Raw genomic sequence first — 57,188 nt, 5'->3', positions numbered from 1 at the left:
AGGCCAGCACTCCTTCCACCTCCCCCGTCGCGTGCGCATCTCATATGTGAGATAGCCTCTTGGGTATGACTGACGACTACCTCGCACGTATCGGCAAGCTCATCCGTGACGCCCGGCAACACCGGGGCTGGACACAGTCGCAGCTCGCGGAGGCACTCGGCACAAGTCAGAGTGCGGTCAACCGCATTGAGCGGGGGAACCAGAACATCAGCCTTGAGATGATCGCCAGGATCGGCGAGGCGCTGGACAGTGAGATCGTGTCCCTCGGCTACGCGGGCCCGATGCATCTCCGGGTGGTCGGCGGCCGGCGGCTGTCCGGGGCCATCGACGTCAAGACGAGCAAGAACGCGTGTGTGGCGCTGCTGTGCGCCACACTCCTCAACGCGGGCCGTACGACACTGCGGAGGGTCGCCAGGATCGAGGAGGTCTACCGCATCCTCGAAGTCCTGGGCAGCATCGGCGTACGCGCCCGCTGGATCAACGACGGCGCCGACCTGGAGATCGTGCCGCCCGCCGAGTTGGACCTCGGCGCCATGGACACCGAGGCCGCGCGCCGCACGCGCAGCGTCATCATGTTCCTCGGTCCGCTGCTGCACCGGATGGACCGCTTCAGGATTCCCTACGCGGGCGGCTGCGACCTCGGCACCCGCACCGTGCAGCCGCATATGACCGCCTTGCGCCACTTCGGTCTCGAGGTGACCGCCACCGACGGGATGTACCACTCCCGCGTGGACCGCTCGGTCGCCCCCACCCGCGCCATCGTGCTGACCGAACGCGGCGACACCGTCACCGAGAACGCGCTGCTGGCAGCCGCCCGGCACGACGGTGTCACGGTGATCCGCAACGCCTCGTCCAACTACATGGTCCAGGACCTCTGCTTCTTCCTGGAGGAGCTGGGCGTCAAGGTCGAGGGCGTGGGCACCACGACGCTGACCGTCCACGGCGTCAGCCAGATCGACCGCGATGTCGACTACTCCCCCTCCGAGGACCCGGTCGAGGCGATGAGCCTGCTGGCCGCCGCCGTCATCACCGAGTCGGAGCTGACGATCCGCCGGGTGCCGGTGGAGTTCCTGGAGATCGAGCTGGCGGTCCTGGAGGAGATGGGGCTGGACCACGAGCGCGGCCGGGAGTACGCGGCGGACAACGGCCGCACCCGGCTGGTCGACCTCACCGTGCGGCCGTCCAAGCTCCAGGCCCCCATCGACAAGATCCACCCGATGCCGTTCCCCGGCGTCAACATCGACAACGTGCCCTTCTTCGCCGCGATCGCGGCCGTCGCCCAGGGCTCGACACTGATCCACGACTGGGTCTACGACAACCGCGCGATCTACCTCACCGAGCTCAACCGGCTCGGCGCCCACGTCAAACTCCTCGACCCGCACCGCGTCCTGGTCGAGGGCCCGACCCGCTGGCGCTCCGCCGAGATGATGTGCCCTCCCGCCCTGCGCCCCGCGGTGGTCGTCCTGCTGGCGATGATGGCCGCGCCGGGTACGTCGGTGCTGCGCAACGTGTATGTCATCAACCGCGGCTATGAGGACCTGGCCGAGCGGCTGAACTCGATCGGCGCCCAGATCGAGACCTTCCGCGACATCTGACCGCCACCGCCGCCGCACCCCCTGGCCGACCTGCGCGGGCGCGGGCCGGGAGGGGGCGTGGCGGCGCCTCTGGGACTTTTCTGGGACTTTTGGCCGGAGCCGGGCTCACCCCGGTCGTCCGGTGCCCGATCATCGCGTCGACTGGCCCGGATGGCGGTCGAAGACACGTGTCTTGCAAGGATTCCGGCCGCTCCCTCCGTCAGGCCACCGCCCCCGCCAGGACCCGTCGGGTGAGCGAAGTTCTGCCGCGTTGTTTGCCGTGCGAGTGGCGTCCTCGGGCAGGAAGCGGCTCGGGCGGCCGCTCCAAGTAACGACGAGTTCATCGCGGGTGTGAGTGGCCGCCACGAACACCCGTGACTTGGTGCGCTGTTCCTCCTGACGATGCCGGTCGGGGCAGGTGAGCCGGTACCGCTCGAGGCGCTGGTGCGGGATTCGGCCGTCGCTCACACCAGTGAGGAGCACCCACTGGAACTCCAGGACTCGGCGTTCCTTGATCAGTGCGGCGACGGCCCGCATCCGGGACGTGGCCGTGCTGAACGGCGTTGGCGCACAGTTCGGCCACGACGAGAGTGAGCGTGTTACGCGCTTCGGAGTCGTACGGCACTCCCCAGGCGTCCAGCAGGTGCTCGGCCGTCCGCCGCGCGAGCCGGGCCCGCGGCGGGTTGAGCAGAAGGTCGGCGGGGCTGCGGACACGACCTGTCGGGTGCCTCGCGCAATGCTGCGGAGTTCACGTGTCACGCCCACCACGGTGGCGGGCGCGACACGTCACCGGCCAGGCAGGACGCGCTGACGAACCGGGCTGTACGAGGTACCGGGGGCGTGTACTCACAGTGCGGAGCCGCGCTTCCCCGCTCCCGCGCTCAGGTGTCCAGGTGGTCCACGAAGATGCCGATGAGTATGCGATCGCCGAGACGGGGCTGGGGCAGGCTGAAGTGGACGCGATTGCGGTGCCGTTCCTTCTTGCCATGCCACTCGCAGCGGTAGGTCTCGCCCTCGTGGTCGACGTCCCGCTGCTTCATGATCGAGGGTTTGGATCGGGTATTGGGACTTTCCGGGGACAGGTCCAGGCCGAAACGGCCCAGCTCCGCCTGCACCTGGTACGGCTGCCCCGAGTGCAGGGCCAAGGCGTCGGCGAAGTGGTCGTGCACCACGCTCAGGAGCCGTACGACCCAGTCACGCATCTCCGCGTAGGTGCCGTCGAACTTGCGGAAGGAGAGGGAGTCGGCAAAGACTAGCTGCGGGAAGCTCTGGCGGGCGCGGTCGAAGAAGTCCTGCTCCGTGACGTTCTCCCGTTCGAAGAGGGAGCGCCAGAACTCGGACAGCGCGGGCGCCTCGACGAGGTGGAAGACCTCCTCAGTCGCCGCCTCACCCGTCGCCCCGTCGATCGCGGAGACCGGGAGCCAGCCGCGGCGGTCTCCGGCCGGGAAGACCAGGCATGCGACGTGGTGCCGCTGCCGCGTCCGCCACCAGGCGTAGCAGAGGGACCAAGCGAGGTCCCGGCCGTCGCCCGCCACTTCGACGTGGTCGGGCAGGCCGGGCACGTCCGTGTCCCAGGTGGGGCAGCGGTCCATGAGACGGATCATTCTCAGCCGCGCGTCCCGTCCGGCGCGCGGCGTCTCCCCCTCGTACAGGACGTCGTAGAGCTCACGGTCGTCCGCGCAGTCCACCTCCATCCACAACGGCGAGACGGCGACCGCCTGCTGTTCGGATAACTCCTCCAGCGTGTCGCTGAAGTCGTCCAGCAGGTCCGTCAACCGCTCCTCCGCCAGCCCCCGGAAGTCGAAGGACGACTCGTCCACGACGATCCGGTACGGCTCACCGCCCCCTGCGGGCACGTGCCAGCCTCCCCAGGTCTTGTTCGATCTGGTCGAAGAAGCCCCGCGGCCACTCGGTCAGTTCGCCCTTCGTGGTGAACTCGATAGGTGCGGACCCGGCTTCCTCCTCGCCGAAGTAGTGCACGACCGCGTCCTCGGGCCGCAGGCTCCGCTCCTCCGCCACCGCCAGCCGAGCTCCGTTGAGCACGTGGTCGCTGTGCGTCTCCACGATCACCTGGGCTCCGGCTCCGGCGACCCGGGCCAGGAAGCGGCCCAGCTTGGACTGACCACCGGGATGGAGGTGCGCCTCCGGGTTCTCGACGATCAGCAGGTCTCCGGGACCGGTGAGGAGACCTGCGACGATCACCGGCAAGGCGTAGGAGAATCCGAAGCCCATGTTGGCCGGGCGGATCGGCTCGCTCAGCAGTCCCGGTTCCTGGAAACGGATGGTGCTCGCCGTGATGCCTGGCGGCCACTGCGCAGTGATCTTGATGGGACGGACGATGTCGGAAGCCCAGGTCTCCACCTGTGTACGCAAGGTCGTGACGTTATGGGTGTCCCAGGTCATCGGGTGGAGCAGCGGCTCACGCACCGCTCGGGTCTCGTGCAGGGCGAGTAACTGCGCGGTGTACTGCCCCTGCACACCGACTCCGATGAGATCGGGATGCTCGGCGGAGACGCCGAGTTGGTCGCGGGGACCGAGGCGCTCGGCGCACAGATAGGTGAACGCGGATCCTTGGCCGCGCAGTTCCGCCGGTGGTGGCCCGCTGTCATCGGCCACCCGCAGGTAGAGCGCCTGCTCGTCGGGGACCGTGAAGCGGTGCACACTCGGCACCTGAGTGCCGTCGCCGCCGATCTGGATCTCGATGGTGGAGTCGGGGGCGTCGGGGTGCAGCACCTCGTGTGCCTCGCCCAGGGCGAGCCCGTAGGGTCCGTTGAGCTGTACCACGCGGCCGGCCGACGCGTCAGCGAGCTGGCGGGTCAGCAGCAGGCTCTGGATGGTGGTGCTCTTCCCCGTGCCGTTGAGTCCGGTGAGGACGGTAAGAGGGCGCAAGGCGAAGGACGCGTCTGCGAAGCGTTTGAAATGCCGGACGCGCAGGGAGGTGATCACTTACCGGCCTCCGCAGCCTGGGCGGTGACGTCGAACCGGAGCATTACCCGGCGGACGTCACCCGTGGAGGAGGTGATGGCTTCCAGGTACTGGTAGTCGTTCTTCATCAGGAAACGCGCGGCATCCACGATCGCCTCGCGGCGCCGTTCGAGGTCTTCGGTCTCGTACTTGGCGAGGGTGATCGACCAGGCCTCGAAGAGTGCCCGGTTGATCGGATTCCGGCCGGACGAGTCCAGCGGCCATTTACGGAACGCCTGCTCGTCGAAGACCAGATGGGCGTTCACCATGGCCTTGCGGAACGCCTCATGGAGGTCTCCCACCCTGGCGTCGTTCACGTCCTTCACGTTGTCCAGCATGATGGTGGTGCGCTGGAGGAAGGGGTCCATCGCGGCGTACTTCGCGTAGCCGTCCGTACCCATCAGCCAGAATGCGGCGAAACGCAGGGCCATCTCCCGGTCGTTCATCCGGATGTGGCCGCCCATGTTGTTGGTCGCCGCATTGAACTCCACGGTGGAGGTCATCACCCGCAGGATGGTCCGGCTGCGCTCCTTGCTCATGCAGTGTCGGATCTCCTGCGCGTTCAGCGGCGTACCGCCCGTGTTGATGCGCTTGAAGATGTCGTACATGACATCCGACGGCGTCGTCGGGTCGATGACGTTCGTGACGATCTGGGTGTTGTAGATGCGCCGCTTCCACGGGGCGGGAAGGTCCTCGAAACGCTTGCCCTCCACCGCGCTCTGGAGGTACTCCAGGCCCTTCAGCTCGAATCCGCGCTCGTCTCCCCCGCGGACGAAGTCGCGGATGGTCGACAGACGCTGGAGGCCGTCGACCACGCGCATGAGCCCGTCGGTGTCCTCGGCGAAGTAGAAGGCAGGAAGCGGGATCTGTAGGAGCACCGACTCGATGAGCCGGGACTTCTGCACCGGTTTCCATACGATGCCGCGCTGGAAGTCGGGGGCCAGCTCCAGGGACCCGTCCTCGATCATGTCCAGGGCGTTACGCAGCGAGAACTGCTTGGTGTTGACCCGGATCTGTTCCGGATTCCACGGCCGGGCGATCTCCGGTGGCGCGTCCTCCACCTCGGTCTCCGCCTCGACTCCGGTACCCGTGTCGAGGAAGTGCTCCTCCGTGATCTTCGGCGGCTCTGGGATGTCCGAGGTCGTCATGGGGCGATCGTAGCCGGGCGACTCCCTCGGACGCGTGGGGAATCAGGCACGGCCCCAGCCCATGTCCAACCCGGTGGAATCCTTGAGGACCTTGTTCAGCGCATCGACCTCCCCGCGGTCCTCAAAAAGGGCACGGGGAAGGTGATCGGAGGCAAGAGGGCCGGTGCCGTGCAGGACGTCGTCGTACGCCGATGCCACGGCGGCGCCCAGCAGAAGGTCCGTGGCCTCGTCGAGGTTCACGTGCTCCGCCGGCCACCGGTACTCACCCCGGCTCACCTGGAAGACGGGGAACAGCCACCACATGTCCCGGTCGGGGTCGACGAACCTGACCGCCCGGTCGCCCAGGAAGTTGACGCCGTAGTGGGAAAGTGCGACGAGGTCTTGGGTACGGGTGCGGGTCGGGTCTTGGAAGAGGATCTGGCTGCGCAGGTTCAGCTCTGCGCCGCTGCTGTTCCGCAGGCGCGGCGAGTGGACAGTCACCGCTCCGCCGCTCCTTCGGTGCCGTCCGTCTCCTCGCCGCTGCCGCCCTCCGGACGCGTGGTCACCTCGTCCACGGGGCCACGGTCACGCGCCCGCTCGACCAAGACCTTCAGGGCGTCGTACACCGCGTTCGTGGCCAGTCCAGAGGCGACCGAGACGGAGATCTCCGCCCAGTTCGCGTGACGTAAAGAGTCGCGCCTGTCCTGGCGCAGCGGCGTGAGGGTGAGGGAGCACGTTCCGGCGAGGTGTGGATCCGCCTCGATCTCCCGTGCCAGCACCTTCAAGTTCGCGCTCTCGCCCCGGTATTCAAAGATCGGCGTGGCGCGAGCCTACCGTCGAGTTCGGTTGCCGTTCCGGGCTCCCGGAATCGTCCTCGCCCCTGGGCATGGTGACGGAGTCGGGCAACCGGCTGGAGAGTGCACAGCGGTGGCGTAGCGTGACGGCCTCATTACTCTCTGGCGCGAAGTGGTTCTGTACGCACGGGAAGGAGGTCTATACGAGATGCGCGGCGTGACGACTGCCGGTCCGGGGCGTTGGGTCGCGCGGTCGGCGGGAGAGGCGAGCCGCCACCGCCGCCGCACCCCCTGGCCGACCTGCGCGGGCGCGGGCCGGGAGGGGGCGCGGCGGCATACCCGTCACGTCAAGATCCTCGACACAACCAGGAGCCTGTTTAAATAAATTATGAATAATTCTTGACAGGGTTTCGGCCACGGGCCACAGTCATCGCCGTGACGCCGCCGACGCCTGTCACCGGGTGGCCGCGTCATGTCTCCTTCCTGCTTCCCAACCCTCGGGAGAGGCACGTGACTTCACCCCCGCCCGTACGGAGACCCCGCCACCGCACACCGGCCCGCGGCGCCGTCGCGACCGCGATCGTCGTGGTCCTGGCCACGGCCGCGGCCCCCACGGCCACGGCCGCCCCCGCCGTGGACCAGGGGGCGCCCGACTACTACGACAGCGGGCTCGCCCCGACGCCCTACATGGGCTGGAACACCTACTACGGACTGGGAGCGCCCACCGAGAAGGAGGTGCGCTCGGTCGCCGACAGGCTTGTCAGCAGCGGTCTGCGGGACAGCGGATACGACATCGTGTGGCTGGACGGCGGCTGGCAGGCCGACAACCCACGGAACGACCGGGGACAGTTGGCGGCCCACCCGGACCGGTTCCCCTCCGGTATCCCGGCCCTCGTCTCCTATCTGCACCAACGCGGTCTGCGGGCCGGTATCTACACCGACGCCGGCACCTACGACGGCGGCAAGAGCTGTGGCCTGGGCAGCCGTGGCCACTACACCGAGGACGCCCGGCAGTTCGCCGACTGGAAGATCGACGCGATCAAGGTCGACTTCCTGTGCGGCATCGGCGAGAAGCTCGATCCGGGCCCGGCCTTCAAGGAGTTCGGGGACGCGGTCGCGAAGTCCGGACGCCGGATGCTGCTGAACCTGTGCAACCCGCTCACCGACGACTGGGGCCTGCCGCACACACCCGAGCAGGACGCGCACAACTCCTACGGCTACGCCCCGACGATCGCGGACTCCTGGCGCACCGGCACCGATATCGCCTGGGGCACCCCGAGCCCCGGCCAGTGGCCGAACGTGCTGCGCAACATGGACGCCAACGCCTGGCACCCCGCTCGGACCGGCCCGCCGAGCGCACCGTGAACTTCTCCGATGTGGCCCTCGGCGGCCCGGTCAAGGTCCGTGACCTGCGGGCACGGGCCGACCGCGGGAGGCACACCGGGTCGTACACCGTCGAGGTGCCGGCGCACGGCACCGCGTTCCTCACGCTCACCGGCGAGGACGCCCTCCCCGGTGCCGCCCTGGGCGAGAAGACCTCGGCGAGCCCGGCCGTCGTACGCGACGGCGAGACGCTGACCACCTTCTTCCGCGGACCGGGGGGCACCCTCGGCCAGCACACGGAGGACGGCGGCGGCAGGCCGCGGACGGGGAACCTGGGCGGCCCGGCGAACGGGAGGATCCTCGGCCAGCCCGCCGCCTACGGCTCGGCGGACGGGCGGATCGACGTCTTCGTGCGCGGCGCCGACTCGCGGGCGTACCGGCGGGTGTTCGCGCACGGGCGCTGGGGCGCCTGGCAGGACCTCGGCGGGAAGCTGACCGACGCCCCCTCGGTGGCGTTCACCGACGGGGCGCACTGGACGCTGACCACGCGCGGCGCCGATGGACGGATCGTCCAGCGGGGGCCGTCGTCCGGCTGGTCGTCGCTGGGCGCGCCGGGCGACCGGCCGACGTACGGCAGGCCGTCGGCCGTCGTCGACGCTCAGGGGCGGACCCATGTGGCCGTGCGCACCTCGGCGGACGAGGTGTGGACGCGGTCGCGCGACGCCTCCGGGCAGTGGTCGCGGTGGAGCTCGCTCGGCGGGACGGTGAGCGGCAGCCCGACACTGGTCGCCGCCGGGAACGCGGTGGTGCTGTACGCGCGGGCCGGTGACTACACGCTCTGGCAGCGGCGGTACGAGAACGGCGGCTGGCAGGGGTGGACCAAGCGGCCGGAGTTCCCCAGCGCCGCGTTCGACGGTGCGCTCGGGGCGGTCGCGGGCCCGGACGGTGTGGTCGACGCCGTGTACCGCGGGGTCGACGGCGCCGTACACCGGACTCAGTTCAAATAAATTAGGAATTAATCTTGACGTGGTGCGGGCACCACGCGAACCTGGATCCGCCGCGAGCGCGACCCGGCCGTCATGGCACGGCCGGGTCCCGCCGAGTGGATCCCCAAGGAGCACTCCATGACGAACTCACACCCCAGTCGACGGCTGTTCCTCGCCGGTCTCGGCGCCGCCGGGACAACGGCGCTGCTCAGCGGCTGCGTCACCGCCGGCTCCTCCGGCAAGAGCTCCTCCAAGGGCGGAGCGGTGACCCTCCAGTCCAACCTGTCCGCCCCGCAGGCGAAGGCGGCGATGGAGGATCTGGTCGCCGCCTACGCCAAGCGCGGCTCCGGGCGCGCCAGCCTCAACACCGTCGCCGCCGAAACCTTCCGCACCCAGCTGCCCACCTACCTGACCTCCGGCAATCCGCCGGATGTGTACACCTGGTACCCGGGCTCGGTGGCGAACACCTACGCGCGCAAGAACCTGCTGCTCGACCTCGGCGAGGTGTGGACCTCGCCCGATCTCAAGAGCTACTCCAAGGCGCTGAACACCCAGTGCACCTCGGCCGCGGGCAAGAAGGTCTTCGTGCCCAGCACCTACTACTGGTGGGGCGTGTTCTACCGGAAGTCCAACTTCGCCAAGTGGGGTGTCAAGGAGCCCAGGAGCTGGGACGACTTCCTCGATCTGTGCGACAAGCTGAAGTCCAGGGGCGTGGCCCCGATCGGTCTCGGCGCCGGCAGCAACACCCCCTGGGTGGCCTCCGCCTGGTTCGACTACCTCAACATCCGCATCAACGGCGCCGACTACCACCGCCAACTTCTCGCCGGAAAGCACCGCTTCGACGACCCCGAGGTGCGCAAGGTCTTCGACCGCTGGCAGGAGCTGCTCCCGTACTTCGACCCCAACGGCACCGCCATCGCCTTCCAGGACGCCACGACCGCCCTGCTCGCCGGCCGGACCGGCATGATGCTCATCGGCACCTTCTTCGCCGACGCCGCGCCCAAGGGCGCCCTCGACGACATCGACTTCTTCCGCTTCCCGGTCATCGACCCCAAGGTCCCGCTCGCCGAGGAAGCGCCCACGGACGGCTACTTCGCCAGCGCCCGCACCGGACGCCGGGACGGGGTCTTCGAGCTGCTGCGCTACCTCGCCACGGCCGAGGCGCAGGAGATCTACATCAAGGGCTCGTCGGGCACCGTCCTGCCCTGCCACCCCGACGCGAAGGACGCCGGGACCGCGCTGGTGAAGAAGGGCCGCAAGCACATCGAGGAGGCCGCCGAGATAACCCAGTTCTTCAACCGCGACTCGAGCGACGCCCTCCAGCCCACCGCGGACACCGCGCTGACCAAGTTCATGGCCAAGCCGAAGAGCATCGGTTCGATCCTCAGCGACTGGCAGCGCGACGCCGAGAAGATCTGGAAGGCGTGAACGTGGCCGTCCGCACCGTGCCCGAGCGCAAGTCCCCGGCCCCGCCCCCGCCCCGCGGCAGGCGGGCCCGGGGCCCCCGGCGCACACCCCCGCTGGTGCTCGCCTTCCTCCTGCTCCCGCTGCTGGCCGAGGGGCTGTGGGTGTTCTGGCCCGCGCTCCAGGGCTTCTACCTCGCCCTGACCGACTGGGACGGGGTGTCGGCACCGGAGTTCATCGGCCTGGGCAACTTCGGCGAGATGGTCCACGACGAGGTGTTCCGCACCGCGGCCGTCGACACCGTGCTGTGGCTGGTGCTGTTCGGCGGCCTGTCCGCGCTCCTCGGTCTCGGTGCCGCCCTGCTGCTCCAGCAGGAGCGCCGGGGCGTCGGCTTCTACCGCGCCGCGCTGTTCCTGCCCGTCGTGTTCTCCCTGGTCGCCACCGCCCTGGTCTGGCAGGCCATCTACCAGCCCGACGGCGTCCTCAACCAGCTCCTGGAGTCGGTCGGCCTGGAGAGCCTGCGCCACGCCTGGCTCGCCGACCAGGACACCGCCCTCTACGCGGTCATCGTGCCCGCGCTGTGGCGCCAGGTCGGCTATGTGATGGTGCTGTACCTGGCCGGGCTCAAGGGCATCGACCCGGCGCTGTACGAGGCGGCCAGGGTGGACGGCGCCGGGGGCTGGCAGCGGTTCCGGTATGTGACGCTGCCCCAGCTGCGCAGCGTCAACGCGGTCGTCCTGTCGGTGATCATCATCGACTCGCTGCGCTCCTTCGACGTCGTGTGGTCCCTGACCCGGGGCGGCCCCTACCACTCGTCCGAACTGCTGAGCACCTACATGTACTCCACCGCCTTCCAGTCCCTGCGCCTGGGATACGGCTCCGCCCTGGCCGTCGTCATCTTCATCCTGGCCTTCGGCGTCATCGCCTCCTACCTCGTCCGCGCCTTCCGGGAGGCCGACTGATGACGGAACCCCGCAGCTCCGTGGCCCTGCGCAGGCGCCGCGCGGCGACCGCCGGCTTCCACCTCGGGGCCGGGGCGCTCGCCGCGCTGTGGCTGCTGCCCATCGCCCTGGTCGTGGTGACGAGCCTGCGCTCCTTCGACGACATCTCCGTCCACGGCCTGGGCAGCCGGCCCCACTCCTTCACCCTGGGCAACTTCCAGCAGGCGTGGAACGACGGCGGCCAGCAGCGCGCCCTGATCAACAGCCTGATCGTGACCGTGCCGTGCGTCCTGGTGACCCTGGCCCTGGCCGCCATGGCCGCGTTCGCCCTCAGCCGCTACGAGGTGCCCTTCCGCCGCTTCCTGCTGCTGTTGATGCTCGGCGGCAATCTGCTTCCGCCGCAGATCCTGCTCATCCCGGTGTCCAAGCTGAGCGAACTGCTCGGCGTCTACGACACCCTGCCCGCGCTCATCGGCGTGCAGATCGGCTTCGGCGTCGGCTTCTACGTCTTCGTCCTGCACGGCTTCATGCGGGCCATCCCGGTGGAGATCCAGCAGGCCGCCGTCGTGGACGGCGCCGGTCCCTGGCAGATCTTCTGGCGGATCATCCTCCCGCTCAGCCGCCCGGCGCTCGCCGCGCTCAGCGCCCTGTCCTTCACCTGGATCTTCAACGATCTGCTGTGGGCCATCACCGTGCTGCGCAGCGACACCAAGATGCCCATCACCGCCGCCCTCATCGGGCTCCAGGGCCAGTACGTGTCGATGTGGAACGTGATCGCCGCCGGGTCCGTCATCGCCGCGGCGCCCACCGTGGCCGTCTTCCTCCGGTTCCAGCGCCACTTCGTGGCCGGTCTCAACCTCGGAGCGGTGAAGTGACGCCGAACCAGCGCTGGACGCTGCGCACCGACCGCACCAGCTACACCGTACGGCTGTCCCCGGACGGCCCCTGGGCCGAACTCGACGCCTGGGGCCCGCACGGCGTGGAGACCGGCCCGTCCGCGCTGGACTGGTCGCACCGCACCCACTTCATCACCCCCGCCGACGCCGCGCCCGCCGAGTACCTGCCGTACGGGCTGCGGCCGTTCACCGGCGCCGATCTGGTGGCCGCGCGGCCCGGTACGGAGCGCGGCGCGTGGTGGGCCTTCGAGGCGGCGGAGGAGTCGGCGGACGGCCTGCGGCTGGCCTTCACCGACGATCTGCTCGGGCTGCGCACGGTCCTGTGCTACGCCGCGGTGCCGGGCACCGACGTCATCCACCGCTGGACCGAACTCATCTGCACGGGCGAGGAGGAGCTGCGGCTGGAGCGTTTCGACTCCGCCGCGGTGAACGTCCCCGTCACCGCCGGAGCGCGGCTGACGTACCTCACCGGCCAGTGGTCGCAGGAGTTCCAGCGCACCCAACTCACCCTGTCCAGGGGCACGTTCACCATGGGCAGCCACCAGGGCGTGCCGGGACACGCCTACGCGCCCTGGCTCGCGGTCCAGGACGCCGCGGACCCCGGGGACGCCCCCGCCTACGGCGTGGCACTCGAATGGCCCGGCAACTGGCACATCACCGCCGAGGCCGAGCCCGGCGGCGCCGTGCGCGTACGGGCCGGCCGCGTACCGCACGAAGGCGTGGTGCGCCTGGCGCCCGGTGACACCCTCACCACACCACGCCTGGCCTGCGCCTTCAGCGCCGAAGGGCTCGACGGGCTGTCCCGCGTCTGGCACCGCTACGAACGCCGTCTGACCGGCGATCGGCTGCACCGGCCCCGCAAGGTGCTCTACAACTCCTGGGAGGCCACCACCTTCGACGTCGACGCGGCGGCGCAGCTCGAACTGGCGAAGACGGCGGCGGACATCGGGGCCGAGCTGTTCGTCGTCGACGACGGATGGTTCACCGGCCGCGCCGACGACACCGGCGGCCTGGGCGACTGGTACCCCGACCCGGTGGCCTTCCCGGAGGGCTTCGACCGGTTCGTGGAGGACGTACGGGCGCTCGGCCTCGACTTCGGTCTGTGGATCGAACCGGAGGCCGTCAGCCCCGGCAGCGCGCTGCACACCGAACACCCCGACTGGGTGTACCGGATCGACGGCCGTCCGGCGCGGCTGGTGCGCCATCAGCTCTCGCTCGACCTGGGCCGGACCGATGTCCAGGACTTCGTCATCGGCACCCTGGACCGGCTGCTGACCGGCCATCACATCAGCTACCTCAAATGGGATATGAACCGGCCGCCGACCGAGCGCGGCCGCCCGGGCGCCGGTCCCGCCGACCGTCTCGACCTGGACGCCCAGCATGTGGCCGGCTATCTGCGCGTGCTGGACCATCTGCGCACCGCCCACCCCCGGGTCACCGTCGAGGGGTGCGCGGGCGGTGGCGCACGCATCGACCACGCGACCCTCGCCCGCACCGACGTCGTCTGGCCCAGCGACAACACCGCGCCCCTGGACCGGCTGTCCGTCCAGCACGGCTTTCTGCACGCCCATGCCCCGCATGTCATGAGCTCCTGGGTCACCGACGCCCCCGGGGTCTTCGACCCCCGTCCGCGCAGCCTCGCCTTCCGCTTCGTGAGCGCCATGTGCGGAGTCCTCGGCATCGGCGCCGACCTGCGCCGCTGGGACGCCGGGCAGCGCGCCGAGGCCGCCGGCTGGATCGCCCGCTACAAGGAGGTGCGCGAGGTCATCCACCTCGGCGAGGCCCGGCTCCTGGGCAGCCCGCTGGACGCCACCTGCGGCGTCCAGTACGACGGCGCGGACGGGCGCACCGTCGTCGCCGCGCTCGGCACCGGCCGCCTGGACGGAGCCCCGCTCGTCCCGGGACGTCCGGCCCGGCTCCGGCTGCGCGGCCTCGACCCGGCCGCCCACTACCGGGACACCGCGTCGGCCACCACCTACAGCGGTGCCCATCTGCTCCACTACGGGCTGCCGTTCGCCTGGAGCGCCGACCATGATGCGGAACTGGTGGTGCTGATACGGCAGTAGAGACCGCCGACCGGCACCCGCCCCGCCCGACGTACAGCGAAGGAGCCCGAACCCCGATGGAGCAGCCCCGCCGGTACGGTGACCGCTTCACCGCCCACACCGCCGTGGTCACCGGCGCCGCCTCCGGCATCGGCGCCGCCACCGCCGAACGTCTCGCCCAGGAGGGCGCCGCCGTCGTGCTCGCCGACATCGACCAGGAGCGTGGCACGGCGGTCGCCGAGCGGATCGGCGGGGAGGGCGGCCGCGCCCGATTCGTGACCGCCGACGTCTCCGCGGAGGAGGGCTGGGAGCGGATCGCGGCCGCCGCCCGCGACTTCGGCCCGGTCGACGTGCTCGTCAGCAACGCGTACACCGTGGACGTCGCACCCGCCCATGAAACGTCCCTGGACTCCTGGCAGCGGCAGCTCGCCGTCAACCTCACCGGGGCCTTCCTCGGCTTCAAGGCGGTCCTGGACGATCTGCGCACCCGCCGCGGAGCCGTCGTCCTGACCTCGTCCGTCCACGCCCACAAGGGCATCCCCGGCCACCCCGCCTACGCGGCCTCCAAGGGGGCGCTGCTGTCCCTGTGCGGGCAGCTCGCCGTCGAGTACGGACCCGAGGTGCGGGTGAACGCCGTGCTGCCCGGCCCGATCCTGACGGCGGCCTGGGACCGGGTTCCCCCAGAGGACCGCGCGCGCAGCGTCGCCGAGACCGCGGCCGGGCGCTTCGGCACCCCCGAGGAGGTGGCCGCGGCCATCGCCTTCCTGGGCTCCCATGAGGCCACGTACATCACGGGTGCGAGTCTTCTCGTGGACGGCGGCTGGAGCGTCGTCAAGTCCTCCGCATGACCACCGCGATCAGCCCGCACCAGAAAGGCATGACGACATGACGCCCTACGCCCGCCGCGGCGTGCACGGCCAGACCGTGGAGGCCCTCGCGCGCCGCGTGCTGAGCGGCGACATCCCGGAAGGAGCCACCCTGGACCTGGTGGCCCTCCAGAGCGAACTGGATGTCAGCCTGACCGCTCTGCGCGAGTCGCTGAAGGTGCTGGCCGCCAAGGGGATGGTCGACGCCCGTCAGAAGCGCGGCACCTTCGTGCGGAACCGCTCGGACTGGAATCTGCTCGACGCCGACGTGCTGCGCTGGCAGTTCGAGAGCGACCGCACCACCGACGCCGGCAGCGCGCTGCTGGGCAACCTCGCCGAGGTGCGCGGCATCATCGAGCCCGCGGCCGTACGCCTGGCCGCCGAGCGGCGCACCGAGGACGACCTCGCGGCGCTGGACGCCGCCGTGGACGCGATGGGGGTGGGCGGCTCCGACGCCGCCCACGCCGTCGAGGCCGACCTCGCCTTCCACCGCGCCCTGCTCGCCGCCACCCACAACGAGCTCCTCGAGCGCATGGAGATGGTGATCGAGTCGGGCCTCGCCTACCGTGACCGCATCGTCCACAGCTCCCCGCACAGCCAGGATCCCGTACCCGCCCACCGCGCCGTCCTGGACGCCGTACGCGCCCAGGACCCGCGGGCCGCCGAAGCCGCCATGCGGGCCCTGCTCGACCAGGCCGGTCGCGACCTGGACCGGATCGGCGGCTCGGACAACAACACGGAAAGGCCCTCCGGTCAGTGAAGATCACCCGTATCGAGACCTTCCTCGTACCGCCGCGCTGGCTGTTCTGCCGCGTCGAGACCGACGAGGGCGTGGTCGGCTGGGGCGAACCCGTCGTCGAGGGGCGCGCCGAGGTGGTCCGCGCGGCCGTCGACGTCCTCGCGGACTATCTGATCGGCCGCGATCCGCTGCGCATCCAGGACCACTGGCAGGTGCTCACCAAGGGCGGCTTCTACCGTGGCGGACCCGTGCTGTCCAGCGCCGTCGCCGGCCTCGACCAGGCCCTGTGGGACATCGCGGGGAAGACCTACGGCGCCCCCGTGCACGCCCTGCTGGGCGGACCGGTGCGCGACCGCGTCCGGGTGTACGCCTGGGTCGGCGGCGATGAGCCCGCCGAGCTGTCCGAGCAGATAGCCGCGCAGGTCGAGGCGGGCTTCACGGCGGTGAAGATGAACGGCGCCGGGGCGACCTCCCCGCTGCCCACCACGGCCGAGACCGCCGCGGTCGTCGACCGCGTGGCCGCCGCCCGTGAGGCCCTCGGCCCGGACCGTGACGTGGCCGTCGACTTCCACGGCCGCTTCACCGCCGCGGGCGCCCGCCGCGTTCTGGCCCAACTGGCCGATCTCCACCCGCTGTTCGTGGAGGAACCCGTCGTCCCCGAGCTCAGCCATCTGCTCCCCGGCCTGGTCGCCGCGAGCCCGGTGCCCCTCGCCACCGGTGAACGGCTCTACGGGCGCACGGAGTTCCTGCCGGTCCTCGCCGCCGGTGTCGCCGTCGCGCAGCCCGATCTGTCCCACGCGGGCGGCATCTCCGAGGTGCACCGCATCGCCTCACTGGCCGAGACCTACGGCGCCCAGCTCGCCCCGCACTGCCCGCTCGGCCCCATCGCGCTCGCGGCCAGCCTCCAGGTGGCGTTCGCGACCCCGAACTTCCTGATCCAGGAGCAGAGCCGCGGTATCCACTACAACAAGGACGCCGACCTGCTGTCCTATCTCGTCGACCCCGAGCCGTTCCGCTTCGTGGCCGGCCATGCGCCCCGCGGCGACGCCCCGGGGCTGGGTATCACCATCGACGAGGCGGCCGTGCGCGCGGCCGACCGTACCGGTCACGCGTGGCGCAACCCGGTCTGGCGGCACCCCGACGGCTCCTTCGCGGAGTGGTGACGCGGTGCTGGAGATCGTGACCGATCCCGCGCACGGCGGCCGCTGGACCTCGCTGAGCGCCGGGGGACATGAGTGGCTGTGGCACCGCCCGGATCCGGAGCGGGAGCGCGTGGGCCCCGGGGACGCCTTCGTGGACGCGGGTGGTCTTGAGGAGTGCGTCCCCACCGTCCGCGGCACCCCCGACCACGGCGACGCCTGGTCGCGTCCCTGGCGGCGCGAGGGGGACGCGGACACCGTGCGCTGCGACCGGTTCTCGCTGACGCGCACGATCCGCGGTACGGCCGACGGCGCCGAGGCCGACTACGTCCTCACCGCCGACCCGGGCTTCGCCTTCGTCTGGGCCGCCCACGCCCTGCTCGACCTGACCCCGCGGGCGACCCTGCGGCTGCCCGAGGGGGCGCGCACCCGGCTCTTCCCGGAGGCCGCACCGCTGCTGGACCGGCCCTGGCCGGCCGGGGCGCCGTGGGTGGAGGGCGACTGGCCCGCACCGCTCGGCCTGACCCTCGACCGGTTCGGACCGGACGACGGCACCGCGGTCGGCGCGGTCGTGGACACCCCGCGCGCCTGCGTCCACGACGGCACACGACGCCTGGCCCTCGCGCTGGAGGCCGACGGGCAGCCGCTGTCCGTCGCCCTCTGGCGCAACCTCGGCGGCTTCCCCGCCGAAAGCCCGTATCGCAGCACAGGAGTCGAGCCGATGCTCGGCCGGGTCTTCGACCTCGCCGACGCGGGCCCCGCCGACGCCGCGCGGGTACCCGCCTCGGGCGAGGTCCGCTGGCGGCTCACGCTCACCGCGGCCTGCCGCTGCCCCTGAACCCGCCCAACCTCACGAGGAGTTCCGCCCGTGGATCTGCGAGCCGCCCTGGCCGCCCATCGGCTGGTCGCCATCGTGCGCGGCAGCGACCCCGAGGCCGCGCTGCGCACCGTACTGGCCCTGGCCGACGAAGGCATCGAACTGATCGAGGTGTCGCTGACCGGCAAGGACGCCCTGACCGTCATCGAACGGGCCCGTGCGGCCCTCGGCCCCGGCCGTCCGCTCGGCGCGGGCACCGTGCTCACCGCCGACGACGCCCGCGCCGCCCACCGGGCGGGCGCCGACTTCGCCGTCACCCCCGGCCTGGGCGCGGGGATGGCCACCGCACGCGAGCTGGGCCTGCCGGTGCTCGCCGGGGTCGTGACCCCGACCGAGATCATCGGTGCCCGCGCGCTCGGCGCCGAGGCGCTGAAGATCTTCCCGGCCGCCCAGGCCGGTGGGCCCGGCTATCTCGAGGCCCTGCGGGGGCCCTTCCCGCACGAGGCGTTCGTACCGGTCGGCGGCGTCGGCGAAGCCGCGGCCCGCGCCTATCTGGCCGCCGGGGCGACCGCGGTCGGGATCGGCTCGCCCCTCATCGGCGACGCCGCGGACGGCGGCGGCACGGCCGCCCTGCGCGAACGCGCCCGCGCCTTCCGCACCGCGGTCCAGGAGGCCACCCCGTGATCGAGGACCCGCGCCCCGCCCGCCCCGACCGCCTCGGCCTGGGCGAGGGCATCCGCTGGACCGGCGACGCCCTCGTGCTCGTCGACATCCTCGAGGGCCGCCTGCTGACGGCTCCCCAGGACCCCACCGCGCCGCTGCGGACGCTGGCCGAACTGCCCGTCCCGCTGGGCGCGGTGGCACCCGTGGCGGGCCGGCCCGGCACCTGGATCGCCGCCGCGGGCACCGGGATCTGCCTGCTCGGCCCCGACTCCACGACCACCTGGCCGGCACGGCCCGAGGCGGCCACCCGCCCCGCCCGCCGCATGAACGACGGCGCCGCCGACCCGTCCGGCAGGTTCTGGGCGGGCAGCATGGCCTACGACGCCGACGAGGGCGCGGGCTCCCTCTACCGGGTGGACCACGACGGCACGGTGACCCGGGTCCTCGACGGCATCTCGGTGCCGAACGGGCCCGCGTTCACGGCCGACGGACGCACCATGTACCTGGCCGACAGCGCCCGGGGAGTCGTCCGGCGCCACCCCGTCGACCCGGCGACGGGCGGACTCGGCGCGCCGACGACATTCGTCACGGTGGACGACGGCAGCCCCGACGGCATGGTCGTCGACGACGAGGGAGCCGTGTGGATCGCCGTCTGGGGGACGGGGACGGTGCGCCGGTACCGGCCGGACGGCGAACTCGACCGGACGCTGCGGCTGCCCGCGAGCCAGCCCGCCGGAGTCTGCCTCCAGGGCGACGTCCTGCACATCACGACGGCCACGGTGGGCCTCACCGCACCGGGCCCGTACGACGGCGCCGTGTTCTCGGTCCGGGTGGGGGTGCCGGGACCACCCGCGGCGGAGTACCGCCCGGCGGCCGGACCGGCCGGGGGCTCGGTGTGAGCGCGCCGCGTGCCGCGGGCGACGGCGGAGCGCGGGCGGCCTCGCCGCCTGCGACCACGCCTGGTGCGGTCGCTGCGGTCGGTACGCCCGCTGCTGTCGGTGCGGTCGGTACGCCCGGTGCGCGCCGTGGCGGCGAGGAACCGCGGACCGCCGCGTCCTGGCCTCCCGTCGGCGGCACCGTGGTCTGTGTCGGCGAAACGATGGCCGCGCTCGCCCCCGAACCGCCCGAGGGCCTGGATACCGGCGACGCCTTGCGGCTGTCCGTCGCGGGCGCGGAGTCCAATGTCGCGATGTACCTCGCGGACCTGGGGCTTTCCGCCGTGTGGCGCTCGGCCCTCGGCGACGATCCGTTCGGCAGGCGGGTGCGTGCCGCCGTCGCCGCGGCGAACGTGGACGTCTCGGGCGTACGGTCCGACCCCGACCGGCCGACGGGGCTGCTCGTGAAGGACCCGGGCCCCGCGGGCACCCGCGTGCACTACTACCGGCGCGGTTCGGCCGCCTCGGCGCTGGGACCCGACGTCCTGGATGATCCCGGACTCCGGTCGGCGGCACTGCTCCACCTCACGGGCGTGACCCCCGCGCTCTCCCCGTCCTGCCGCGCCCTGGTGGAACGGGCGCTCACCACCCCTCCGTCCGACCGCCACTACGCCATCAGCTTCGACGTCAACCACCGCCCCGCGCTGTGGCCGGACGGCACGGCCGCCACGGTCCTCCACGAGCTGGCCGACCGCGCCGACATCACCTTCGTCGGCCTCGACGAGGCGCAGCACCTGTGGGGCGCGGACCTCGACGCGGGCGGGGTGCGCAAGCTGCTGCCGCGTCCGCGCCTGCTCGTCGTCAAGGACGGCGGACGTGCGGCGACCGCCTTCGGCGAGGGACCGGAGGTCACGGTGCCGGCCCCGCGTACGGAGGTGGTGGAACCGGTCGGCGCGGGGGACGCCTTCGCCGCCGGATTCCTGGCGGGGCTGCTGCGCGGCGGGGAACTGACCTCGGCACTGCGGCTGGGCCACATCACGGCCGCGTCCGCGCTCAAGGTGACCGGAGATCACGGTCCGCTGCCGGACGCCGCCACGGTCGAGCGGCTGCTCGGGCTCTCGGAAGGGGCGTGGGCGGCGCTCGTCTGAAGCCCATGAGGCAACCGGTGTTACCCATTTGCCTTATTTGACGCGAACACACCTTTCAGTCCCTAGGTCCCGCCAAGAGTGGTCCACGGTCCCTTCCGGCACTATCGTCCGCTTCATATCGTCAAGGGCTGCGGTATTCCGCTTCACGCCGACCGACGGGACCACCTCCGTGCCCGATCCCTCCCACGCCGCCACCTGGCGCTTCGCCCTGCCGCATACGACCGCCGCCGTCCCCCTGGCACGTGCGCTGATCCGGAACACCCTGGCCGACATCGGGGCGCCCGTGGACGGCGACACGGCGGAGCTGCTGACGGCCGAGCTGGTGGCCAACGCGGTGCGGCACACGGCCGGCGACGAGCCGATAGAGCTGGTCGTGGAGCTGGTGCCGACCGGGGGCTGGCAGGTCGAGGTGCACGACCAGGACCCGAATCCGCCCGGCGGACTGGACTCGCTGGGGCGGCCCGAAGGGCCCAAGAGACCCGACGGCCTCGCCGAGGGCGGGCGCGGTCTGCTGCTGATCCGGACCCTCAGCGCGGACGCGGGCTACCGGCCGACCCCCTACGGCAAGGCCGTCTGGTTCGTCCTTCCGCCCGTGGAGCGCCCCGAGGAGCCTTGAGGGCGCCCTTGGAATGCCTCGCGGGCCGCCTTACGAAGCGCCCCCCAGACCGCCTTACGGAGCGCCGAGGGTCGCGACCAGCACCGCCTTGATCGTGTGCATCCGGTTCTCCGCCTCGTCGAAGACGACGGAGTGCTCGGACTCGAAGACCTCGTCGGTGACCTCGAGCTCGGTCAGCCCGTGCCGCTCATGGACCTCACGGCCGACGTCGGTGCCCAGATCGTGGAAGGCCGGCAGGCAGTGCAGGAACTTCACGGCGTCGTTGCCCGTGGCGCGCAGCACGTCCATCGTCACCGCGTACGGCCCGAGCAGCGCTATCCGCTCGTCCCACACCTCCTTGGGCTCGCCCATGGACACCCATACGTCGGTGGCCACGAAGTCCGCACCGCGCACGCCCTCCTCGACGCTCTCGGTGAGCGAGATACGGGCGCCGGAGGCCGCGGCGAGCTGCCGGGCCAGCTCCACGATGGTGTTGTCGGGCCACAGCAGCTTGGGCGCGACGATACGGACGTCCATGCCGAGCAGGGCGCCGGTGACGAGGTAGGAGTTGCCCATGTTGTACCGGGCGTCGCCGAGGTAGGCGTAGGCCACGCGGCCCAGCGGCTTCTCGCCGTGCTCGGCCATGGTCAGCACATCGGCGAGCATCTGGGTGGGGTGCCATTCGTCGGTGAGGCCGTTGTAGACGGGCACCCCGGCGTGCGCGGCGAGCTCCTCGACGACGCCCTGGCCGTGGCCCCGGTACTCGATCGCGTCATACATCCGGCCGAGCACCCGCGCGGTGTCCTTGACCGACTCCTTGTGACCGATCTGTGAGCCCACCGGATCGAGATAGGTCGTCGAGGCGCCCTGGTCGGCGGCCGCGACCTCGAAGGCACAGCGGGTGCGGGTGGAGGTCTTCTCGAAGACCAGGGCGATGTTCTTGCCCCGCAGCCGCCGCTCCTCGGTGCCCGCGCGCTTGGCCGCCTTCAGCTCGGCGGCCAGGTCGATCAGGCGACGGAACTCGTCGGCGGTGAAGTCCAGCTCCTTGAGGAAGTGGCGGCCGGTGAGGTCAATCGCCATCAGGGGGCTCCTAGGGCACGGCACGGACACGGCGGACACGGCGGATCAAAGCTACGGCGAAGGCGCCGCGACCGGAAACCATGGAAGCATATACGATGCTATGCATATATGCGGAGGACGGAAGGTGAACCCTCGCCTTACGGCTCCACCGGGTCCCGCTCGACCGGACAGCTCATGCACCGCGGGCCGCCCCGGCCCCGGCCCAGCTCGCTGCCCGGGATGTCGATGACCTCGATCCCGCACTTGCGCAGATAGGTGTTGGTCGTCGCGTTCCGCTCGTAGGCGACCACCACGCCCGGTTCGACCGCGAGCACATTGCAGCCGTCGTCCCACTGCTCGCGCTCGGCCGCGTGGACGTCCTGGGTGGCGGTGAGCACACGGATGGAGTCCAGGCCGAGGGCCGCGGCTATCGCGCGGTGCATATGCTCCGGCGGATGGTCGGTGACCTTGAGGTCCCGGCTGCCCGCGCCCGGCTCGATGGTGTACGAGCGGAGCATCCCCAGCCCCGCGTACTGGGTGAAGGTGTCCCCGTCCACCATGGTCATCACGGTGTCCAGGTGCATGAACGCCCGCCCCTTGGGCATGTCGAGCGCCACGATCGTCCGGGCCGAACCGGCCTCGAAGAGCCGGTGGGCGATCATCTCCACCGCCTGCGGAGTGGTCCGCTCGCTCATCCCGATCAGCACCGCGCCCTTGCCGAGCACCAGCACATCGCCGCCCTCGATGGTCGAGGGGTACGCGGCCTGGCCCTCCGACCAGACGTGGAAGTCCTCCTTCGCGAAGAGCGGGTGATGGCGGTAGACGGCCTCGTAGTGCACCGTCTCGTGCCAGCGGGCGGGCCAGCGCATCGCGTTGATCGACACCCCGTCGTACACCCATGCCGAGGCGTCCCGGGTGAAGAGGTGGTTGGGCAGCGGGTTGACCAGGAAGTCATCGGGCTCCATGGCGTGGAAGCGGACGGAGACCGGCTCCGGGTACCGCTCCAGATACTCCCGCTTGGTCATGCCGCCGATCAGCGCCTCGGTCAGCTCGGGGGCGGTCAGCTCGTCGAAGGCGGCGCGCAGCGGGTCGGTGGCCAGCGGGCCGTACTCCTTCTCGTCGAAGACCCGGTCCAGCACCAGCGACCGCGCCTCCGGCTGGGCCAGGCTCTCGGTGAGCAGATCCCCGAAGAGATGGACCTCGACCCCGCGGTCCCGCAGGACGTCGGCGAAACCGTCGTGCTCCTGGCGGGCGCGGCGCACCCACAGGACGTCGTCGAAGAGCAGAGCGTCCCTGTTGGAGGGGGTGAGCCGCTTGAGCTCCAGGTCGGGGCGGTGCAGTATGACGCGGCGCAGCCGCCCGGCCTCGGAGTCGACATGGAATCCCATGCCCCCATCTTCGCCGCTCGCGGCCCATTGTGAACGCTCGGCGAGACGGATCTCTCTCGCGCCGACCGCGATTCGGCGGAGGAGGGGTGACGAACGCGCGGCGCCGGGCGGGACCCGGCGGGGGCGGGGCCCGCGCCCGGCCGTGCGGGGCGGCCGTCCGGCCGCGCTCGGCTATCGGGCCGCGATCGGCTATCCGACCACGCTCGGCTATCCGGCCGCGATCACCACGATCAGCACCAGCGCCACCGCGATGAACCCCAGCAGGGCGGAGACCCACAGCTGGCCGGGCTTCAGATCGAGACGCGCGGCGTCGTCGGCCACCCCGCGCCGCCGGCGCCACCGCGTCTCGCGCCGGGTGGCGCGGGCCGCCTCCGCCTCGTACTCCCGGCACTCCTCGGCCACGCCGCCGAACAGCGCCTTCCAGCCCTTCTCACCGAACCCGGTGAGCTGCCGGGTGCCGACGATCCGGCGCACCACCTCACGGCCCGCGCCGTCGCCCGCCGCCCACAGACCGGGCAGGACGCACGCCATCAGCTCCGGTATCGCACCGCGCCCCGCGTACGGGCGGACCAGCCCCTCGTACAGCATCAGCGCGTTGCGCACCCGCAACCGGCGGCCGGGGTCCGCGGCCGAACCGCCCGGCACCCGGTGCGGCGGGTCGAGATAGAGCTGCGCGAGCAGCACCTTCTCGCAGACCGCGGCCGCCAGCTCCGGTCCGCGCTCGGGCGCGCGGCGCACCAGCTCGACCACGACGCGGGTGGCCCGCTCGGCGGGCAGCCCCTCGTCGAGCGCGCTCAGCAGCAGGCCGTCGTCGGCCTCCCGCAGCGCAGCGGGCAGGGCATCGCCGCCGTCGCGCAGCGCCTCGCGCAGCATGCGCGCCCCGGTGACCGAGACTCGGCGGGCCCCCGCGCCCGCCGGCCTCGCCCGGTCCGCCGTGCTGTCGTATGCGGTCTCCGTGTCTTTCGGGTCCTCTGTCTCTTTCACCATTGATGTCCTTCTCCTCACAGCGCCTCCAGCACCTCCCGTATGCGTATGGCCGCCCCGGCGTCGAGCGGCTCGTCACCGTCCTGCGCCAGCCGGGGCAGAAAGTCGCACAACACCGCGACCTGTCGTTCGTCGCGGGCCGCCCGCCGGATCCAGCCGACCAGCGCGTCCTCGGCGGCCCCGGCCGATCTGGCCCAGGTCAGCGTGGACCGCAGCAGCTCGGCGAGCCGTGGCTCGCACTCCGGACGGGCCGCCAGCAGCGCCGTGGCCAGCGGCCAGGCGGCGTACGGCTCCAGCTCCGGCACCTCGCACAGCCCCCACAGATACGAGGTGCGGGTGGTGACCGCGCGCAGCGCCGTGAGCAGCGCCAGGTCCCGGCGGGGCCGCCGGGTGTCGCGCAGCCAGCGGGTGAGCGCGGCCAGTACGGTCTCCGGTTCGGGCCCGGCCAGCAGCCGCAGCACGCTGTAGGAGGTGGTGCGGCCGTCGTCGGCGCAGGCGATCCGGCCGAGTTCCTCCAGGGACGCCGCGACCGAGCCGGCCGCCAGGCCGTAGCCGTGGGCGAGCGCGGCGGTCTCGCACTCGCGCTCGTCGTCGCCGCGCGCCCAGTCGTGCAGCAGTCCGTTCACGGCGGGGCGCACCTCCGGGGCGCGGGACGCCTCGGCGAGCGCGGTGGCCGCCGCCATCCGCTGCACCGGGCTGTCGGTGCGGGCCAGCGGCAGGGCCAGCTCGACCAGGCCGTAGAGATAGTCGCGGGCGCACAGCACGCCCGCGGCGACCGCCGCGCGCACCCACACCTGGGGGCGCGGGTCGTCGCACAGCGCGCGCAGCCAACGGGCCATCGGGCCACGGAGGTTGTGGTGGGCGTCCCAGGACTCGTGGAGCACGGCGGGCGCCAGCCGCCGCCCCTCGAACCACACCGCGCGCACGGGCACCGAGGCGTCCCCGAGGTCCTCCACCCCCTCGCCGTGAACCGCGCGCGCCATGGCGAGCGAGGCCCCGGGGCGGGCGGAGAACAGCGGGCGGCCCGGTGCGTACTGCGGATCGAGCGTGACGGCCAGTTCCCAGGTCAGCAGCTCGGCGGCCTCCGCCATGAGGCTGTGCGACGAGCCGTCGAAGACGGCGAGCGCGATCCGCAGCGCGGCGGTGCGCAGCGCGGGCAGCGCGGCGGGCAGGGTGCCGGGGCGCGCGGCCTCCAGAAGCCACTCACGGGCCTGGTGCGGGGCGAACGACCGGCAGTGCTCCAGCAGCCGCTCCTCGGACAGCCTGCCCTCGGCGTGCGCGGCCAGATGGCCGGCGAGCCGGGCGGCCTCGCCGGGCCGCGGCTCGTCCAGGCCGAGCGCCTCGGCCAGTTCGGGGCGGCGGGCGGTGGCGCGGGCCGTCTCCAGCAGTTCGGCTGGGCGGTCGGCGAGCAGCTCGGCCAAGTGGCGGTCGAGGACCTCGGCGGCGGCCGGGGGCTCGTACGGCACGGCGTGGCGGCGACCGCGCAGCAGCCGCTCGGCGGCCGGGCCGCCCGCGACCAGGACCACGCAGAACGCCTCGTGCTCGGCGAAGTGTGCGCGCAGCCGGTCCAGCAGGGGTTCGACCGTGGAGTCGGCCTGTTCGGCGGGGAGTTCGAGGAGATAGCCATGGCCCCGCTCGGTCTTCTCGGTCGTCTGCATACCCGACGCCCCGTACGGGATGCCGGACCCGAGCCGGGCGACCCCGCCACCGACCAGCTCGGACAGCTCGGCGAGAAGGGCGAGCCCGGTCCAGGCGCGGCCGGTGCCGGGTTCGCCGCACAGCGCCAGCAGCCGGGTGCGCCGCAGATGGTCGCGCATCGCCGTATGGCCGGGAACGGTCCGGTACAGACGGCGCAGCCGGTCCAGCTCCTCGCGGGGCACCGGGCCTTCGGGCAGGGGATGGGGCGCCGGTTCGGCGCACAGCCGGGCGGGACCGACGGGGATGTGCAGATGGGCGCGTGCCTCGCGCGCCGTACGGGCGCCGCCCGGCTGGCCCGCCCCGTCCAGCGGGCCGCCCTTGGGGATCTCCAGCCGTCGTCCCGGCGACTCCGCCGGGACGTTGACGTCTTCCGCTGCGTTCATCGCCCGCCGTCCTTCATGCCGTGGCCCCCGTTTCCCGGGGCGGTGGTGATGGGGTGCCGGTGAATGCGCGAAGCGGGCGGCGGGGCTCGTCCCCCTGCCCACCCCGCCGCCCTTCTCCGGTGCGGGGCGCTTGGACCCTGTCCGGTGGTACTTCTCCGGGCAGGGCCCGGCCGTGCGCACCCCCGTCGCTCACGGCCCAGCGCCCTGTGCCGACTCCAGGGTCGCCGGGGAACGGCGGGACGGCTGTAGCCGTTTACACAGTCGCGCGGAAAGGCGTGGGGAGTGCGCGCCCGCGCTCAATCGCGGGGGCGGGCCGGGATGTGCTCCCCAGTCGCACGGCCCTCGGCCAGCAGCCGCAGCAGCCCGATGTTCATCACCACGAAGCGGCGCGAGGCGGTCCGGACGACGCCCTGGGCGCGCAGCAGCCGCAGCGCCTTGGCGACCGCCTCCCGGGTCGAGCCCACCGCGGCCGCTATGTCGTGCTGCGGCAGCGGCAGATCGACGGTGATCGCCCCGTCGGCGCCGGGGTGGCCGGTGCGCTCGGCGAGTTCGACCAGCCGGGCCGCCAGCCGCTGGAGCACCTTCTCCGAGGCGAGTGACCGCCGCTCCCCGTCGGAGCTGCGCAGCCGGGAGCTGAACTGACGCATGATCAGCACGGTCGCGACGGGACGTGCCGCCAGATAGGCCCGGAACCGGTCGCCGGAGACCACCACCGCCTCCATCGGGCCGAGCGCGGTGACGGTGGCGCTGCGCGAGCCGTGGTCCACCGCGGCCTGGTCGCCCACGACCTCGCCCGCCCCGCGCAGCGCCAGGATCAGCCGCACCCCGCGCTCGGTCTCCACCGAGACGGTGGACCAGCCGGAGGTGATCGCGACGACGAAGGTCGTACGGTCGTGCTCGCGCAGCACGACCTCGCCGGCGGCGTAGGCGCGAGGGGTGCCCAGGCCGAGCAGCGCGCGCCGGTCCTCGGCGGGCAGCGCGTGCAGAAAGGGCCGTCCATCCTCGAAGAGACTCATCCGCCCTCCCCGCTCAGCTCGTCGTCGTCATGCCTGCGGAGAACCCAGGGACCGATCAGCACGCTAAGCAGCTGGCACGGGCACGTCAATGGTGCCGTGCGGGGTCCCTGCCGGATCCATGGTTCTCCCCCGAATCGGTTCGATTCTTCCGGGTCTCCCCGGTCTCGTGACGAACGCCCGTGCGCAAGGCGGCGCCCGCGACGGCCGCGAGCGCCGCGGTCACCGCCGTGAAGATCCACCCGGCGCGCAACGCGTCGAGCCCCGGCCGCGCCGCGCCCCCGGTGATCACGACCAGCGCCGCGACACCCAGGGCCGAACCACCCTGCCGGGACATCATCAGCACCCCGGAGCCGAGGGAGAGCCGACGGGCCGGAAGCAGCCCGGCGGCCGAGAACATCACCGGCTGGTAGAGCCCCGCGCCGATCCCGGTGAGCACCAGTCCGGGCATGAACTCCACGGCGTAGTGGGCGCCGTCACCGCTCGCGAGAAGCACCCACCACATCGGCCCGGCCGCGAAGCACAGCCCGCCGACGACGGCCGTGGTCCGCTCCCCCAGCGCCCGTACGATCCGCCCCGACAGCGTCGACACCACCAGGACGGCCAGCGGCCAGGGCGTCACGGCCAGGCCCGCCCTGGCCGGGGACCAGCCCCACGCCCCGGTGAACAGCAGCGTCGCGGCGAGCAGCGAGGCGGCGTAGGCGAGGAAGTAGCTCAGCAGACCGAGCGCGGCGGCGGTGAAGGCACGGGTCCGGAACAGCCCGGGGTCCACCACCGGATCGGGGTGGCGGCGTACGTGCGCCACCGCCAGCGCGCCCACGACAAGGCCGGTGGCGAGGAAGCCGAGGGTGGCCGGGGCGCCGTAGCCCCAGTCCGCGGCCTCGACACAGGCGGTGGTGACGGCCCCGGTGCCGAGGAGGACCAGCAGCGTGCCCAGCGGATCGAGACGGCGGCGCCCACCGGGGACGGGCCCGGTGCGCGGCGGCAGCAGCCGCAGCCCGGCCACCCATGCCACCAGCACCACGGGCGGATTGATGAGGAAGATCCAGCGCCAGTCGGAGGCGGCCAGCAGCCCGCCCGCCACCGGCCCCGAACTCGCCGCGACCGCGCTCACCGCCGTCCAGACGCCGACGGCCGTGGCCCGCTCACGCCGTGGGAAGGCGGGCAGGGCGAGCGAGAGGGAGGTGGGCACCAGGACGGCCGCCGCCACGCCCTGCGCCACGCGCGCGGCGATCAGCGTGCCGAGCCCGGGGGCGGCACCACAGGCGAGGGAGGCGAGCCCGAAGAGCGCGATACCGGTCAGGAACGAGCGCCGCCCGCCGATCGCGTCGGCCAGCCGCCCGGCCGGGACCATCAGCGCCGCGAGCACGATCGTGTAGGCGTTGAGCACCCAGGACAGCTCGGCGGTGGACGCGGAGCTGAAGTCCGCGCCGATCGCGGGGAAGGCGATGTTCACCGCGATCATGTCGAGCACGGCGAGGAACTGGGCCGCCGACGCGACGGCGAGGATCAGCCAGCGCCGGGGGTCGGGGGCGGGGGCCGCGTCGGGAGCCGCGTCGGGAGCGGGGGCCGCGTCGGAGACGGCGGCCGGGGCCGTCTCGGGTGCCATCCCGGGGGCCGCGTCGGGGGCCTTGTCCGGGGCGGTTGCAGGGGCCGAACCCGGCGTGGTGGCAGGGGCCTTGTCCGGGGTGGCCGCGGGCACACCGCTCCCCTGGGCCTTTGAGGAAGGGGTCGTCATGCCTGTCCAGCATCGGCCCCGGGGTACGGTGCAACGAGTGGCAAGAGTGACAGCATGCGCTACATTTTTGCCATGCGATCCATCGCCCTCGCCGTCGTCCCGGGCATGCCGATCTTCGATCTGGCGGTGCCCTGCCATGTCTTCGGCACCGATCGCCCCGGGCTCCCCGACCCCTGGTACGAGCTGCGGGTCTGTGCGATCGGACCGGGCGGTGAGGGGGCCGGTGACCCGGTCGCCGCCCGCTCGTGGTTCGCCGCCCACACCCCGTACGGCACCGAGGAGCTGCTCACGGCCGACACGGTGATCGTCCCGGCCTCGGCCGATGTGCGCGGCGATCCGCCGCCGGAGCTGGTCGACGCGCTGCGCGAGGCCCATCGGCGGGGCGCCCGCATCGTGTCGCTGTGCTCGGGCGCGTTCACCCTCGCCGCGACCGGACTGCTCGACGGCCGTACGGCGGCCACCCACTGGATGTACGCGGCGCTGTTCGCCGAGCGCTATCCGGCCGTACGGCTCGATCCGTCCGTGCTCTATGTCGACCACGGCGATGTGCTGACGGGGGCGGGCTCCACGGCCTGTATCGACGTCTGTCTGCATCTGGTGCGCGAGGACTACGGCACCGAGGTGGCGAACACCCTGGCCCGGCAGCTCGTCGCGCCCGCCCACCGGCCGGGCGGCCAGGCCCAGTACATCGAGGCGCCGCTGCCCGAGCGCACCGACGACTCGCTCGCCCCGCTGCTGCACTGGGCCGCCGAGCGGCTGCACGAACCGCTGACCGTGGCCGACCTCGCCCGCCGCGCCCACACCAGCCCACGCACCCTGGCCCGCCGCTTCCACGCCGCCACGGGTACGACACCGCTGCGCTGGCTCCAGGGCCAGCGGATCGGGCGCGCCCGGGAGCTGCTGGAGGGCGGCGATCTGCCGGTGGACCGGATCGCGGAGCTGTGCGGGCTGGGGACGGCGGCCAATCTGCGCCGCCACTTCACCCGGGCGGTGGGGGTGCCGCCCCACGACTACCGCCGCGCGTTCCGGGCCCGGGCATCGCGCGCACCGGCCGCCTGACTCCCGGCGGCCGGAACCCCGGGGCCCGCGCCGCCAAGCCCTACGGGCCCGGCACCGGCCCAACCCCGCGTTGAAGGACGGGGTTTACGGCCTCGAGCGTTTACGGCCTCGAGCGTTTACGGTCAAGAACACCCGTCCGGGTATCGCCCTGCGGCCCTCCCTCACCTAATGGCTTCTCACCACGGCGGCCAGCTCCGCGATCCGCTCCGGCCCCACCCGGCAGCAGCCGCCGATGAGCCGCGCCCCCGCGTCCCCCCATGCCCGCACCCGCCCCGGGTCGAAGGTCGAGCGGCCGCGCCAGCTCCGCGCCGCGACATCCCACTCCTCTCCGCTGTTCGGATAGACCACCACCGGTTTGCCGGTGATACCGGCCGCGATCTCCACGGCCCGGTCCGCGTCGCCCGGTTCACAGCAGTTGACGCCGACGGCGATCACCTGGTCGACCCCCGCGGCCAGGGCGAACGCGTCCCTCAGCGGCTGCCCGGCCCGGGTGGTCTCCCCCGCGATGCTGTAGGAGAGCCAGACGGGCACCCCACAGCCCTCGACGGCGCTCAGCATCGCCGCGGCCTCATCGGCGTCCGGCACCGTCTCCAGCGCCAGCGCATCGGGCCCGGCCGCGGCCAGCGCCTCGATCCTCGGCCGGTGGAACCGCGTCAGCTCGGCCACGCTCAGTCCGTACCGCCCCCGATACTCGCTGCCGTCCGCCAGCATGGCCCCATAGGGGCCCACGGAGGCGGCGACCCACACCGACCCAGCGCCCACGTCGCCCCCGCCACCCGCGCCACCCGGATCGGTCTGCCCCGCCTCCGCCCGCTCGACGACCGCCCGCACGGCCGCCGTACGCTCGACTGCCGCCCGCCCCGCCTCCACCCCCTCGACGGCTGCCCGCCCCGCGGCCATGGGCTCGACGACCGCCCGCTCGGCGGCCATGCGCGCCAGCTCCACGCTGCGCCTCAGCAGCGCCGTGGCCTCCTCATGGCCCAGACCCCGATGGGCGAAGCCCTCATACGTGGCCTGATAGCTGCTGGTGATGAGCACCCGTGCGCCCGCCCGTGCGTAGGCGGTGTGGGCCGCCTCGATCTGCCCCGGGTCATCGGCCAGCAGCCGGGCCGACCACAGTTCGTCGGAGAGATCGCAGCCCTGTGCCTCCAGCTGGTTGGACAGCCCGCCGTCGAGGACGAGCGGCCCGTGCTCCAGCGCGGCGGCCAAGGGTGTGCGGGGTACGGACATCACGGGTGCTCCTGGTGGTGCGCTCAGCCCAGCTGGGCCTGGACCTGCGAGGAGATCATCTCCAGATGGTCGAGGTCCGCCAGGTCCAGCATCTGGAGGTACATCCGGGAGGCGCCCGCCTCCGCATAGCGGCCGATCTTGTCGACGACCTCGGCCGGGGTGCCCGCCAGACCGTTCTCCTTGACCTCCTCGACCTCCCGGCCGATCGCCGCGGCCCGCCGGGCGACCTCGGCGTCGTCCTTGCCCACGCACGCCACCAGCGCGTTGGAGTACACCAGGTCGTCGCCCTTGCGGCCGGCGGCCTCGGCCGCCTCCCGCACCCGGCCGAACTGGCGCTCGCTGTCCTCGGCCGAGGCGAACGGCATATTGAACTCGTCCGCGTACTGGGCGGCCAGCCGCGGGGTACGGGTGGTCCCCTGGCCGCCGATCAGCACCGGCACCCTGCTCTGCGCGGGCTTGGGCAGCGCCGGGGAGTCCACCAGCTGGTAGTGGGCACCGTCATAGCCGAAGGTCTCGCCGACCGGGGTCCGCCACAGCCCGGTGACGATGGCCAGCTGCTCCTCCAGCCGCGAGAACTTCTCCTTGGGGAAGGGGATCCCATAGGCCCGGTGCTCCTCCTCGAACCAGCCCGCGCCCAGGCCCAGCTCGACCCGGCCACCCGACATCTGGTCGACCTGCGCGACCTGGATCGCCAGCACACCGGGCAGCCGGAAGGTGGCGGCGGTCATCAGGGTGCCCAGCCGGATCCGCCGGGTCTCGCGGGCCAGCCCGGCCAGGGTGATCCAGGCGTCGGACGGACCCGGGAGGCCGTCCACGCTTCCCATGTGCAGATAGTGGTCGGACCGGAAGAAGGCGTCGAAGCCCAGGTCCTCGGTGGCCTTGGCGACGGTGAGCAGGGTGTCGTAGGTCGCCCCCTGCTGGGGCTCGGTGAAGATGCGAAGATCCATGCCACCCATCCTGCATCTTCACGCGGCACCACCCCACTCCCCACCCCATTCGCGGAAGGTGAGATGCCTCAGCATTCCGTGCACCCGGTCCCGGGCCTCGTCCGCCGCGTCGATCGCCTCCACGCACTGCCAGTACAGCGCCTCCTCCTCGGTGTTGGAGGCGACCCCGACCAGCGCGAAGCCCGCCTCCGCGAGCAGCTCCCCCAGCGCCAGCAGCACCCCTCTCGGATCGCGCACCTCCGAGAGCTGGGCGGCCCGTAAACCGCCGCCGCGCAGCGTGGGGTGGTGCAGCGCCGGGCGGAAGAGGGCGCCGCGCGCCCGCCCGCCCGCCTCGCACAGACCGCGCGCCTCCGCTCGCGCGGCCGCCGGGCCGCTCACCACGAAATATCCGCCGACCGCTTCGGCCAGCGCTTGAACCTGCCAGGCTTCGGCCACGATGTCGTGCACGCTCCCGGCCTTTGCCAGGGCGTGCCGGGTGACACCGATCAGCCGCATCGCGTCCATTCCCCGCACCCCTCTCAACGGACTTCCGAGCCCGTCACTCCTCCACTACCCAGAGTGATGATTAACAGGCAGAAAAGCTAGGGGAATTCAGGAATCTGTTGACAACAGTTGCGGTGTGGATAACTTTCTCACTACGGAGAGTGACGAAATGCGGGGGCAAACGCTCTATGGACGGGCGAGATCACGGTTCACCGCCACACCGCCCGTTCACTGCCATAGTCCCCCGTTCACCGCCAGACCCCCCATTCACCGCCAAAGCCCCCGTTCACGATCAGCGCCTGGCCGCCCTTCGCGATCAGCGCCCCCGTACGTCGCGATGAGCGCCCCCGTCCGCCGTTCAGCGCCCCCCGTTCGCCGGGAACCGCCCCTCGTTCCGGTCGATCTTCGCCGAGAGCGCCGCGAGCGCGTCGATCCCCAGCACCTCGCAGAACTGGAGCAGATAGGCCAGCACATCGGCGACCTCGTCCTCGACCCGGGCCGCCGCGCCCTCGTCCTCCATCACCCGCGCCGACTGCTCGGGCGTCAGCCACTGGAAGATCTCCACCAGCTCCGACGCCTCGACGCTCAGCGCCGCCGCGAGGTTCTTGGGGGTGTGGTACCGCTGCCAGTCGCGCGCCGCCGCGAAGGCGGCCAGCCTGCGCTGCAACACCGCCACATCCAGGCCGTCGGTTCGTCGCTCGCTCTCATAGGACTCGCTCACGCCCCAGGTTTACCACCGTGACGGGGGCGTCCCCGACCGCCCCCGTCACGTCCCCCACCGTCCCCACCAGCCGGATGTGCCCCCGTGCGCACATCCGGGCCGCCACCCCCAGGAGCTCCCGCGCCTGCCGCCGGTCCAGACACCGGTCGAATCCATCGGCCAGCACGGTCAGCACCTGCCGCGCGGGGAGCACATCGGCCGCCGGGTCCACGGCCAGCACACCGGGCCCGGTCAACAGCACGAGCGCGAGGGCGAGATAGCGCAGCTCGCCGTCGCCCAGCCGCTCCACGGGCATCGCGCCGAACTCGCCCTGCTGGACCAGGGCCCGCACCACCCCGTCCGCGCGCCCCTCCGTGACCAGGCCCTCGACCGGTCCCGCGCACCCCGCCCGGACCGCCGCGACCAGCGCCGCGTGCCGCGTACCGCATTCGCGGCTGGTGCGCCGCAGGACCGCGGCCAGGTTCTCGCAGCAGCCGCGCAGCCGCCCGTCCCTGGGCACCGCGGGCGCCCGCATCCGCTCCGGCCGCGGATCGCAGGGGAAGACCGAGCGCAGCGCGATGACCACCTGCTCGGCGGCGGCCAGCGCGAGCCGCTGCCCCTCCGTGGTGCCCGCGACCCGCAGCGGCAGCAGCGAGGTGGCCAGCCGGTCGTCGGGCAGCGGGGCGCGGGTGACCGCGACCGCTCCCGCGGTGTGCCAGGCGGCCTGCACACAGCGCCGCCCGGGGTCGCGCAGCGCCGTCTCCAGCAGGGTCTCCCCCGCCCCGGTCATCCGCTCGCCCACGATGCGCAGTTCGGGCTCGGCCTGGACGGCGACATCGAGCCGTACGGGCCCGACCGGGCCGTCCACGGTGCAGCCGATGCGGAAGCCGCGCCGCCCCTGCCGGTCCGGCCGCGCCCGGCGCGGGATGTACGCGGCCGGATCGCGGAACACCTCCGTGAGCCGGGCGCCGCCCGCGAGCCGCGCGAGCGCCGCGTACGCCTCCAGCACCCCGGACTTACCGCTGCCGCTCGGCCCGGAGATCAGGGTCAGCGGGCCCAGCGGGAAGGCGGCACGGCGGTGGCTCTTGAAGGCTGACAGCCTCAACTCGGAGACCACGGGCCGCAGTTGGGTCCTGGCGGGCAGCAGCCCGGATGCGCTCATGCTCCGGAACATATCTGTGGCACATACCGCCGAACCGTTACTCCTTCCGTATCTTCCTACCATCGGGGGATAGCCGCGGTGGCCGATGATGACCAAGGGACGGCGGATGACCAGCGCTCATGGAGTGGCGGACGATACGGGGGGCCATGGCCGACAACACGTTCTGGATCGCAGCCCTCACCGGCGGCACGGCCGTACTGGCCAGCTGGGTCACCAGCCGCGGCAACACCCGGGCCGCCCGGATCCAGGCGGACACCGCGGCGCTCGCCCAGCGCGTGGAGCGGCTGCGCGACAGCCGCCGCACCGCGTACCTCGATCTGATCGAACAGACCCACAGCATGGGCGAGTTGTACTGGGAGGTGGCCGCCGTCCAGCGAACCGGCGAGGCGGAGCGCCGCCCCGCCCTCCTGGACGAACTGGCCGAGCGCGAGCGCGACGAGTACGGCAGGATGCGCCGCTGTGTGCGCGTGGTCGAACTGGAGGGCCCGGAAGCCGCGGCCGCCGCCGCGAACGCGCTACAGAAGGCCACCGGCCCGTTCCACCGCGCCCTGGGCGCGATGCGCTCGGGTGAGCCGGATGCTCCGCAGCGCTTCCATGACGCCTTCCGCCCGTTCTGGCAGGCCCTCACGGAGTTCGTCGACGCCGCGAAGACGGCCCTTCGCCAACCCCCTTCGGGACGCTCCTGACGAGGCGTGATGGGGTCTCGTGACCAGGCGTACGGGATGTGGTGTCAGGAAGCGGACGGGGCGGGAGGTGTCGGGCCCACGGCGGGCCGCCGCACACCCCATTTTTGTCAACAACATGTCGTTCCGCCCCACTTCACGGCCCGCCTCCACAGCGGCACCCGAGACTCGGACGGTGGCCGTCGGCCCGGGGCATGGAGGGCGCCATCAGCACGGATGCTGATACACGGACCGCTTCCCTAAACCGTTTGGCGGAGCCGCCCTCAACCCCCAGGCCGATTTCCACGGGGACACATGGTGCGGCCCGAACGGCTGTCCTAGCGTGCCCTATTACTGGAACCTTAAATCCCTAAGGAGCGTCATGTTCGGGCGAATAGGACGGTTCTCCGTCAACCGTCCATGGCTGATCGTCGCGTTGTGGGTCATCGCGGCGGTCGGCCTGGCCATCCTTGCCCCACCGCTGAAGTCCAGCACCGACCAGGCCGACTTCCTTCCCTCGCACTATGAATCGGTGCGGGTGTCCAAGATCCAGGAGCAGGCGTTCCCGCAGCAGGAGAGCGCGGCGGCCATCCTGGTCTACCAGCGGTCGGACGGGAACAAGCTCTCCGAGGCCGACAAGGCCGCCGTCATCAAGGCGACCAAGGGGTTCCAGGGCGAGCAGTACAAGACCTTCAAGGCCGTGGTGACCACGCCCGAAGCCGTCTCCAAGGACGGCAAGATGGCGCTGGCCAACATCTACTCGACCAAGAAGGACCTCTACGACGAGGACACCCAGCAGTCGATCAAGGACCTGCGCGCGGACCGCGACAAGCTGCTGAAGGGCACCTCGCTGAAGGTCGATGTGACCGGTCCGGCGGCCTCGGGCCTCGATGCCACCGAGTCCGAGGGTGACACCGACGCCATGATCATGATGGCCACCCTGGTCCTGATCATCGTGCTGCTCGGCGCCATCTTCCGCAGTCCGCTCATCGCGTTCATGCCCGTGCTGATGATCCTGGTGATGTTCATCATGGCCCAGGGTCTGATCGCCACCGCAAGCGATTGGTTCGGGCTCGAGGCCGACAGCGGAGTGTCCGCGATCCTGATCGTGGTGCTGTTCGGCGTCGGCACGGACTACATGCTGTTCCTGCTGTTCCGTTACCGCGAACACCTCCGCCAGGGTCAGGAGGCCAAGGAGGCCCTGGTCAACGCGGTCTCCCGGGTCGGCGAGACCATCGCCTCGGCGGCCGGCGCGGTCATCGTGGCGTTCCTCGCCCTGACCCTGTCGACGATGGGCAGCATGCGCGCCATGGGCCCCTCGCTGGCGATCTCCGTCGCGGTGACGCTGGTGGCGGCCCTCACCCTGGTGCCCGCGGTGTTCTCGCTGCTGGGGACGAAGGCGTTCTGGCCGTCCAAGGCGTGGCAGCGGGCCCCCCGCAACCGGCTGGCCAACGGCACCGGCTCCCTGGTCTCACGCCGTCCCGGGCTGATCGCCACGGTGTCCGCCTGTGTGCTGGCCGCCCTCGCGGTGGGCGCGTTGGGCTTCAAGGCCGAGTTCGACACCGACAGCTCGCTGCCCAAGGACCTGGAGTCCGTCCAGGCCATGGCGGAGCTCCAGAAGAGCTTCTCGGCCGGTGAGTCCGACCCGAGCCTGGTGTACGTCCAGTCGGACGGCGGCGGCAAGCTGGACCCCGCGGCGCTGACCGGGTTCCGGCAGAAGCTGGCGGGGGTCGAGGGCGTCGGCGAGGTCTCCCCCGCCGGGCTCAACCCCAAGGGCGACGTGGCCCAGTTCAGCGTCGTGCTGAAGCACCGGCCCGCCTCCGAGAAGGCCATCGAGCTGGTCTCCGGGGACCTGCGGGACACCGCGCACAGCTCCGCGCCCGACGGCACCAAGGCCCTGGTGGGCGGCACGACCGCGGTGCTGGCCGATATCGAGGACGCGGTCAACCACGACTACCGGCTGGTGTTCCCGGTCGCGGGCCTGGCCATCATGGTGATCCTCGGCCTGCTGCTGCGCAGCGTGGTGGCACCGCTGTATCTGATGCTCGCCGTGGGTCTCGGCTTCGCCGCGACCCTGGGTTCGACGGTCTGGCTGTTCCAGGACGTCAGGGGCGAGAACGGGCTGCTCTTCATGCTGCCGATCGTGGTCTATCTGTTCGTGGTGGCGATCGGTACGGACTACAACATCCTGATGGTGGCCCGATTGCGGGAGGAGGTCCGCAAGGGCAAGTCGCCGGCCGAGGCGGCGCGGCTCGCGGTGGCCCAGTCGGCGCCGACGATCGGTTCCGCCGCCATCATCCTGGCGGGCACCTTCGGTGTGCTGATGCTGGCCAGCAACACCATGCTCCAGCAGATGGGCTTCGCCGTCGCCTTCGGCATCCTGCTCACCGCGTTCATCATGGCGCTGCTGCTGGTGCCCACGGTGACCGCGATGCTCGGCTCCAAGGCGTGGTGGCCCAACCACCGCCACGACTCCCCCGGCGCGCCCGGCGCCTCCGGCCCGGGGCGGACCGAGGAGCCCGACGCGGCGGGCGAGACCGTACGGGTGTGACCCGACCTTCCGGCGACGGCCGGAACGCCTCGGTGGCCCTTCGCGCGGCGTCGCGGAGGGCCACCGGTGGGAGGACGGGGGTCCGGTCGGTCAGGGGCCGACCGGCCGGAACAGCTCGGCCGGGGTCCCGCCGCCATGGCTCGTGGCGTGGGCGTCGAACAGGTCCCGGAAGTCCGCGTCGGGCGGCCAGAGCATGGAGTGCTGCGAGCGGTAGCACTCGATCGCCGCGTACTTGGCGGCCCAGGAGGCTTCCCCCGCGGTCTCGGCCACCGGGTCCAGCAGGGCGCGGCCGTCCGGAAGCGGGGGGATGTCACTGCCCCGCAGCCCGTAGGGGAGGTCCTCCCAGCACCGCACCGGGACCTTCCCGGCGAGCGCGGTGACCACCGCGTCGCGGGTGCGCCGGTGGTCGATGTGGTTGCCGACCGCCGCGCTGGTGAGGACCACGTCGGGCTGGATCCGCTCGGCCAGCTCGGCCACGGCGCGCATGAGCAGGTCGCAGAGCTGGGGCTCGACGGCCTCGCTGCCCTGCACCATCGGCCCGTCGACGTCGATGAGCCAGCCGCCGTCGGACCGCCGCCGGTAGACCGCGTCGAGGAACTCGCCGTGGAGCGGAGTGGCGCCCAGCCGGGCCATGGCCTTGCGGTCCTCCTCCCGCCGGTGCTCCATCGGCTCGGTCTCCAGGCCCCAGGTGTAGTGGAAGTACTCGGCGATGGGCGAGTACGGCAGCGGCGGGATGCCCGCGAACATGGTGAAGACCGTGACCTCGGCGCCTTCGGAGGCCAGGTGGTGGATGCGGCTGCCGGCGGACAGCGCGGCGTCGTCCAGGTGCGGGGAGACGACGAGGATGTGGGAGGGCATCAGGGCATGGACCGTTCGTCATCGGTGGTGGACGGTTCGTGCGCGGCGGGGGGCTCCGGCGGCTCGGTGGTGCGGGGGACCCGCTGACGGACGCCGTCGGCCGTCTCCAGCTCCCCGGTCTCGCCCTGGGCCATGGCCGCGGCGATCGCCGACGCGGAGCCGGGCCGGTTCTTCTGCACCCAGCCGGGGATGTTGCGTTGTTTGAGCGACCCCTCGGAGATGACGAGCGCGCCCGGCGGGACGTCCTCGGCGATCAGCGCGCGGGCGCCCGAGTAGACCCCGTCGCCGATGGTGACCGGTGCGATGAGCCCGTTCTGGCCGCCGATGCGGACGTTGCGGCCCACGACGGAGCGGAACTTCTTACGGCCGTCGTAGTTGGCGAAGCCGGACAGGCCGCCGATGTTGCTCCCCTCGCCGATGTCCGCGTCACCGATGTACGACAGATGCGGGACCTTGGCCCCGGCGCCGAGCGTGGAGTTCTTGATCTCCACGAACGTGCCGACCTTGGCGCCCTCGTCCAGCCGGGTGTCGGGGCGCACATAGGCGTACGGGCCGACCTGCGCCGACGCCCCCAGGACCGCCTGGTCCAGCACCGAGCCGGTGACTTCGGCACCGGCGCCGATCCCGGACCGGGACACGGTCGAGTAGGCCCGCACCCGGGCGTCCGCGCCGATGTCCGAGGCGGTCACGGTGGACCGCTCCACCAGCGCCCCCTCGCCCACGGCGGAGTCCCGCACCTCGGCGTCCGGGCCGATCACCGCGCCGCACCCCACCGAACTGGCGCCGAGCACCCGGGTGTTGGGCAGGACGACCGCTCCGGCCGCCAGCCTGGCGCCGACGTCGATCCAGGCCGTCGCCGGGTCGGCGATGTCCACCCCGGCCGCCAGCCACCAGCGGTTGATCCGGTCGCGCAGAACGGCCCGCACCCGGGCCAGCTGGACCTGGTCGTTGGCGCCCAGGATGTCGTCCGGGTCCTCCGCGACGGTGATGCCGATGCGCAGGTCGTGCGCGGTGAAGTGGTCGAGCACGGTGGCCAGGTACTCGCCGGAGGTGCGGCCGCTCGTCAGCAGGTCGTCGAAGGCCGCGCGCAGGGCGGCGGCGTCGAAGGCGTAGACCCCCGCCCCCACTTCGCGCAGCCGTCCGCCCGCCGGGCCGTCGCCGGGCTCGCGGCGATCGGCCCGGTCCGGCGGCAGCAGGGCCTCGTACTCGCCCACCTCGGAGCGCAGCACCAGGCTGTAGCCGGTGGTGTCCGGCAGCCGGCCGGACAGCAGGGTCATGGCGTTGCCCGCCTTCTCGTGCTCGGCGACCAGCCGGGCCAGGGTGTCCCCGGTGAGCAGCGGCGCGTCCCCGCAGCTGACCAGGATGGTCCCGGTGAAGTCCGGGAGCCGGTTCACGGCGGTGAGCAGGGCGTGTCCGTAGCCGCCCTGGTGCTCCTGGACGGCGGTCTCCGGCGCGGGCGCGACGTCGGCGAACCGGGCGGCGAGGTACTCCTCGACGTCCGCGCGGTGGTGTCCGGTGACCACGACCGTGCGCCGCGGGGCGAGTTCGGCTACGGCGTCGAGGACATGGCCGAGCATGGCCCGGCCGCCCACCTCGCGCAGCACCTTCTGGGGGCCGGGTCCCATGCGCTCGCCGTTGCCCGCGGCGAGCACCACTGCGGCCAGCTCCCGGGCGTGCTGATCCCGGTCCTCCCCCGGTTCGGACGTCAATTCGCTTCTACCGTCGAGTATCTTTTGGGAAATCATCTCAATCAGCCCCTCCCGAGGGTGATCAGGCCGCCCGCGAATCCTTTTCGGAGAGCGTGACGCAGGTCTCAGACAAGGGCGAAGCAGACAGCCCCGCAAGGGATCCCCTGAACCCTTGGCAGGAAGCTGACTGCGCACTCGACCGTGCTGCCCGGCTTTCCTAGCATCGAATTCACCACATGACGTCAACCGGCCATCTGAGGCGTCCGGATGGCGGAAGAGGAGTTATCCGTGAGCGTCTCTCGTCCGGGCCTTCCGGAGGGAATTCCGGAGAATGCGCGACCGCTGCACATCGCGATGTTCAACATCCCGGCGGACGGTCATGTGAATCCGAATCTCGCGCTCTGCGCCGAATTGGTCGAGCGGGGGCACCGGGTCAGCTTCTCCATCGACGAGGGGCACGCCGCGGCGGTGCGGGCCACCGGGGCCGAGCCGGTGCTCTACCGGACCACCTTCCCGGACGCGAGCCGCGGCGAGCGGTTCCCCATCCGCGATGTGGTCGCGATGTCCTCGCTCTTCCTGCGGGAGGCGGTCGCGGTGCTGCCGCAGCAGATCGCCGCGTTCGAGGACGACCGCCCCGATCTGATCCTCTACGACTACGCCGCGCTCTCCGCCCAGATCCTGGCCGGGCGCTGGGACGTCCCGGCGGTGCGGCTCTCCCCGACCCGGGTGTCAAGCAACACCTACGAGCGCGACCTGGCCCCGTTCTACGCCTCGGTGGCGGACGATCCGGCGTGGCTGGCCTACCGGGACGAGTTCCAGCGCTTCCTGGACGCGGGCGGGATGGACCTGACCATCGAGGAGTTCCTCTACGTCGGCCGGGCCGACCACTATGTGGTCACCATCCCGCGGGCCTTCCAGGCCGACGCGGACGAACTCGGCGACGCCTACACCTTCGTGGGCCCCGTGGTGCGCGGACAGGACCACCAGGCGCCCTGGCGGCCGCCCGCGGACGGCCGTCCGGTGCTGCTGATCGCGTTCGGTTCGGTCGCGCCCGAGGTGCCCGAGGTGCAGCGGGTCTTCTTCGAGTGCGCGGAGGCGTTCGCCGATTCGCCGTGGCATGTGGTGATGTCGATCGGCAGGCATCTGGACCCGGCGGACTTCGGGCCGCTGCCCCCGCACTTCGAGCTGATCGCCGAGGTTCCGCAGCTCCAGGTCCTGGCCGAGGCCGCGGTGTTCATCACCCACGCGGGTATGGGCTCCACCATGGAGGCGGTCCAGCACGGCGTTCCGATGGTGGCCGTGCCCATGGGGTTCGATCAGATGGAGAACGCCCGGGTGATCGACGAGCTGGGCATCGGCGTACGGGTGCCCTTCGAGGGCGTCACCGGCGATGAGCTGCGGGAGGCGGTGGAGCGGGTGTCGGCCGACCCCGAGGTGCCCCTGCGGCTGGCGAAGCTGCGTGCGGAGATCGTCGCGGAGGGCGGCGCCGCGGCGGCGGCCGACGCGATCGAGGGCGTGCCGCGGCGCGCGCGGGCCGGCGCGTGACCGGATCGGGAACGGCCGCCGGGGCGGGGCCGGCGCCGGAGCCGCGCCGGGCCGCCCTGGCCGCCTTCGGCTGGGCGGTCGTCTTCACCGCGATGCATGTCTACTGGTTCGCCGGGGGCCGGTTCGGGCTCGGCGACGCGCCCGATGTGGTGCCGGAGGCCACCAGCACCGGCGACCGGGTCCAGGGCGCGGTCATCGTCGGCATGTTCGCGGTGGGCATCGTGCTGCCGCTGGCGCTGACCCGGCCGTGGGGGCGGCGGATCCCGCGCTGGGCGGCGCTGTTCTGCCTGTGGACCGGCGCCGCGCTGGTGGCGGTGCGCGGCGGCGCCGGGCTGCTGGACACGGCGCTGCGCTCCACCGGCCTCGCGCCCCACGGCCTGACCGGGCTGACGTACGAGCAGATCACCGGCGACGCCCACCCTTCCGCGTACACCATCTGGTCCGGGGTCTGCGTCGACGCCTATTTCGTGCTCGGCGGGGTCCTGTACGGCCTGACCGCCCTGCGGCTGGGCCGGCGGGCCCGGCCGGGGCGGCCCGTCACGGCAGATTGACCACCAGCGCGGCGTGCGCGAGCCCCGCGCCGAACCCCGCCAGCAGGGCGAGTCCCCCCGAGGGCAGCGCCCCGCGGTCCCTGAGGGCCTCCATGGCGAGCGGGACGGACGCGGCGGAGGTGTTGCCCGCGGATCTGATGTCGTCGGCGACCACCACATGCGGCGGCAGTTCCAGCGCCTTGGCCACGGCCTCGGTGATGCGCAGGTTGGCCTGGTGCGGGATGAAGGCGGACAGCTGATCCACCGTGACGCCCGCCCGGCTCAGGGCGGCGGCGGCCGTGCGCGGCACCTCCCTGATCGCCCAGCGGAACACCTCGGACCCGGCCATCCGCATATACGGCCAGGGGCGGTCCGCGTCCCGGACGGCGGTCCAGGGCTCCTGGTGGGCGATGAGGCCGTGCTGCTCCCCGTCGGAGCCCCAGGCCACGGAGTGGATCCCGGGTTCGGCGGCGGGGCCGACCAGCACCGCGCCCGCGCCGTCCGCGAAGAGGAAGGCGGCCCCCCGGTCGTCCGGGTCGACGATGTCGGTCATCCGCTCGGAGCCGATCACCAGCACCCGGCGGGAGGTGCCCGCGCGGATCAGCCCGTCCGCCACGGCGAGGGCGTAGCAGAACCCCGCGCAGGCGACGTGCACATCGAAGGCGGCGGCGGATCGCACGCCGAGGGCCGAGGCCACCTGGGGTGCCGCGGCCGGGCTCTGGTACAGGTAGGACATCGAGGCGAGCAGCACGGTGTCGACGTCGGCCGGGGCCACGCCCGCGTCGGCCAGGGCCTTGCCCCCGGCGTGCGCGGCCATGGCGATCACCGTCTCGTCCGGCCCGGCGTGGCGCCTGCTGACGATGCCCGACCGGCGCCGTATCCAGGTGTCGGAGGAGTCCAGCCGGGCGCACAGCTCCTCGTTGGGCACGGTGCGGGCGGGACGGTAGCCGCCGAGCCCCAGGATGCGCGCGCCGGGGTGGCCCTGACGCCCGGTCATGCCGGGCCTCCGCCCACCCGTACGAGGGTGCCGTCCACGTACTGCTGGCGGCAGGTGCCGCGGCGCACCTTGCCGCTCGTGGTCTTGGGCAGGGTGCCGCGGCGGATGACGACGACGTCCTCGGCCTCCAGCCGGTGGTCGCTGCGCACCCGCTCGCGCACGGCGCTGACCAGCACGTCGTGGCCGGCCGCGCGCAGCGCCCGGCCGTCCGCCTCGATCACCACCACGAGGGCCTCCCGGTCGCCCCGGTCGACCGCGAAGGCGGCCGCGGACGCGGGGCGCAGCGCGGGGTGGCTGCGCTCGGCGGAGTACTCCAGGTCCTGCGGGTAGTGGTTGCGGCCCTTGACCACGAGGAGGTCCTTGAGCCGCCCGGTGACATAGAGCTCGCCGTCGCGGACGAAGCCGATGTCGCCGGTGCGCAGGAACGCCGCGGTGTCGGCGTCGCCGGCGATCCGGGCCCGGAAGGTCTCCTCGCTCTCCCGCTCACGGCCCGCGTATCCGGCCGCCACACAGGGGCCGGTGGCCCAGATCTCGCCCACCCGGTCGGGGGCGGCCGCACGGCCGGTGGCGGGGTCCACGATCCGCACGCGGGTGCCGCCGATGGTGCGGCCGCAGCTGACCACGGGCACCGCGGCGGCGTCCGTGGTCTCGGTGACCCGTCCCTCGCCGAGGTCCGCGGGCGAGAGGGTGAGGGCCCGCGGTGGTTCGCCGGGGCCGCTGCCGCTGATCTTGAGGGTGTGTTCGGCGAGGCCGTATCCCGGCGAGACCGCACGCGGGTCCAGGCCGTAGGGGGTGAACGCCTCGATGAACGCCCGGATGGTGTGGAGCCGCACCGGCTCGGCACCGTTGACGGCCGCCCGCCAGGCGGACAGATCACAGCCCGGCGCGGGGGGTGCCTCCCGTACGCACAGGTCGTAGGCGAAGTTGGGGGCCGCGGCATGGGTGCCGCGGAACCGGGAGAGGGCCTCCAGCCAGCGGGCCGGGCGGCGGACGAACGCCTCGGGGCCCATGAGGTAGGAGGGGATTCCCGCCCACAGGGGCAGCACGACGCCGAACAGCAGCCCCATGTCGTGGAAGAGGGGAAGCCAGGAGACGACGGTGCCGCCCCGTGTGGGCCACAGGGCGTCGGTCTCGGCGGCGTTGTGCCAGAAGTTGCGGTGGGTGACCATCACGCCCTTGGGCGTGCCGGTGGAGCCGGAGGTGTACTGGAGCAGCGCCACATCGTCCGGTCCGGCGGCGGGCAGCGGCTCCCCGGCCGTCGCCGCTTCCGGGAACTCGTCGGTGGCCAGCAGCTCCAGACCGCGCAGCTCGGGCGCGCCGGGGAAGTCGGCCAGCAGCCGGTCGCGGGTCTCCGCGGTGGTGAGGACCCAGGTGGTGCCCGAGTCGTCGGCGACGGAGCGCAGCCGGCGCAGCGCCTGGCCGTTCCTGGGCACCTGTACGGGCGCCCCCATGACCCCGGCGGCGGTGCAGCCGAGCCAGGCGCGGACGAACTCCAGGCCGGTGGGGTACATCAGGACGGCACCGCGGCCGCGCATGTCCCGGCGGCGGAGTTCGGCCGCGCGCACGAGGGCCTGGCGCCGGAGCTCCGCGTAGGTGACCCGGTCGTCCGGGTCCTCGCCGTTGCGGAGATAGCAGTAGGCGAGGCCGTCCGGGTTTTCGGCGGCTCGCCTGGCGAGCAGGGCCGGCAGGGACATCAGCTTTTCGGGGGCATGGCCGACAGAAGTCATGTCCATCCTTTTCAGCGGTGGATGGCTCCTGTATAGCCAGGGGCACCGGGCCCCTCAAGGGCGATATCACCATGCTGCCAATATCACGGAATACCGCCCGGTAACCATTTCCGGCGGCCATTCAATGACGCGTCAGTTACGCGCGCCGCCCCGCGAAATGAGGAAAAGCACTTTCAGGCCGATCACTCCGGCGACCACCAGCAGGTGATAGCCGAGCAATTGGAAGAGCCCTATTCCGGGAACGACCACCGGACCGCCGTCGATGCTGAGCAGGATCACCGACATGACCCCGCTGGTGGCGGCGAGGAAGGTCAGCAGGATCTCATGCACCAGCGATCTGATGTACGTACGGTCGCGGGCGTTGGCGAAGAGCCGCACCCCGACGCCGAGCCGGCCCTGTTCGAGCGCGCTGGTCACCCGGTCCAGCCGCCGGGGCAGTCTGCGCAGCAGCTCCCAGGCGGCCATCACATCCGTCGGGCTGATCAGCTGGCCCAGCGGATCGCCGCCGGCGCGGGCGAAGCCCCCGTCGGCGAAGGTCCGGGCCTCCTCCACCATGACGAAGCCCGGGGCGATGAGCATCAGGGTGCCCTCGAGGGTGCCCAGGGCCCGGAAGACGGCCGCGACCTCGGGCGGGATGGTCAGCCCATGCCGCTGGACCAGCCGGAAGAGATCGGTGAAGATCTGCACGCTGGGGGTGGAACCGGGGGCGAAGTAGCGGGACAGGAAGCGGCCGAGCTCCCGCTGGAGCCGCTGCTCGTCGATCTCCTCGGGCCGGGTGACCACTTCCAGCAGGGCGTCGCACAGGGCGGCCGGGTCCTGGCTGCCCAGCGCGAAGAGCAGGGATCGCAGTCCGGAGCGGACCTGGGCGTCGACCCGGCCGACCGAGCCGAAGTCGATCACCCCGATGGCGCCGTCGTCCAGCAGCAGGATGTTCCCCGGATGCGGATCGGCGTGGAAGGTGCCGTCGGTCATCACCTGGTGGAACATGTTGACCATCACCTTCCTGGCGAGCGCCAGGCGTTCCTCCGGGGTGCCCTTCAGCACCGCGGTGGCCGAGCCCATGGGGGTGCCGGAGAGCCGCTCCATGACCAGCACCTGCTCGCCGGACCACTCCTCGTACACCCTGGGCAGCCGGATGCCGGTGCCCTCCGAGCGCCGGGTCCACGCGGCGCTGACGGTGGCGAGGTTGGCGGCCTCGATCCGGAAGTCCAGTTCCTCACGGACGGAGGTGGCGAATCCGTCGGCCAGGTCCACCACGCCGAGCGCACGGGCCCAGCCGGCGCGCCGCTCCAGCGTTCCGGCGAGCCGCAGAATGATCTGGAGGTCGCATTCGGCGACCTCCCGGACTCCCGGGCGGCGCACCTTGACCACGACCTCCTCGCCCGAGTGCAGCCGTGCCGCGTGCACCTGCGCGATGGACGCCGCCGCCATCGGCTCATGGTCGAAGTGCGCGAACGCCTCGTCCAGCGGCATGCCCAGCTCCCGCTCCAGGGCCTCCCCCACCACCTGCCAGGGCTCCGGGGAGACCTGGTGGTGCAGCCGCCCCAACTCGGCGATGAACGCGGGCGGGAGCAGGTCCCGGCGGGTGGACAGTACCTGGCCCAGCTTGACGAAGGTGGCGCCGCCCTCCTCCAGCGCCAGCCGCAGCGGCCGGGCCATCCGCCCGGAGCCGGGCCCGCGGCCGACGGTGGGCACCGCGCCGTACCGGCCGGGGCGCAGCCCGTGCCGCATCGCGATGGACACGATGTGCCAGTAGCGGCGGGTGCGGGCGACCCGGGAGCGCACCGACCGCACCCAGCCGCGCGGCCCGCCCAGCGTGCCACTGGGCGCCACCACTTCGAGGACGGCCAGGAAGCCGGTGGTCACCACCAGCGTGGACCCGAACTGCACCCCGGTGAGGATGCCGCGCTGCTCGGGGCGCTGCATCAGCAGGCTGAAGACGGCCAGGCCCACCACGCTGACCAGCCCGGCCAGCAGGGAGCGCACGATCCCGATGCGCAGGCCCAGCAGCCTCCGGGCGCTGAACACGAACGCCATGATGAACGCGCTCATCACCAGGAGGGCCAGGAGGAACTGGGCCAGCTTCATCACAGCGCGGGGTCCTTAGGGGTCCTTCGGGGTCAGCGTGCGGCGGCCCGGTGGTAGGCGCGGGCGGCCATCGGGGCCACCACGATCAGCAGACAGCACAGGATGAGGGTGCCCGCGGCCAGCGGATGCTGGGCCGGAAGCGCGTCGCTCACCACGGTGGAGGGGTTGCCCCACAGGTCCCGGCAGGCGCTCACCACGGAGCTGATGGGGTTCCACTCACCGATGATCTGCATCCAGCGCGGCAGCCCGTCCAGCGGTACGAAGGAGTTGGACAGCAGCGCGAACGGCAGGACCATCAGCGAGGAGATGGTGTTCACCGCCTCCGGGCTGCGCACCACCAGACCGATCAGCGCGCCGATCCAGCACATGGTGAAGCCGAGGAGGAGCAGCAGGCCGAAGCCGGCGACGGTCTTCACCAGGCCGTGGTGGGCCTTCCAGCCGATCAGCAGGCCGACCAGCGCCATGACGAGGCAGCTGAGCGCCGTCATCGCCATGTCCGAGACGGTCCGGCCGAGCAGCACCGCGTAGCGGGACATCGGCAGCGACCGGAAGCGGTCCACCAGACCGTTCTTGAGGTCGTCCGCGACCCCGGCGGCGCTGGTGCCCACCGCGGAGAACATCACCTGGGTGAAGATGCCCGCCATGATGTACTCGCGGTAGTTCCCGCCGGGCACGGACATCGCGCTGCCGAAGAGATAGCCGAAGACCATCACCATCACGACGGGCGCGATGGTCACCCCGATGAGCTTCTCCGGTACGCGGGCGATGTGCTTCATATGACGCCCGGCCAGGATCCAGGTGTCGGTTGCCAGTTCTCTCATGCTGCCGTCTTCCCCTCGTCCTCGTCGGGCTCCCCGGCGCTGCTGCGCCCGGTCAGCGCGAGGAACACGTCGTCCATGGACGGTCTGCGCATGGCGAAGTCCGTCACCTCGATTCCCTTGCCGCGCAGCGCGGTGGCGGCGTCGGCGATGGAGTCGATGCCGGAGCCCACCGGCACCGATACGCTGCGGCCCTGGTCCCCCACCACGGGCTCGCCGACCGCGACGCGCTCCAGCAGCCCGGTGACCTCCGGGACCGTGGCCGGGTCGGCGAGGGTGACCTCCAGGCGCTCCCCGCCGACCTTGCGCTTGAGCTCGTCGGGGGTGCCGTCGGCGATGAGCATGCCCTTGTCGATGACCGCGACACGGTCGGCGAGCTGGTCCGCCTCCTCCAGGTACTGGGTGGTGAGCAGGACGGTGACGCCCGCGTCGACCTGTTCGCGGACCATGGCCCACAGGGTCATCCGGCTGGTGAGGTCCAGGCCGGTGGTCGGCTCGTCCAGGAACAGCACCCCCGGGTCGGCCAGCAGGCTGGCGGCCAGGTCCAGCCGGCGCCGCATACCGCCCGAGTACGTCTTCGTCTCGCGGTCGGCGGCGCCGGTGAGGTCGAAGCGCTCCAGCAGCTCCTCCGCCCGCCGCTTGGCATTGGCGCGCCCGAGCCGGTAGAGCCTGCCGATCAGGACGAGGTTCTCCCGGCCGGTCAGCCGCTCGTCCACGGCCGCGTACTGCCCGGCCAGGCCGATGCGCCGGCGGACCTCCAGGGGCGCGGTGACGATGTCGTGTCCGGCCACCACCGCGCGGCCACCGTCGGGCGGCAGCAGGGTGGCCAGGATCCGTACCGTCGTGGTCTTCCCGGCTCCGTTGGGTCCGAGGAGGCCGAGCACGGACCCGGCGGGCACCGTGAGGTCGACGCCCTTCAGCACCTCGTTGTCGCCGTACCGTTTGCTCAGGCCCTCGGCCTCGATCGCCACGTCCATGTTCTCTCCTGGAAAGGTCGCCGGTGTGTGCGTGATCGGTCCGTCATCGGTCGATGCCCGCGAGACCGCGGGCGTGGCGGCGGCCGGTTCCCCGGGAGACGGCGAGCGGGTCCCAGCGCTCGTCGCGCTCGGGCAGCAGGTCCGCGTCGCCCAGCACGGCACCGTCGTGCACCTCGTGCATCAGCCGGCGGCCGACGATGGCGGAGGCGCAGGCGATGCCGCCCACGGCGACACCGGTGATACCGCTGCCGTAGCGGGTGTTGGCGCCCACCACGTGCAACCCCTCGACCTGGGTGCGGGTGTCGGGTCGCACGCCGACGCCGCCCCAGTCCGCGAGGCCGAAGGGGGTGCCCCCGGTGGACAGGGTGTAGCGCTCATGGGTCAGCGGGGTGGCCGCCTCCAGATGGGTGATGTGGTCCCGGAAGGGGCCGATCGCCCGCTCGGCGGCGGTCAGCATGGCCTCGGTGAACTCTTCCTTGCTCTTCCGGTAGGCGCCGACGCGGCGGTAGCGGGTGCCGTCGGCGGGGCCCGTGGTCACCCCCCAGCGGTCGTACTCGGGCGGGCACAGCGTCATCACCTGGAAGTTGCTGTGGCCCGGCGGGCACACGGCGCGGCCCTGGGGATCCTTCTGGGAGGCGAAGGACAGGAAGAGGAAAGAGACGGGGTCGATGTCGCCCTCGGCGAGCCGCCGGTAGTAGGTGCCGATGTCGTCGTCCGCGTACCACCACAGATTGGCGTTGCGGCGCTCGGGCAGCGGCCGGTCCAGGGCGATGTACAGCGTGGCGAACGGCAGCCCCATGGCCGCCTCGCGGGTCTTGGTCACCAGCTTGGCGGGGAAGTGCTCGGCGCCCACGAGGTCGAGCACGGTACGGCGGTAGTCGGCGTTGGAGACCACCAGCGGGGCGGAGAAGCTCCGCCCGTCGGCCAGCCCCACCCCGGTGACCTTGCCGCCGTCGACGAGGACGCGCGTCACATGGGCCCGGGTGAGCAGGGCCCCGCCGTGTGCCTCCAGCGACTCCACCAGGCCCGCCGCCAGCATCTGGCCGCCGCCCTCCGGGTAGTAGGCGCCCCGGACGTAGTGATCGGTGACGGTCGCGTGCATCGAGACGGTGGCCTGGTCGGGCCCCATGCCGTAGTTGGGCGACTGGGCGGCCAGCACGGTCCTGGCCCGCGCCGAGAGCCCGCAGTGGTCGAAGAGCCCGGACAGCGGGTGGCGGCCCCACTTGAGGGTGACCGGGGTGCGCGCGACGAGGTCGGCGACGGTCAGCTCCTCCCCGGACAGCAGCGCCGAGCGCATCTCGGTCCCCAGGGCCTCGCAGATGTCGAGGAAGGTGTCCAGGCCCGCGGCGTCCTCCGGAAGCGTCTCCTTCAGGCGCCGCCGGTAACGGTCCCAGCCGGCGGGCATGAACATGGAGGTGCTCGGCAGCACGATCTCGTCGAAGCCGTCCTGGTCCATCTCGCGGTAGGTGATCCGCTTGTCCAGGCCGAGGCCGCCGAGGATCGCGGGCAGCACCCCGCCGGGTCCGCAGTCGCCGAGGTAGTGGACGCCGACGTCGAACTCGTAGGCGCGGCGGCGGCGGAACACATGGCTGTTGCCGCCCGCGACGTCGTGCTGTTCGAGCACCAGGACCCGCCGTCCGGTCACCGCCAGATAGGCGGCGCAGACCAGGCCGCCGATGCCGGAGCCGACGACTATCGCATCCCAATCATCCCGGTTCGTCATGCTGGGGATCCCATCTCTGTCGCAATCGCCGTAACCGTCGCAGCAATCGGGGCCGCGGTCCCGGGCCGTGACCGGAAGCTGCCATCCACACTTTTCGCCCATACGTGACAGGGGATCCGGTGGGTCCGCTTCCGTTCGCTCGCCTTCGGCTGTGCCGTTGCCGTTGCTTTTGCCTTTGCCGTTGTCTTCGCCTTCACCGCAGCCGCAGCAGTGCGCAGGCCACGGCCCCGTCACGGTCCACCGAGGTGATGACCGCGACCTTGCCGGAGGCGTCCGGGGCGTCCTCGGCCGTGGCGAGGACGGCCACCACCTGGAAGGCCGCCGCGGCCGCCGAGGTGTCTCCGATCGGTTCGGGGTGCGGCACCCAGCGGGGTTCGACATCGCCGAACAGCGCCTCCAGCACGCCCCGTTCGGCCACCCCGGCACTCCCGGCGGGCGCGGAGGGCGAGATGGCCCACACCTCGGCCGGGCTCACCCCGGAGCGCCGCAGCGCCCGCCGCACACACCGGGTCAGCGCGGGCGCCGCCCCGTCCGGACCGGCCACCCCGGACTCCACCAGCACCACTTCGGCCAGGCCCGCCGCCGCGTCCGGCGCGTCGGCGGGGACCAGCCTCAGCACCGCACAGCCCTCGCCGAGCGGCACCGCGTCGGCCCGCTCGTCCGCCCCCCGGGTGTGGTGCTCCAGCCAGGCGCGGGCGGCCGAGTGCTCCTCCACCGCGCCGACCAGCACACTGCCCGCCCGGCCCGAGGTCAGCAGCCGCCGTCCGTAGTGCAGCGCCTGGAGCCCGGAGGCGCGGCCCGCGGCCACCGTGGCGTTGGGCCCGCGCAGCCCGTACCGGATGGCGCACTGCCCGGAGGCGCAGTTCATCACCGTGTTGGGGAAGTGCGAGGGGTCGACGTAGAACGGCTTCTCCTCCAGGAAGGTGTCCCGGGTGTGGTCCATGATGGACTGCGCGCTGCCGGTGTTCGTGCCGAGCACCAGCGCCACGTCGTCCCCGCCCGAGGCGGGTCCCGGCTCGGCGCCCGTGACCTCCCGCAGCAGCCGGTCCACGGCCGTGACGGCCAGTCCGGTCACCCGGTCCATGGACCGGGTCCCCTTGCGTCCCAGCACCTCACGGATGACGAAGCCCGGTACCAGACAGGCTCGTTCACCGGGGCCCGACCACTCGGCCGGGTCGAGTTCCACCGCCGTGCTCCGCCCGGACCGCAGCCCCTCGACGAAGGCGTGGCGCCCGATCCCGTACGGCGAGACCGCCGACCAGCCCGAGATCACGGGACCGCGCACCGCGGCAACCATGGCCGTCACAACCGATCCACTCCTTGGGGAATCCTCGCGGGTCCCGGCGGCCGCGCCCCGGGAGCCCGCTCACAGATAGAAGACCGCCCGGTAGCCGGGCCAGCGGGCCGCCATGGCCCCGGCCGGTACCGTGCGTACGCCGGGCAGCAGACCGGACTCGGCGTCCGGGCCGTACGCCCGCAGGTCCTGCTCCTCGATCCAGACGCCGACCCCTGCCTCCAGCAGCACGTTCAGGCCGTCGCCCGGGGTGTTGACGGTGGTCAGCTCCCGCTTCCCCAGGCGCGGTACGGGCGTCCGGGCGGCCCGGACGGCGTAACCGACCGCCGGGCCGCGCAACAGGACGTCCAGCCCGCCCAGATGGCGGTGGAACAGATACGCGCAGTAGAGGCCGTCGGAGAACTGGGTCTCCACCGCGCCCCGGTAGGCGCGCTCGACGATGGCGAGCGCGCGCCGCCCCTCCTCCGCCACGGTCACATCACCCCCAGGTAGAGCGTCTTGTCCGCGGCGGCCACATGCTCGGCGAACCGCGCCGGGGCCCGCACCGGGACCTCCGGGATGTGGTCCACCGCGCCGCGGTCGTCGCTACAGAACCGGCAGGCGTACCAGCGCAGCCGGTCGGGGAAGGCGAGGAGCATCTCCCGTACGAGCAGGCTCGTCGACGGGTGATCCACCTCCCATGCGGCGAGGTTGCGGGGTTTGCTGTCGCCCAGCCCCCGCTGGGTGAGCATGGTGGCGTAGCCGCACGCCCAGATCTGCACCGTGGCCCCGCCCTCCAGCATGGCCTGCGAAAGCCGCAGCACGCTGGTGAGCAGGTCGTTCTCGTACGGTGCGCCCATGACCGTCAGCAGGACGTCGGAGCGGGGCACCGTCGTGGGCCTGGCCATCAGTGCCACACCACCCGGACGCCGGGGGCGAGCACCCGGGCGGAGACCTCCGGCATGCCCACCACCCGCGCCTCGGGGATCAGCCGGTCCGCGGCGAGGCCGCGCTGGGCGAGGGAGAAGTCGTCCACCCACACCTCGCCGCCGGCCTCCACCAGGGCCCGCACCTCCGCCGAGTCCTCCGCCGTGCCGCGCACGGCGGCGGTGACGGCGTCCTGCACCAGGACCAGCTGCACCGGGTGGCCGGAGCCGGCCAGGGTGCGGGCGTCCCGGACGAACGCGCCACAGGAGGCGCCCGCCCAGGGGCCACGGCTCTCGATGAGCAGATGGGGGGTGGTGCGGACCGGTGCGTCTTCTCGCGTCATGATTCCCATGCCTTCAGCCGACCGTCGTACCGTTCACGGCGTGGCCAGCATCGCCACGGCCGAGGCCACCTTCCAGGCGGGCGACATGATCCTGCCAGTGCTCCCGCGGGCCGTGGAGCACGAACTCGATCAGGTCGGCCGCGGTGACCGCGCCGCCCAGCCGCCGCATCCGCTGGGCGATGGCGGCGGTCCGCGCCGCGACCCCGGGGTCGGAGGCGACGAAGGACACGGCGTCCCGCAGCCGCGCCGCGGTCGCCTTGTCCAGCGGGACATGCCGCCCGAGCCCCAACTCCACGAGGCGCTCGGCGTTGAGGTGCTGGTCGTTGACCTGCGGGACGGCGACCATCGGCACCCCGTGGTGCATGGCCTCGAGCACCGAGCCCATTCCGCCGTGGGTGATGAAGGCCGAGGCCCGCTCCAGCACCGCCAACTGGGGTACCGAGCGGTGCTGTTCGACATTGGGCGGCAGCGGGCCGAGCATTGCGGGGTCGAGGGTGCCGGTGGCCAGCACCACATGCCAGGGCGTGCCGGTGAAGGCCGCCACGACCTCCCGGTAGAAGCCTGGCTGCCCGCTGCCCGCGGACCCCAGGGCCACCAGCAGCACCGGCCGGTCGTCCACGGGGGCCCGCCACTCGCCCTGGTGCCCCCGCTCCCCCAGGCAGGGGCCGACGAAGGCGTAGCGCCCGTCCACGGCGTCCCCGTCGATCTGGAACTCCCGGGGCATCGGCACCAGACAGCGTTCGGGCAGCCCGGTGTAGTCGTCGATGGACAGGGCGATACCGGCGTCGTCCAGGAACTCCCGGAATCTTCGGCGGTACTCCGCCCAGCGCGGATCGTCCGCGAAGTACTCCTCGAACATCTCCTGGCGGGCCCGGCGCTCCTTTGGGCCCGCCGCGGACACATGGGTGGAGGCCAGGCAGATGACCGGGACCCGCCAGCGGTGTGCCAGCAGCCGGCCGGTGAGCGCGCCGAAGTCGTGCAGCACCAGGTCGGGCCGGTCCCCGTCGAATGCCCGCAGCTGCCCCGGCAGGATGGCGATCGCCTCCTCCAGCGCCAGACGGGACATGGCGACCGGGTCGTCGGAGGGCCAGTCCTCGACCCGGTCGGAGGCGGGCAGCGTCGTCTCGTACGGCACCAGGGTGGCCCCGGCGGCCCGCACCTGCGGGCCGAACTCGGCCGGCGCGGCGTAGCTCACCCGGTGTCCGCGGCGCACCAGTTCGGCCACCGTGCCGAGCGTGGGGTTCACATGGCCGTGGGCCGGGATGTTGAAGAACGCGATATGGGCTGTGGGTCTGTGGGTCGGATCCATGGCGCGCTCCGGCTCAGTCCCTGGTGATGACGACGGGGAGCCGCGAGGCGCCGATCATGTCCGATGTGTCGAGGAACTCGATGTCCGCGTCCGGTACGACCTGGATGGAGCGGTACCGGTCCAGCAGCAGATTGAAGGCGATCCTGCTCTCCAGGCGGGCGAGCGGGGCGCCGATGCAGTAGTGGATGCCCTGCCCGAAGCCGACGTGCCGGTTGTTCTCCCGGTGGATGTCGAACCGGTCGGGGTCCTGGAAGGCACTCGTGTCGCGGTTCGCGGAGGAGATCCACACATGGACGAGCTCCCCGGCCGGGATGATCTGCCCGCCGAGCTCCACGTCCTCGGCCGTCATCCGGACGAAGTTGCTGAACGAGGGCCGGATGCGGACGACCTCCTCGATCGCCTGGGGCACCAGGGAGCGGTCGGCCCGCACCTCGGTGTACAGCTCCGGGAAGCGGTCGAAGGTCAGGACGATATTGCTGATCAGCGCCGCGGTCGTGGTGATCCCGCCCATCAGCAGGACGCCCGCGAAGCCCACGATCTCCTCGTCTTCGAGCCTCCGGCCGTCCATCTCGGCCTGGACGAGCGTGGTGATCAGATCGTCGCGCGGCTCGGCCCGGCGCCTGCGGATCTGCTCGAACATATAGCTGTTGAGGGACTTCAGCCGCATCGCGGTCGCCCGGTGGCCCTCGACACCCGTATTGCTGGCGTGCAGCAGATTGGCCCATTCCGCGAAGAGGTGGGCGTCCTCGTGGGGGGCGCCGAGGATATCGGCGATGACGGCCACGGGGAACGGGAACGCGAAGTCCGCCGCGATGTCGAAGTGCTCCTTGTCGCCCACCGCGTCGAGCAGCCCGGTGGCGATCCGGACCAGCTTCGGCTCCAGACCGGCTATGTAGCGGGCGCTGAACGCCTTGCTGACCAGCATCCGGAATTTCCGGTGCCGGGGCTCGTCCATCGCGGCGATGTTCCCCTTGAAGAAGACGTCGTAGTCCTCCTGGGGCGGCGTGATATCGGACATGTCGTTAACGAAGACATCGGTGTTGGCCATGATGTGCGTGACATCCTCATGCCGGAACACCGACCACTGGAAGGACTGCTCGTTGTAGCTGACCGGATCTTCTCTTCGCATCTTCTCCAGCCAGGCGAAGAAATGCGCGTTCGCCTCGGCGGCCTGCCGGTCACGCACGGCGTCACTGGTGGTCATCGCGTTCTCGCTCCTTGTCAAGTTCCAGATCTACTGCGCCGCACCGTGGGCGTCCGGTCCGGGGCCGTCCATTTCCTCGAGTTTCGCGGCCAGAATGCGGCCGATCTCCGCCAGCGGACCGGGCTTCATCAGATCCGTGTGCTGCCGGTCGACTTCCCGTGTCTCGATCCGCCCGCCGACGTAGGGGCCCCAGGTGGCCGGGGTCGGGGAGATGTCGATCTTGTCGAGCGTGGCCACGACCAGCAGGATGTCTCCGCCGAACCTGTCCGGCAGATGGGTGTTGAACAGGTCGCTGTTGTTGGCGTAGATCCTGGTGATGGCCTCGATATGGCGGCCCTCGAGGGTGGCCATGGCGCTGCCGAGGCGCTGGAGCACCTCGGTCACCCGCTCATGGGTGAGCGGTCCGTTTCCGAGGTAGCGGCGGTCGTAGCCGACCCACCGCAACAGGTCGGCCAGCACGTCCTGTTCGTCGATGGGCGGCATCTTCTGGTTCGGATAGGTGTCCAGCACGCCCAGCAGGTCGGTCTCCTCGCCCAGCGCCTCCAGCCGGGTCGCCATGGCGTGGGCGATCACCCCGCCCGCCGAGTAGCCGACCAGCCGGTAGGGGCCGGAGGGCTGGACGGTGCGGATCTGCCGCACATAGTCGTCGGCCATCTCGGCGATGGTCGAGGGCAGTTGCTCGCCGTGGTCGTCCAGCCCGCGCGCCTGGAGGCCGTAGACGGGGTAGTCCTGGCCCAGGTGCTTGATCAGCCCGGAGTAGCACCAGCTGAGACCGCCCGCCGGGTGGATGCAGAAGACCGGGGGGCGGGTGCCGTGCGGCCGCAGCGGCAGCAGTACGTCCAGCGGCTGTCCCCGGTCCTCGTCGTCGAGATGGCCCGCGAGCTCGGCGGGCGTCGGGGCCTCGAAGAGGCTGCGGATGGTCAACTCCACGCCGAACGTGGCGTGGATGCGCCCCAGCAGCCGGGTGGCCAGCAGTGACTGTCCGCCGAGGTCGAAGAAGTTGTCGTCCACACCGACACGGGGAGCGTCCAGGATCTCGGCGAACAGACCGCACAAGATCTCCTCACGCGGTGTACGCGGCGCCCGCCCACCAGCACTCACCGGCGCCTCCGGCACGGGCAGCGCCTCACGGTCCAACTTGCCGTTCACCGTCAACGGCAACCGCTCCAACACCACAAACGCCGACGGCGTCATATGCTCCGGCAACATCCCCGCCACATGCCCCCGC

50 protein-coding genes and 1 pseudogene are annotated in these 57,188 nt (G+C 72.1%); 20 read left to right on the top strand and 31 right to left on the bottom strand.

All coding sequences use genetic code 11. From position 1 onward, the window contains the following. Positions 1 to 65: 65 nt before the first annotated feature. Positions 66 to 1,595 carry a helix-turn-helix domain-containing protein gene (locus NQU54_RS31020; protein ID WP_069867749.1) on the top strand — a complete coding sequence of 510 codons (1,530 nt, stop codon included), beginning with the start codon at positions 66 to 68 and terminating at the stop codon, positions 1,593 to 1,595. An 860-nt stretch (positions 1,596 to 2,455) separates the two neighbouring features. Here NQU54_RS31020 and NQU54_RS31010 read toward each other — a convergent pair. Genes NQU54_RS31010 through NQU54_RS30990 form a run of 5 tightly spaced genes read right to left on the bottom strand, consistent with a single transcriptional unit; the run spans position 2,456 to position 6,450 of the window. Beyond that, the gene (locus NQU54_RS31010) at positions 2,456 to 3,430 is read right to left on the bottom strand and encodes a hypothetical protein (protein ID WP_257633925.1); all 975 of its coding nucleotides are present in this window, start codon (positions 3,428 to 3,430) and stop codon (positions 2,456 to 2,458) included. After that, positions 3,411 to 4,520 carry an AAA family ATPase gene (locus tag NQU54_RS31005; RefSeq protein ID WP_257633924.1) on the bottom strand — a complete coding sequence of 370 codons (1,110 nt, stop codon included), beginning with the start codon at positions 4,518 to 4,520 and terminating at the stop codon, positions 3,411 to 3,413. The genes NQU54_RS31010 and NQU54_RS31005 overlap by 20 nt, the downstream gene beginning before the upstream one ends. Continuing rightward, complete coding sequence (locus NQU54_RS31000) at positions 4,517 to 5,686, bottom strand: DUF262 domain-containing protein (protein WP_257633923.1); 1,170 nt, start codon at positions 5,684 to 5,686, stop codon at positions 4,517 to 4,519. Before NQU54_RS31000 ends, NQU54_RS31005 begins: the two co-directional genes overlap by 4 nt. Positions 5,687 to 5,728: 42 nt before the next feature. After that, complete coding sequence (locus NQU54_RS30995; RefSeq protein ID WP_257633922.1) at positions 5,729 to 6,166, bottom strand: hypothetical protein; 438 nt, start codon at positions 6,164 to 6,166, stop codon at positions 5,729 to 5,731. Next, entirely contained in the window at positions 6,163 to 6,450 is a 288-nt protein-coding gene (locus NQU54_RS30990; protein ID WP_257633921.1) for a hypothetical protein, read from the bottom strand. The genes NQU54_RS30995 and NQU54_RS30990 overlap by 4 nt, the downstream gene beginning before the upstream one ends. Positions 6,451 to 6,969: 519 nt before the next feature. On the opposite strand from NQU54_RS30990, the gene NQU54_RS50675 reads away from it, so the two are divergent. From NQU54_RS50675 to NQU54_RS30925, 14 genes are all read left to right on the top strand, one after another. Further along, entirely contained in the window at positions 6,970 to 7,824 is an 855-nt protein-coding gene (locus NQU54_RS50675; protein ID WP_502362210.1) for a glycoside hydrolase family 27 protein, read from the top strand. Continuing rightward, positions 7,821 to 8,789, top strand: a complete 969-nt coding sequence (locus tag NQU54_RS50670) for a DUF8189 domain-containing protein (RefSeq protein ID WP_502362209.1) — start codon at positions 7,821 to 7,823, stop codon at positions 8,787 to 8,789. The genes NQU54_RS50675 and NQU54_RS50670 overlap by 4 nt, the downstream gene beginning before the upstream one ends. 117 nt (positions 8,790 to 8,906) lie before the next feature. Continuing rightward, positions 8,907 to 10,196, top strand: coding sequence for an ABC transporter substrate-binding protein (locus NQU54_RS30980; protein ID WP_257633920.1), 1,290 nt, complete (start codon positions 8,907 to 8,909; stop codon positions 10,194 to 10,196). A gap of 2 nt (positions 10,197 to 10,198) precedes the next feature. Then, positions 10,199 to 11,134 (top strand): carbohydrate ABC transporter permease, encoded by a 936-nt coding sequence (locus NQU54_RS30975; RefSeq protein WP_308408512.1) that lies wholly within the window; start codon positions 10,199 to 10,201, stop codon positions 11,132 to 11,134. Next, positions 11,134 to 11,988, top strand: coding sequence for a carbohydrate ABC transporter permease (locus tag NQU54_RS30970; protein WP_257633918.1), 855 nt, complete (start codon positions 11,134 to 11,136; stop codon positions 11,986 to 11,988). The genes NQU54_RS30975 and NQU54_RS30970 overlap by 1 nt, the downstream gene beginning before the upstream one ends. Then, positions 11,985 to 14,075: an alpha-galactosidase gene (locus NQU54_RS30965; RefSeq protein WP_257633917.1), complete on the top strand. Its 2,091-nt coding sequence runs from the start codon at positions 11,985 to 11,987 to the stop codon at positions 14,073 to 14,075. The genes NQU54_RS30970 and NQU54_RS30965 overlap by 4 nt, the downstream gene beginning before the upstream one ends. 56 nt (positions 14,076 to 14,131) lie before the next feature. Further along, complete coding sequence (locus NQU54_RS30960; RefSeq protein WP_257633916.1) at positions 14,132 to 14,902, top strand: SDR family NAD(P)-dependent oxidoreductase; 771 nt, start codon at positions 14,132 to 14,134, stop codon at positions 14,900 to 14,902. Positions 14,903 to 14,939: 37 nt separating this feature from the next. Next, a complete protein-coding gene (locus tag NQU54_RS30955; RefSeq protein ID WP_257633915.1) occupies positions 14,940 to 15,680 on the top strand; it encodes a FadR/GntR family transcriptional regulator in 741 nt (246 codons plus the stop codon). After that, positions 15,677 to 16,822 carry a galactonate dehydratase gene (gene dgoD / locus NQU54_RS30950; protein ID WP_069867756.1) on the top strand — a complete coding sequence of 382 codons (1,146 nt, stop codon included), beginning with the start codon at positions 15,677 to 15,679 and terminating at the stop codon, positions 16,820 to 16,822. Before NQU54_RS30955 ends, dgoD begins: the two co-directional genes overlap by 4 nt. Before the next feature lie 4 nt (positions 16,823 to 16,826). After that, entirely contained in the window at positions 16,827 to 17,636 is an 810-nt protein-coding gene (locus NQU54_RS30945; RefSeq protein ID WP_257633914.1) for an aldose epimerase family protein, read from the top strand. 30 nt (positions 17,637 to 17,666) lie between these two features. After that, a complete protein-coding gene (locus NQU54_RS30940) occupies positions 17,667 to 18,299 on the top strand; it encodes a bifunctional 4-hydroxy-2-oxoglutarate aldolase/2-dehydro-3-deoxy-phosphogluconate aldolase (RefSeq protein WP_257633913.1) in 633 nt (210 codons plus the stop codon). After that, positions 18,296 to 19,177, top strand: a complete 882-nt coding sequence (locus tag NQU54_RS30935) for an SMP-30/gluconolactonase/LRE family protein (RefSeq protein ID WP_257633912.1) — start codon at positions 18,296 to 18,298, stop codon at positions 19,175 to 19,177. Before NQU54_RS30940 ends, NQU54_RS30935 begins: the two co-directional genes overlap by 4 nt. 179 nt (positions 19,178 to 19,356) lie before the next feature. Next, on the top strand, positions 19,357 to 20,301 hold the full coding sequence (locus tag NQU54_RS30930; protein ID WP_257633951.1) for a sugar kinase: 945 nt from the start codon (positions 19,357 to 19,359) through the stop codon (positions 20,299 to 20,301). 169 nt (positions 20,302 to 20,470) lie between these two features. Continuing rightward, complete coding sequence (locus NQU54_RS30925; protein WP_257633911.1) at positions 20,471 to 20,917, top strand: ATP-binding protein; 447 nt, start codon at positions 20,471 to 20,473, stop codon at positions 20,915 to 20,917. Between the two features lie 54 nt (positions 20,918 to 20,971). Here the strand turns inward: NQU54_RS30925 and argF are convergent, their stop codons facing one another. From argF to NQU54_RS30895, 6 genes are all read right to left on the bottom strand, one after another. After that, entirely contained in the window at positions 20,972 to 21,976 is a 1,005-nt protein-coding gene (argF, locus tag NQU54_RS30920) for an ornithine carbamoyltransferase (protein WP_257633910.1), read from the bottom strand. A gap of 137 nt (positions 21,977 to 22,113) precedes the next feature. Then, positions 22,114 to 23,343 carry an arginine deiminase gene (locus NQU54_RS30915; RefSeq protein ID WP_099015207.1) on the bottom strand — a complete coding sequence of 410 codons (1,230 nt, stop codon included), beginning with the start codon at positions 23,341 to 23,343 and terminating at the stop codon, positions 22,114 to 22,116. Positions 23,344 to 23,550: 207 nt separating this feature from the next. Then, on the bottom strand, positions 23,551 to 24,330 hold the full coding sequence (locus NQU54_RS30910) for a hypothetical protein (RefSeq protein WP_069867763.1): 780 nt from the start codon (positions 24,328 to 24,330) through the stop codon (positions 23,551 to 23,553). Positions 24,331 to 24,344: 14 nt separating this feature from the next. After that, positions 24,345 to 26,408 (bottom strand): hypothetical protein, encoded by a 2,064-nt coding sequence (locus NQU54_RS30905; protein ID WP_257633909.1) that lies wholly within the window; start codon positions 26,406 to 26,408, stop codon positions 24,345 to 24,347. Between the two features lie 296 nt (positions 26,409 to 26,704). Next, the gene (locus NQU54_RS30900) at positions 26,705 to 27,424 is read right to left on the bottom strand and encodes a Crp/Fnr family transcriptional regulator (RefSeq protein ID WP_069867765.1); all 720 of its coding nucleotides are present in this window, start codon (positions 27,422 to 27,424) and stop codon (positions 26,705 to 26,707) included. Positions 27,425 to 27,509: 85 nt separating this feature from the next. Continuing rightward, on the bottom strand, positions 27,510 to 29,159 hold the full coding sequence (locus tag NQU54_RS30895) for an MFS transporter (protein WP_306279230.1): 1,650 nt from the start codon (positions 29,157 to 29,159) through the stop codon (positions 27,510 to 27,512). Between the two features lie 54 nt (positions 29,160 to 29,213). Between NQU54_RS30895 and NQU54_RS30890 the strand changes: the two genes are divergently transcribed. Continuing rightward, positions 29,214 to 30,218: a GlxA family transcriptional regulator gene (locus NQU54_RS30890; RefSeq protein WP_441005759.1), complete on the top strand. Its 1,005-nt coding sequence runs from the start codon at positions 29,214 to 29,216 to the stop codon at positions 30,216 to 30,218. 165 nt (positions 30,219 to 30,383) lie between these two features. Here the strand turns inward: NQU54_RS30890 and mmuM are convergent, their stop codons facing one another. The 5 genes from mmuM to NQU54_RS30865 form a co-directional block, all read right to left on the bottom strand. Then, a complete protein-coding gene (gene mmuM, locus NQU54_RS30885; RefSeq protein WP_257633908.1) occupies positions 30,384 to 31,448 on the bottom strand; it encodes a homocysteine S-methyltransferase in 1,065 nt (354 codons plus the stop codon). A gap of 23 nt (positions 31,449 to 31,471) precedes the next feature. Further along, entirely contained in the window at positions 31,472 to 32,395 is a 924-nt protein-coding gene (locus tag NQU54_RS30880) for an LLM class F420-dependent oxidoreductase (RefSeq protein WP_257633907.1), read from the bottom strand. A gap of 18 nt (positions 32,396 to 32,413) precedes the next feature. Further along, positions 32,414 to 32,899 (bottom strand): DUF6099 family protein, encoded by a 486-nt coding sequence (locus tag NQU54_RS30875; protein WP_079259275.1) that lies wholly within the window; start codon positions 32,897 to 32,899, stop codon positions 32,414 to 32,416. Between the two features lie 337 nt (positions 32,900 to 33,236). After that, positions 33,237 to 33,599, bottom strand: coding sequence for a nucleotide pyrophosphohydrolase (locus NQU54_RS30870; protein WP_257633906.1), 363 nt, complete (start codon positions 33,597 to 33,599; stop codon positions 33,237 to 33,239). Beyond that, positions 33,583 to 34,740 carry an AAA family ATPase gene (locus tag NQU54_RS30865; RefSeq protein ID WP_167503682.1) on the bottom strand — a complete coding sequence of 386 codons (1,158 nt, stop codon included), beginning with the start codon at positions 34,738 to 34,740 and terminating at the stop codon, positions 33,583 to 33,585. Before NQU54_RS30865 ends, NQU54_RS30870 begins: the two co-directional genes overlap by 17 nt. A 146-nt stretch (positions 34,741 to 34,886) precedes the next feature. On the opposite strand from NQU54_RS30865, the gene NQU54_RS30860 reads away from it, so the two are divergent. Both NQU54_RS30860 and NQU54_RS30855 read left to right on the top strand, forming a co-directional pair. After that, positions 34,887 to 35,426 (top strand): hypothetical protein, encoded by a 540-nt coding sequence (locus tag NQU54_RS30860; protein ID WP_257633905.1) that lies wholly within the window; start codon positions 34,887 to 34,889, stop codon positions 35,424 to 35,426. A gap of 358 nt (positions 35,427 to 35,784) precedes the next feature. Further along, positions 35,785 to 37,953, top strand: a complete 2,169-nt coding sequence (locus NQU54_RS30855; protein WP_257633904.1) for an MMPL family transporter — start codon at positions 35,785 to 35,787, stop codon at positions 37,951 to 37,953. A 90-nt stretch (positions 37,954 to 38,043) separates the two neighbouring features. On the opposite strand, the gene NQU54_RS30850 is transcribed toward NQU54_RS30855, so the two are convergent. Beyond that, positions 38,044 to 38,811: a PIG-L deacetylase family protein gene (locus NQU54_RS30850; protein ID WP_257633903.1), complete on the bottom strand. Its 768-nt coding sequence runs from the start codon at positions 38,809 to 38,811 to the stop codon at positions 38,044 to 38,046. Further along, positions 38,811 to 40,520: a bifunctional UDP-N-acetylglucosamine diphosphorylase/glucosamine-1-phosphate N-acetyltransferase GlmU gene (locus tag NQU54_RS30845; protein ID WP_257633902.1), complete on the bottom strand. Its 1,710-nt coding sequence runs from the start codon at positions 40,518 to 40,520 to the stop codon at positions 38,811 to 38,813. The genes NQU54_RS30850 and NQU54_RS30845 overlap by 1 nt, the downstream gene beginning before the upstream one ends. A gap of 267 nt (positions 40,521 to 40,787) precedes the next feature. Here NQU54_RS30845 and NQU54_RS30840 point away from each other — a divergent pair, with 267 nt between their 5' ends. Together NQU54_RS30840 and NQU54_RS30835 are read left to right on the top strand one after the other, a co-directional pair. Then, positions 40,788 to 42,044, top strand: coding sequence for a macrolide family glycosyltransferase (locus tag NQU54_RS30840; RefSeq protein WP_257633901.1), 1,257 nt, complete (start codon positions 40,788 to 40,790; stop codon positions 42,042 to 42,044). Next, positions 42,041 to 42,595, top strand: a complete 555-nt coding sequence (locus NQU54_RS30835; RefSeq protein WP_257633900.1) for a DUF3995 domain-containing protein — start codon at positions 42,041 to 42,043, stop codon at positions 42,593 to 42,595. The genes NQU54_RS30840 and NQU54_RS30835 overlap by 4 nt, the downstream gene beginning before the upstream one ends. Here NQU54_RS30835 and NQU54_RS30830 read toward each other — a convergent pair. The 13 genes and pseudogenes from NQU54_RS30830 to NQU54_RS49435 form a co-directional block, all read right to left on the bottom strand. Continuing rightward, entirely contained in the window at positions 42,582 to 43,571 is a 990-nt protein-coding gene (locus tag NQU54_RS30830; protein WP_079259268.1) for a beta-ketoacyl-ACP synthase III, read from the bottom strand. The genes NQU54_RS30835 and NQU54_RS30830 overlap by 14 nt on opposite strands. After that, positions 43,568 to 45,298, bottom strand: coding sequence for a fatty acyl-AMP ligase (locus NQU54_RS30825; RefSeq protein ID WP_257633899.1), 1,731 nt, complete (start codon positions 45,296 to 45,298; stop codon positions 43,568 to 43,570). The genes NQU54_RS30830 and NQU54_RS30825 overlap by 4 nt, the downstream gene beginning before the upstream one ends. 132 nt (positions 45,299 to 45,430) lie before the next feature. Next, positions 45,431 to 47,386, bottom strand: coding sequence for an ABC1 kinase family protein (locus tag NQU54_RS30820; protein WP_100805938.1), 1,956 nt, complete (start codon positions 47,384 to 47,386; stop codon positions 45,431 to 45,433). A 32-nt stretch (positions 47,387 to 47,418) separates the two neighbouring features. Continuing rightward, complete coding sequence (locus NQU54_RS30815; RefSeq protein ID WP_069867780.1) at positions 47,419 to 48,207, bottom strand: ABC transporter permease; 789 nt, start codon at positions 48,205 to 48,207, stop codon at positions 47,419 to 47,421. After that, a complete protein-coding gene (locus NQU54_RS30810) occupies positions 48,204 to 49,181 on the bottom strand; it encodes an ATP-binding cassette domain-containing protein (protein ID WP_069867781.1) in 978 nt (325 codons plus the stop codon). Before NQU54_RS30810 ends, NQU54_RS30815 begins: the two co-directional genes overlap by 4 nt. A gap of 43 nt (positions 49,182 to 49,224) precedes the next feature. Further along, on the bottom strand, positions 49,225 to 50,904 hold the full coding sequence (locus NQU54_RS30805; protein ID WP_093702321.1) for a phytoene desaturase family protein: 1,680 nt from the start codon (positions 50,902 to 50,904) through the stop codon (positions 49,225 to 49,227). 193 nt (positions 50,905 to 51,097) lie between these two features. Next, positions 51,098 to 52,201, bottom strand: a complete 1,104-nt coding sequence (locus NQU54_RS30800) for a beta-ketoacyl synthase N-terminal-like domain-containing protein (RefSeq protein WP_257633949.1) — start codon at positions 52,199 to 52,201, stop codon at positions 51,098 to 51,100. Between the two features lie 69 nt (positions 52,202 to 52,270). Further along, positions 52,271 to 52,675, bottom strand: a complete 405-nt coding sequence (locus NQU54_RS30795) for a hypothetical protein (RefSeq protein WP_093704678.1) — start codon at positions 52,673 to 52,675, stop codon at positions 52,271 to 52,273. After that, positions 52,672 to 53,085 carry a hypothetical protein gene (locus tag NQU54_RS30790; protein ID WP_257633898.1) on the bottom strand — a complete coding sequence of 138 codons (414 nt, stop codon included), beginning with the start codon at positions 53,083 to 53,085 and terminating at the stop codon, positions 52,672 to 52,674. The genes NQU54_RS30795 and NQU54_RS30790 overlap by 4 nt, the downstream gene beginning before the upstream one ends. Continuing rightward, positions 53,085 to 53,447 carry a DsrE family protein gene (locus NQU54_RS30785; RefSeq protein WP_069867784.1) on the bottom strand — a complete coding sequence of 121 codons (363 nt, stop codon included), beginning with the start codon at positions 53,445 to 53,447 and terminating at the stop codon, positions 53,085 to 53,087. The genes NQU54_RS30790 and NQU54_RS30785 overlap by 1 nt, the downstream gene beginning before the upstream one ends. Before the next feature lie 115 nt (positions 53,448 to 53,562). After that, positions 53,563 to 54,756 (bottom strand): annotated as a pseudogene (locus NQU54_RS30780) (macrolide family glycosyltransferase); the annotation flags it as partial. A gap of 13 nt (positions 54,757 to 54,769) precedes the next feature. Further along, complete coding sequence (locus NQU54_RS30775; protein WP_069867786.1) at positions 54,770 to 55,960, bottom strand: cytochrome P450; 1,191 nt, start codon at positions 55,958 to 55,960, stop codon at positions 54,770 to 54,772. A 30-nt stretch (positions 55,961 to 55,990) separates the two neighbouring features. Further along, positions 55,991 to 57,188, bottom strand: a 1,198-nt coding sequence (locus NQU54_RS49435) for an alpha/beta fold hydrolase (protein ID WP_306279228.1), incomplete at its 5' end; no start/stop codon positions are given.

Origin of the sequence: Streptomyces malaysiensis subsp. samsunensis, assembly GCF_024519315.1 — a bacterium.
In the GTDB taxonomy this organism is placed as follows: Bacteria; Actinomycetota; Actinomycetes; order Streptomycetales; family Streptomycetaceae; genus Streptomyces; species Streptomyces malaysiensis.
The sequence above is the reverse complement of the archived record's forward strand: the minus strand, read 5'-3'. Positions and strand labels throughout refer to the sequence as shown.

What these genes read in the sequence shown, in the direction of transcription:
- NQU54_RS30905 (WP_257633909.1), bottom strand. Translation starts at nt 26,408, where the DNA reads ATGAACGCAGCGGAAGACGTCAACGTCCCGGCGGAGTCGCCGGGACGA.
- NQU54_RS30830 (WP_079259268.1), bottom strand. Translation starts at nt 43,571, where the DNA reads ATGACCGGGCGTCAGGGCCACCCCGGCGCGCGCATCCTGGGGCTCGGC.
- NQU54_RS30775 (WP_069867786.1), bottom strand. Translation starts at nt 55,960, where the DNA reads ATGACCACCAGTGACGCCGTGCGTGACCGGCAGGCCGCCGAGGCGAAC.
- NQU54_RS30850 (WP_257633903.1), bottom strand. Translation starts at nt 38,811, where the DNA reads ATGCCCTCCCACATCCTCGTCGTCTCCCCGCACCTGGACGACGCCGCG.
- NQU54_RS30915 (WP_099015207.1), bottom strand. Translation starts at nt 23,343, where the DNA reads ATGGGATTCCATGTCGACTCCGAGGCCGGGCGGCTGCGCCGCGTCATA.
- NQU54_RS31000 (WP_257633923.1), bottom strand. Translation starts at nt 5,686, where the DNA reads ATGACGACCTCGGACATCCCAGAGCCGCCGAAGATCACGGAGGAGCAC.
- NQU54_RS31020 (WP_069867749.1), top strand. Translation starts at nt 66, where the DNA reads ATGACTGACGACTACCTCGCACGTATCGGCAAGCTCATCCGTGACGCC.
- NQU54_RS30875 (WP_079259275.1), bottom strand. Translation starts at nt 32,899, where the DNA reads ATGGACGCGATGCGGCTGATCGGTGTCACCCGGCACGCCCTGGCAAAG.
- NQU54_RS30980 (WP_257633920.1), top strand. Translation starts at nt 8,907, where the DNA reads ATGACGAACTCACACCCCAGTCGACGGCTGTTCCTCGCCGGTCTCGGC.
- NQU54_RS30805 (WP_093702321.1), bottom strand. Translation starts at nt 50,904, where the DNA reads ATGACGAACCGGGATGATTGGGATGCGATAGTCGTCGGCTCCGGCATC.
- NQU54_RS30810 (WP_069867781.1), bottom strand. Translation starts at nt 49,181, where the DNA reads ATGGACGTGGCGATCGAGGCCGAGGGCCTGAGCAAACGGTACGGCGAC.
- NQU54_RS30955 (WP_257633915.1), top strand. Translation starts at nt 14,940, where the DNA reads ATGACGCCCTACGCCCGCCGCGGCGTGCACGGCCAGACCGTGGAGGCC.
- NQU54_RS30900 (WP_069867765.1), bottom strand. Translation starts at nt 27,424, where the DNA reads ATGAGTCTCTTCGAGGATGGACGGCCCTTTCTGCACGCGCTGCCCGCC.
- NQU54_RS30880 (WP_257633907.1), bottom strand. Translation starts at nt 32,395, where the DNA reads ATGGATCTTCGCATCTTCACCGAGCCCCAGCAGGGGGCGACCTACGAC.
- NQU54_RS30895 (WP_306279230.1), bottom strand. Translation starts at nt 29,159, where the DNA reads ATGACGACCCCTTCCTCAAAGGCCCAGGGGAGCGGTGTGCCCGCGGCC.
- NQU54_RS30910 (WP_069867763.1), bottom strand. Translation starts at nt 24,330, where the DNA reads ATGGTGAAAGAGACAGAGGACCCGAAAGACACGGAGACCGCATACGAC.
- NQU54_RS30820 (WP_100805938.1), bottom strand. Translation starts at nt 47,386, where the DNA reads ATGAAGCTGGCCCAGTTCCTCCTGGCCCTCCTGGTGATGAGCGCGTTC.
- argF (WP_257633910.1), bottom strand. Translation starts at nt 21,976, where the DNA reads ATGGCGATTGACCTCACCGGCCGCCACTTCCTCAAGGAGCTGGACTTC.
- NQU54_RS30855 (WP_257633904.1), top strand. Translation starts at nt 35,785, where the DNA reads ATGTTCGGGCGAATAGGACGGTTCTCCGTCAACCGTCCATGGCTGATC.
- NQU54_RS30960 (WP_257633916.1), top strand. Translation starts at nt 14,132, where the DNA reads ATGGAGCAGCCCCGCCGGTACGGTGACCGCTTCACCGCCCACACCGCC.
- NQU54_RS30860 (WP_257633905.1), top strand. Translation starts at nt 34,887, where the DNA reads ATGGCCGACAACACGTTCTGGATCGCAGCCCTCACCGGCGGCACGGCC.
- NQU54_RS30970 (WP_257633918.1), top strand. Translation starts at nt 11,134, where the DNA reads ATGACGGAACCCCGCAGCTCCGTGGCCCTGCGCAGGCGCCGCGCGGCG.
- NQU54_RS30890 (WP_441005759.1), top strand. Translation starts at nt 29,214, where the DNA reads ATGCGCTACATTTTTGCCATGCGATCCATCGCCCTCGCCGTCGTCCCG.
- NQU54_RS30800 (WP_257633949.1), bottom strand. Translation starts at nt 52,201, where the DNA reads ATGGTTGCCGCGGTGCGCGGTCCCGTGATCTCGGGCTGGTCGGCGGTC.
- NQU54_RS30825 (WP_257633899.1), bottom strand. Translation starts at nt 45,298, where the DNA reads ATGACTTCTGTCGGCCATGCCCCCGAAAAGCTGATGTCCCTGCCGGCC.
- NQU54_RS30815 (WP_069867780.1), bottom strand. Translation starts at nt 48,207, where the DNA reads ATGAGAGAACTGGCAACCGACACCTGGATCCTGGCCGGGCGTCATATG.
- NQU54_RS30790 (WP_257633898.1), bottom strand. Translation starts at nt 53,085, where the DNA reads ATGGCCAGGCCCACGACGGTGCCCCGCTCCGACGTCCTGCTGACGGTC.
- mmuM (WP_257633908.1), bottom strand. Translation starts at nt 31,448, where the DNA reads ATGTCCGTACCCCGCACACCCTTGGCCGCCGCGCTGGAGCACGGGCCG.
- NQU54_RS30865 (WP_167503682.1), bottom strand. Translation starts at nt 34,740, where the DNA reads ATGAGCGCATCCGGGCTGCTGCCCGCCAGGACCCAACTGCGGCCCGTG.
- NQU54_RS30785 (WP_069867784.1), bottom strand. Translation starts at nt 53,447, where the DNA reads ATGACGCGAGAAGACGCACCGGTCCGCACCACCCCCCATCTGCTCATC.